The 54,827-nt window shown below is 69.7% G+C and carries 54 protein-coding genes and 2 tRNA genes (1 of these 56 running past the window's edge); 27 read left to right on the plus strand and 29 right to left on the minus strand.

Translation table 11 applies throughout. The features are described 5' to 3' along the window. The first annotated feature begins 76 nt into the window (after window positions 1-76). Genes pilW through der form a run of 6 tightly spaced genes read left to right on the plus strand, consistent with a single transcriptional unit; the run spans window position 77 to window position 6,446 of the window. The gene (pilW, locus tag CKO33_RS00005; protein ID WP_242472388.1) at window positions 77-853 is read left to right on the plus strand and encodes a type IV pilus biogenesis/stability protein PilW; all 777 of its coding nucleotides are present in this window, start codon (window positions 77-79) and stop codon (window positions 851-853) included. Then, window positions 840-1,880, plus strand: coding sequence for a RodZ domain-containing protein (locus CKO33_RS00010; protein WP_200178016.1), 1,041 nt, complete (start codon window positions 840-842; stop codon window positions 1,878-1,880). The genes pilW and CKO33_RS00010 overlap by 14 nt, the downstream gene beginning before the upstream one ends. Before the next feature lie 34 nt (window positions 1,881-1,914). Next, on the plus strand, window positions 1,915-3,231 hold the full coding sequence (gene hisS, locus CKO33_RS00015; RefSeq protein ID WP_200178017.1) for a histidine--tRNA ligase: 1,317 nt from the start codon (window positions 1,915-1,917) through the stop codon (window positions 3,229-3,231). After that, a complete protein-coding gene (locus CKO33_RS00020; protein ID WP_200178018.1) occupies window positions 3,222-3,863 on the plus strand; it encodes a YfgM family protein in 642 nt (213 codons plus the stop codon). Before hisS ends, CKO33_RS00020 begins: the two co-directional genes overlap by 10 nt. Next, complete coding sequence (bamB, locus tag CKO33_RS00025) at window positions 3,863-5,038, plus strand: outer membrane protein assembly factor BamB (protein ID WP_200178019.1); 1,176 nt, start codon at window positions 3,863-3,865, stop codon at window positions 5,036-5,038. The genes CKO33_RS00020 and bamB overlap by 1 nt, the downstream gene beginning before the upstream one ends. A 4-nt stretch (window positions 5,039-5,042) precedes the next feature. Next, window positions 5,043-6,446, plus strand: a complete 1,404-nt coding sequence (gene der / locus CKO33_RS00030; RefSeq protein ID WP_200178021.1) for a ribosome biogenesis GTPase Der — start codon at window positions 5,043-5,045, stop codon at window positions 6,444-6,446. A 12-nt stretch (window positions 6,447-6,458) separates the two neighbouring features. Here the strand turns inward: der and CKO33_RS00035 are convergent, their stop codons facing one another. The 3 genes from CKO33_RS00035 to CKO33_RS13770 all read right to left on the minus strand — a co-directional run bounded on the left by CKO33_RS00035 (window position 6,459) and on the right by CKO33_RS13770 (window position 8,969). Continuing rightward, a complete protein-coding gene (locus tag CKO33_RS00035) occupies window positions 6,459-6,614 on the minus strand; it encodes a hypothetical protein (protein WP_200178023.1) in 156 nt (51 codons plus the stop codon). 81 nt (window positions 6,615-6,695) lie between these two features. Then, complete coding sequence (ygfZ, locus tag CKO33_RS00040) at window positions 6,696-7,769, minus strand: CAF17-like 4Fe-4S cluster assembly/insertion protein YgfZ (RefSeq protein ID WP_200178025.1); 1,074 nt, start codon at window positions 7,767-7,769, stop codon at window positions 6,696-6,698. 189 nt (window positions 7,770-7,958) lie between these two features. Then, window positions 7,959-8,969 carry a Z-ring associated ZapG family protein gene (locus CKO33_RS13770; RefSeq protein ID WP_200178027.1) on the minus strand — a complete coding sequence of 337 codons (1,011 nt, stop codon included), beginning with the start codon at window positions 8,967-8,969 and terminating at the stop codon, window positions 7,959-7,961. 376 nt (window positions 8,970-9,345) lie between these two features. Here CKO33_RS13770 and CKO33_RS00050 point away from each other — a divergent pair, with 376 nt between their 5' ends. Continuing rightward, window positions 9,346-9,786: a protein YgfX gene (locus CKO33_RS00050; RefSeq protein WP_200178029.1), complete on the plus strand. Its 441-nt coding sequence runs from the start codon at window positions 9,346-9,348 to the stop codon at window positions 9,784-9,786. Between the two features lie 49 nt (window positions 9,787-9,835). On the opposite strand, the gene CKO33_RS00055 is transcribed toward CKO33_RS00050, so the two are convergent. The 6 genes from CKO33_RS00055 to CKO33_RS00080 form a co-directional block, all read right to left on the minus strand. Then, the gene (locus CKO33_RS00055; RefSeq protein WP_200178031.1) at window positions 9,836-10,081 is read right to left on the minus strand and encodes an FAD assembly factor SdhE; all 246 of its coding nucleotides are present in this window, start codon (window positions 10,079-10,081) and stop codon (window positions 9,836-9,838) included. 16 nt (window positions 10,082-10,097) lie between these two features. Continuing rightward, a complete protein-coding gene (locus CKO33_RS00060; protein ID WP_200178032.1) occupies window positions 10,098-10,880 on the minus strand; it encodes a succinate dehydrogenase iron-sulfur subunit in 783 nt (260 codons plus the stop codon). A gap of 27 nt (window positions 10,881-10,907) precedes the next feature. Continuing rightward, window positions 10,908-12,698: a succinate dehydrogenase flavoprotein subunit gene (gene sdhA, locus CKO33_RS00065; protein ID WP_200178033.1), complete on the minus strand. Its 1,791-nt coding sequence runs from the start codon at window positions 12,696-12,698 to the stop codon at window positions 10,908-10,910. 4 nt (window positions 12,699-12,702) lie between these two features. After that, window positions 12,703-13,086: a succinate dehydrogenase, hydrophobic membrane anchor protein gene (sdhD, locus tag CKO33_RS00070; RefSeq protein ID WP_200178034.1), complete on the minus strand. Its 384-nt coding sequence runs from the start codon at window positions 13,084-13,086 to the stop codon at window positions 12,703-12,705. Beyond that, window positions 13,083-13,505 carry a succinate dehydrogenase, cytochrome b556 subunit gene (gene sdhC, locus CKO33_RS00075; protein WP_200178035.1) on the minus strand — a complete coding sequence of 141 codons (423 nt, stop codon included), beginning with the start codon at window positions 13,503-13,505 and terminating at the stop codon, window positions 13,083-13,085. Before sdhC ends, sdhD begins: the two co-directional genes overlap by 4 nt. Before the next feature lie 257 nt (window positions 13,506-13,762). Continuing rightward, on the minus strand, window positions 13,763-15,397 hold the full coding sequence (locus CKO33_RS00080; protein ID WP_200178036.1) for an alpha-D-glucose phosphate-specific phosphoglucomutase: 1,635 nt from the start codon (window positions 15,395-15,397) through the stop codon (window positions 13,763-13,765). Window positions 15,398-15,527: 130 nt separating this feature from the next. On the opposite strand from CKO33_RS00080, the gene CKO33_RS00085 reads away from it, so the two are divergent. Next, on the plus strand, window positions 15,528-15,980 hold the full coding sequence (locus CKO33_RS00085) for a DUF1249 domain-containing protein (protein ID WP_200178038.1): 453 nt from the start codon (window positions 15,528-15,530) through the stop codon (window positions 15,978-15,980). Window positions 15,981-16,170: 190 nt separating this feature from the next. After that, the gene (locus CKO33_RS00090) at window positions 16,171-16,659 is read left to right on the plus strand and encodes a Fe-S cluster assembly transcription factor (protein ID WP_200178040.1); all 489 of its coding nucleotides are present in this window, start codon (window positions 16,171-16,173) and stop codon (window positions 16,657-16,659) included. Window positions 16,660-16,743: 84 nt separating this feature from the next. Here CKO33_RS00090 and CKO33_RS00095 read toward each other — a convergent pair whose 3' ends face one another. Genes CKO33_RS00095 through CKO33_RS00105 form a run of 3 tightly spaced genes read right to left on the minus strand, consistent with a single transcriptional unit; the run spans window position 16,744 to window position 20,703 of the window. Further along, window positions 16,744-18,765 (minus strand): transglutaminase TgpA family protein, encoded by a 2,022-nt coding sequence (locus tag CKO33_RS00095; protein ID WP_200178041.1) that lies wholly within the window; start codon window positions 18,763-18,765, stop codon window positions 16,744-16,746. Next, a complete protein-coding gene (locus tag CKO33_RS00100) occupies window positions 18,762-19,757 on the minus strand; it encodes a DUF58 domain-containing protein (RefSeq protein WP_200178043.1) in 996 nt (331 codons plus the stop codon). Before CKO33_RS00100 ends, CKO33_RS00095 begins: the two co-directional genes overlap by 4 nt. Before the next feature lies 1 nt (window position 19,758). Next, entirely contained in the window at window positions 19,759-20,703 is a 945-nt protein-coding gene (locus tag CKO33_RS00105) for an AAA family ATPase (RefSeq protein ID WP_338081708.1), read from the minus strand. Window positions 20,704-20,808: 105 nt separating this feature from the next. Between CKO33_RS00105 and CKO33_RS00110 the strand changes: the two genes are divergently transcribed. Genes CKO33_RS00110 through acuI form a run of 5 tightly spaced genes read left to right on the plus strand, consistent with a single transcriptional unit; the run spans window position 20,809 to window position 25,389 of the window. Beyond that, window positions 20,809-21,939 (plus strand): ABC transporter permease, encoded by a 1,131-nt coding sequence (locus CKO33_RS00110; RefSeq protein WP_200178044.1) that lies wholly within the window; start codon window positions 20,809-20,811, stop codon window positions 21,937-21,939. Continuing rightward, complete coding sequence (locus CKO33_RS00115; RefSeq protein ID WP_200178048.1) at window positions 21,940-22,716, plus strand: ABC transporter ATP-binding protein; 777 nt, start codon at window positions 21,940-21,942, stop codon at window positions 22,714-22,716. It abuts the gene before it with no gap. Next, the gene (locus tag CKO33_RS00120) at window positions 22,713-23,714 is read left to right on the plus strand and encodes an MlaD family protein (RefSeq protein WP_200178054.1); all 1,002 of its coding nucleotides are present in this window, start codon (window positions 22,713-22,715) and stop codon (window positions 23,712-23,714) included. The genes CKO33_RS00115 and CKO33_RS00120 overlap by 4 nt, the downstream gene beginning before the upstream one ends. Beyond that, a complete protein-coding gene (locus CKO33_RS00125) occupies window positions 23,711-24,376 on the plus strand; it encodes a PqiC family protein (protein ID WP_200178058.1) in 666 nt (221 codons plus the stop codon). The genes CKO33_RS00120 and CKO33_RS00125 overlap by 4 nt, the downstream gene beginning before the upstream one ends. Before the next feature lie 26 nt (window positions 24,377-24,402). Beyond that, window positions 24,403-25,389 carry an acrylyl-CoA reductase (NADPH) gene (gene acuI, locus CKO33_RS00130; RefSeq protein ID WP_200178060.1) on the plus strand — a complete coding sequence of 329 codons (987 nt, stop codon included), beginning with the start codon at window positions 24,403-24,405 and terminating at the stop codon, window positions 25,387-25,389. Between the two features lie 57 nt (window positions 25,390-25,446). On the opposite strand, the gene CKO33_RS13775 is transcribed toward acuI, so the two are convergent. The 3 genes from CKO33_RS13775 to CKO33_RS00145 all read right to left on the minus strand — a co-directional run bounded on the left by CKO33_RS13775 (window position 25,447) and on the right by CKO33_RS00145 (window position 27,230). Beyond that, complete coding sequence (locus tag CKO33_RS13775) at window positions 25,447-26,346, minus strand: ATP-binding protein (RefSeq protein ID WP_200178062.1); 900 nt, start codon at window positions 26,344-26,346, stop codon at window positions 25,447-25,449. Between the two features lie 86 nt (window positions 26,347-26,432). Continuing rightward, a complete protein-coding gene (locus tag CKO33_RS00140; protein WP_200178064.1) occupies window positions 26,433-26,804 on the minus strand; it encodes a DnaJ family domain-containing protein in 372 nt (123 codons plus the stop codon). Between the two features lie 99 nt (window positions 26,805-26,903). Further along, window positions 26,904-27,230: a hypothetical protein gene (locus CKO33_RS00145; protein ID WP_200178065.1), complete on the minus strand. Its 327-nt coding sequence runs from the start codon at window positions 27,228-27,230 to the stop codon at window positions 26,904-26,906. 189 nt (window positions 27,231-27,419) lie between these two features. On the opposite strand from CKO33_RS00145, the gene CKO33_RS00150 reads away from it, so the two are divergent. Then, a tRNA-Gly gene (locus CKO33_RS00150) sits at window positions 27,420-27,495 on the plus strand. A gap of 72 nt (window positions 27,496-27,567) precedes the next feature. After that, window positions 27,568-27,641 (plus strand) — tRNA-Cys (locus CKO33_RS00155). Window positions 27,642-27,698: 57 nt separating this feature from the next. Here CKO33_RS00155 and CKO33_RS00160 read toward each other — a convergent pair. The 8 genes from CKO33_RS00160 to rsxA all read right to left on the minus strand — a co-directional run bounded on the left by CKO33_RS00160 (window position 27,699) and on the right by rsxA (window position 34,061). Next, entirely contained in the window at window positions 27,699-28,406 is a 708-nt protein-coding gene (locus tag CKO33_RS00160) for an SDR family NAD(P)-dependent oxidoreductase (protein WP_200178068.1), read from the minus strand. A 145-nt stretch (window positions 28,407-28,551) separates the two neighbouring features. Next, entirely contained in the window at window positions 28,552-28,818 is a 267-nt protein-coding gene (locus CKO33_RS00165; RefSeq protein WP_200178070.1) for an RnfH family protein, read from the minus strand. 56 nt (window positions 28,819-28,874) lie between these two features. Continuing rightward, window positions 28,875-29,573 carry an electron transport complex subunit E gene (locus CKO33_RS00170; protein ID WP_200178071.1) on the minus strand — a complete coding sequence of 233 codons (699 nt, stop codon included), beginning with the start codon at window positions 29,571-29,573 and terminating at the stop codon, window positions 28,875-28,877. Next, entirely contained in the window at window positions 29,570-30,328 is a 759-nt protein-coding gene (gene rsxG, locus CKO33_RS00175) for an electron transport complex subunit RsxG (protein WP_200178073.1), read from the minus strand. Before rsxG ends, CKO33_RS00170 begins: the two co-directional genes overlap by 4 nt. Next, on the minus strand, window positions 30,325-31,425 hold the full coding sequence (locus CKO33_RS00180; RefSeq protein WP_200178074.1) for an RnfABCDGE type electron transport complex subunit D: 1,101 nt from the start codon (window positions 31,423-31,425) through the stop codon (window positions 30,325-30,327). The genes rsxG and CKO33_RS00180 overlap by 4 nt, the downstream gene beginning before the upstream one ends. Before the next feature lie 3 nt (window positions 31,426-31,428). Then, on the minus strand, window positions 31,429-32,922 hold the full coding sequence (gene rsxC, locus CKO33_RS00185) for an electron transport complex subunit RsxC (protein ID WP_200178075.1): 1,494 nt from the start codon (window positions 32,920-32,922) through the stop codon (window positions 31,429-31,431). 10 nt (window positions 32,923-32,932) lie between these two features. Beyond that, on the minus strand, window positions 32,933-33,463 hold the full coding sequence (locus tag CKO33_RS00190) for an RnfABCDGE type electron transport complex subunit B (protein WP_200178079.1): 531 nt from the start codon (window positions 33,461-33,463) through the stop codon (window positions 32,933-32,935). Between the two features lie 16 nt (window positions 33,464-33,479). After that, window positions 33,480-34,061, minus strand: a complete 582-nt coding sequence (rsxA, locus tag CKO33_RS00195) for an electron transport complex subunit RsxA (protein ID WP_200178081.1) — start codon at window positions 34,059-34,061, stop codon at window positions 33,480-33,482. Between the two features lie 328 nt (window positions 34,062-34,389). Here rsxA and nifL point away from each other — a divergent pair, with 328 nt between their 5' ends. The 7 genes from nifL to CKO33_RS00230 all read left to right on the plus strand — a co-directional run bounded on the left by nifL (window position 34,390) and on the right by CKO33_RS00230 (window position 43,003). Beyond that, window positions 34,390-35,928: a nitrogen fixation negative regulator NifL gene (gene nifL / locus CKO33_RS00200; protein WP_200178082.1), complete on the plus strand. Its 1,539-nt coding sequence runs from the start codon at window positions 34,390-34,392 to the stop codon at window positions 35,926-35,928. Between the two features lie 68 nt (window positions 35,929-35,996). Continuing rightward, window positions 35,997-37,535: a nif-specific transcriptional activator NifA gene (nifA, locus tag CKO33_RS00205; RefSeq protein ID WP_242472389.1), complete on the plus strand. Its 1,539-nt coding sequence runs from the start codon at window positions 35,997-35,999 to the stop codon at window positions 37,533-37,535. Between the two features lie 190 nt (window positions 37,536-37,725). Further along, window positions 37,726-39,201, plus strand: coding sequence for a nitrogenase cofactor biosynthesis protein NifB (gene nifB, locus CKO33_RS00210; RefSeq protein WP_200178084.1), 1,476 nt, complete (start codon window positions 37,726-37,728; stop codon window positions 39,199-39,201). A gap of 10 nt (window positions 39,202-39,211) precedes the next feature. Next, window positions 39,212-39,793 carry a nitrogen fixation protein NifQ gene (locus tag CKO33_RS00215; protein ID WP_200178085.1) on the plus strand — a complete coding sequence of 194 codons (582 nt, stop codon included), beginning with the start codon at window positions 39,212-39,214 and terminating at the stop codon, window positions 39,791-39,793. A gap of 28 nt (window positions 39,794-39,821) precedes the next feature. After that, a complete protein-coding gene (gene draG / locus CKO33_RS00220; RefSeq protein ID WP_200178086.1) occupies window positions 39,822-40,751 on the plus strand; it encodes an ADP-ribosyl-[dinitrogen reductase] hydrolase in 930 nt (309 codons plus the stop codon). Between the two features lie 150 nt (window positions 40,752-40,901). Then, entirely contained in the window at window positions 40,902-42,176 is a 1,275-nt protein-coding gene (locus CKO33_RS00225; RefSeq protein WP_200178087.1) for an RNA-guided endonuclease InsQ/TnpB family protein, read from the plus strand. A gap of 80 nt (window positions 42,177-42,256) precedes the next feature. Next, window positions 42,257-43,003 carry an undecaprenyl-diphosphate phosphatase gene (locus CKO33_RS00230; protein ID WP_200178089.1) on the plus strand — a complete coding sequence of 249 codons (747 nt, stop codon included), beginning with the start codon at window positions 42,257-42,259 and terminating at the stop codon, window positions 43,001-43,003. A gap of 4 nt (window positions 43,004-43,007) precedes the next feature. Here the strand turns inward: CKO33_RS00230 and CKO33_RS00235 are convergent, their stop codons facing one another. After that, complete coding sequence (locus CKO33_RS00235; protein ID WP_200178090.1) at window positions 43,008-44,018, minus strand: helix-turn-helix transcriptional regulator; 1,011 nt, start codon at window positions 44,016-44,018, stop codon at window positions 43,008-43,010. Window positions 44,019-44,075: 57 nt separating this feature from the next. After that, window positions 44,076-44,747: a DUF2201 family putative metallopeptidase gene (locus tag CKO33_RS00240; protein WP_200178091.1), complete on the minus strand. Its 672-nt coding sequence runs from the start codon at window positions 44,745-44,747 to the stop codon at window positions 44,076-44,078. A gap of 217 nt (window positions 44,748-44,964) precedes the next feature. Here CKO33_RS00240 and CKO33_RS00245 point away from each other — a divergent pair, with 217 nt between their 5' ends. Further along, the gene (locus tag CKO33_RS00245) at window positions 44,965-45,849 is read left to right on the plus strand and encodes a damage-control phosphatase ARMT1 family protein (RefSeq protein ID WP_200178092.1); all 885 of its coding nucleotides are present in this window, start codon (window positions 44,965-44,967) and stop codon (window positions 45,847-45,849) included. Between the two features lie 260 nt (window positions 45,850-46,109). Here CKO33_RS00245 and CKO33_RS00250 read toward each other — a convergent pair whose 3' ends face one another. Then, window positions 46,110-46,829, minus strand: coding sequence for an MBL fold metallo-hydrolase (locus tag CKO33_RS00250; RefSeq protein WP_200178093.1), 720 nt, complete (start codon window positions 46,827-46,829; stop codon window positions 46,110-46,112). Between the two features lie 261 nt (window positions 46,830-47,090). Here CKO33_RS00250 and CKO33_RS00255 point away from each other — a divergent pair, with 261 nt between their 5' ends. Then, window positions 47,091-47,564, plus strand: coding sequence for a DUF192 domain-containing protein (locus CKO33_RS00255; RefSeq protein ID WP_242472390.1), 474 nt, complete (start codon window positions 47,091-47,093; stop codon window positions 47,562-47,564). A 24-nt stretch (window positions 47,565-47,588) separates the two neighbouring features. On the opposite strand, the gene CKO33_RS00260 is transcribed toward CKO33_RS00255, so the two are convergent. Continuing rightward, entirely contained in the window at window positions 47,589-50,717 is a 3,129-nt protein-coding gene (locus CKO33_RS00260) for an efflux RND transporter permease subunit (RefSeq protein ID WP_200178095.1), read from the minus strand. A gap of 74 nt (window positions 50,718-50,791) precedes the next feature. Then, window positions 50,792-51,934: an efflux RND transporter periplasmic adaptor subunit gene (locus tag CKO33_RS00265; RefSeq protein WP_200178096.1), complete on the minus strand. Its 1,143-nt coding sequence runs from the start codon at window positions 51,932-51,934 to the stop codon at window positions 50,792-50,794. A gap of 287 nt (window positions 51,935-52,221) precedes the next feature. On the opposite strand from CKO33_RS00265, the gene CKO33_RS00270 reads away from it, so the two are divergent. Next, window positions 52,222-52,821, plus strand: coding sequence for a TetR/AcrR family transcriptional regulator C-terminal domain-containing protein (locus CKO33_RS00270; RefSeq protein WP_200178098.1), 600 nt, complete (start codon window positions 52,222-52,224; stop codon window positions 52,819-52,821). 48 nt (window positions 52,822-52,869) lie between these two features. Here the strand turns inward: CKO33_RS00270 and CKO33_RS00275 are convergent, their stop codons facing one another. After that, a complete protein-coding gene (locus CKO33_RS00275; RefSeq protein WP_200178100.1) occupies window positions 52,870-54,153 on the minus strand; it encodes an NAD(P)/FAD-dependent oxidoreductase in 1,284 nt (427 codons plus the stop codon). Between the two features lie 221 nt (window positions 54,154-54,374). Here CKO33_RS00275 and CKO33_RS00280 point away from each other — a divergent pair, with 221 nt between their 5' ends. Beyond that, window positions 54,375-54,827 carry the 5' portion of a hypothetical protein gene (locus tag CKO33_RS00280; protein ID WP_200178102.1) on the plus strand. It continues 15 nt past the right edge of the window, so 453 of the gene's 468 nt are visible here — the first part of the coding sequence; it begins with the start codon at window positions 54,375-54,377; the stop codon falls past the right edge of the window.

Genomic DNA, 54,827 nt, shown 5'->3' on the forward strand with positions numbered 1-54,827 from the left:
GGAGCGTGTACCACTGGTTCCTGCTGCCGCTGCTGCCCCTGTTCCTGGTGTACTTCATCTCGGGGACGGCGGCCTGATGCACCGCACCCGCACCCTCATCACGCTGGTGATGGCGGGGGCCCTGCTCCTGCTGGCGGGATGTGCGGGCACGGCGGAACTGCAGGAGCGGCGCGGCCAGGCGGCGCGGGTGAATGTGGAGCTGGGGCAGCATTACCTGAGAAGGGGGGAGCTGCGTCACGCCAAGGAGAACCTGGACCGGGCCCTGGAGCAGGATCCGGATTCCCCCCAGGTCCAGGCGGCCCAGGCCATGCTCCAGGAACGCCTGGGGCGGATCGACCGGGCGGACCGGCATTACCGCCGCGCCCTGGATCTGGCCGCCTCCGAGGACGCCGGCATGCTCTGGAACAACTACGGCACCTTCCTCTGCCGCCAGGGACGGCTCGAGGATGCCGGGGAGGCCTTCGCCCGGGCCGCCGGGGATCCGCTCTACCCGACGCCGGCGATGGCCTGGACCAATGCGGGCGTCTGTGCCCTCAAGGTCCCCGACGAGGATGAGGCCGAACGCCTGTTCCGCCGGGCCCTGGAGGAGGATCCGCGGCATGTGCCGGCGCTGCTGGAGATGCTGCGCCTGAGCGCCGAAGCCGGTCGTCCTCTGCAGGTGCGGGCCTATTTCCAGCGCCTGCGGGCGCAGATCCGCCCCACGGCGGAGATGCTGTGGATGTGCCACCAGGCCGAGCAGGCCCTGGGCAACCGGGATGAGGCGGGACGCTGCGCCCTGCGCCTGAAGAATGATTTTCCCGACAGCGAAGAGACCGCGCGACTGAGGAAGCTGGAGAACCGTGGCAGCCGATGACCACCAGGACAATCCGGATACCGAAGGCCCCGGGGCGGTGAACGCCTCCCCGGGGCGTCTCCTGCGCGAGGCCCGCGAGGCCGCGGGGTTGAGCCGCGAGGCCGTGGCTGACCGGCTGCACCTGCATCCGATGACCCTGGCGGCCTTGGAGGAGGACCGTTTCGACGTCCTCCCCGAGCCTCCCTATGTCCGCGGCTACCTGCGGGGCTGTGCCAAGGTCCTGGAGATGGATCCGGAAGCGCTGCTGGAGGCCTTCCGGGCCTGCGGGCAGCCCGCCGGACCCGAGGAGGCCCACCCCCCCGGCCCGGTGCGGGGGCGCATCGAGCCGCCGCGTGGTCTGCGTGGGTTTCGCCCGGGACCCCTTTGGGTGATCGTCCTCGGAGCGATCCTGGCCCTGGCGGTTGCCGGTGCCTGGTCGCTGCTTACCGGCGGCGGGGCGGATGAGGGTGCCCCGGCATCCGATGGCATGACCGGGGATCAAGGCCGGGAGGAAGCCCCCGCCATCGCGGACGACGGTCCGGGCTCCGGGGTGTCATCCCCCGCTGCCGCCCCTTTGCCGGAAGCGCTCCGCGTGCAGGCCTCCGGGGCGGGAGGTGATCCGGCCGCGACCCCGGGGGACACCGGGGATACGGGCGCTGGCCAGGTCCCCGGCAGCGAAGGACCCGGGAGCGGTGGGAACACGCGGCGCGATGAGGCCGTGGAGAACGTCACGGATCCGGAGGATGCCGCCCGTGCAACCGCCCCCGGGCATGGTGATCGGGAGGGGGAGGTCCCCCCGGGTCCGGGGCGTTTGCGTCTGGTCTTCCGTGAGGACTGCTGGGTGCAGATCACCGACGCGGACGGGGAGGATCTGCTCTCCGGCCTGATCCGTGCCGGCAGGGAGCACCGCCTGGAGGGGGAGGCACCCATCCGCGTCTTTCTGGGCAATGCCCCGGGTGTGGAACTCACCTTCAACGGCCGCCGTGTGGACACCGCCGCCCGTGCCCGGGACGACCGTACCGCCCGGTTCACCCTGAGCACATCCTGAATCCCCCGCCCGACCCGTCAAAACTGGATAACGCATGAGCAGGCAAATCCGATCCATCCGCGGGATGCATGACATCCTGCCGGAGCATTCCGGCGCATGGCAGTGGCTGGAGTCCCGCGTGCGGGACACCCTGTCCGCCTACGGCTATCAGGAGATCCGCCTGCCCATCCTGGAGCAGACGGAGCTCTTCGCCCGTTCCATCGGCGAGGTCACCGACATCGTCGAGAAGGAGATGTATACCTTCGAGGACCGCAACGGCGACAGCCTCACCCTGCGTCCGGAGGGCACCGCCGGCTGCGTGCGCGCCGGGGTGGAGCACGGCCTGCTGCACAATCAGCAGCAGCGCCTGTGGTATGCCGGGCCCATGTTCCGCCACGAGCGTCCGCAGAAGGGCCGCTACCGTCAATTCCATCAGGTGGGCGTGGAGGCCTTCGGCCTGGAGGGACCGGACATCGACGCGGAACTGATCCTCGTCACCGCCCGGCTGTGGCGCCACCTGGGCCTGGACAACCTGCGCCTGGAGATCAACAGCCTGGGGTCCCCCGAGGCCCGGGCCGCCTACCGGGAGCGGCTGGTGGCCTATCTGGGCGACCATGCCGACGTCCTGGACGACGAGGCCCGGCAACGTCTGCACACCAACCCCCTGCGCATTCTGGACAGCAAGAACCCGGCCCTGAAGGAGGTCATCGCCGGGGCCCCGAGCCTGCTGGATCACCTGGATGCGGCCTCCCGGGAGCACTTCCAGCAGCTCCAGGCCCTGCTGCGGGCCGCCGGGGTGGCGTTCACCGTCAACCCCCGGCTGGTGCGCGGCCTGGACTACTACTGCCGCACCGTATTCGAGTGGATCACCGAGGACCTGGGGGCCCAGGGCACCGTCTGCGCCGGCGGCCGCTATGACGGTCTGGTGGCCCAGCTGGGGGGACGTCCCACCCCGGCGGCCGGCTTTGCCATGGGGGTGGAGCGGCTGCTGAGCCTGCTGCAGACCCGGGGCGAACTGCCCGGGCCCCAGGCCCCCCATGTCTATCTCATGATGGCCGCCGACGGCGCCCTCGAGGCCGGGGTGCAGCTGGCGGAGGCACTCCGCGACCGGCTGCCCGGGCTGCGCCTGCAGATGCACTGCGGGGGCGGGGGATTCAAGGCCCAGATGCGTCGTGCCGACCGCAGCGGGGCCGCCTGGGCCCTGATTTTGGGGGAATCCGAACTGGCCGCGGGCCGCATCGGTCTCAAACCCCTGCGGCAGGCCGGTGAGCAGGAGACCCTGGACCGGGATGCGCTGGTGGCGCGTCTCGCCCACGCCCTGGCGCTTTCCCCATCCCCGCATGATCCAAAGGAGTCCCCCGCATGTCCGTGACGACCGACGAGGAACGCATCGAGTCCATCCGACGCTGGTGGCAGGAGAACGGGGTCGCGGTGATCATCGGCCTGCTCCTGGGTGTCGCCCTGCTGGTGGGCTGGCGCCTATGGAGCGGTTATACGGAGAACCGTGTGCTGCAGGCCTCGGATCGCTACGAGGCCCTGCGGGATGCGGCGCAGACCGATCCCGAGACCGCCCTGGAACAGGCCCGTGCCCTGGCGGAGGATGCCTCGGGGACCCCTTATGCCCTGCTGGCCGCCCTGGAGTGGGCCCGTCTGGCAGCGGAGCAGGGCGATCTGGAGACGGCCGAGGCGCAACTGCGCCGGGTGATGGAATCGGCCCCCTACGGGGATCAGGTCCAGTTAGCGCGCCTGCGCCTGGCGCGGGTCCTGCTGGCGGATGACCGCCCCGGGGAGGTCCTGAACCTGCTGGAGGCGGAGACCCCCGACGCTTTCCTCGCCCTGGCCCGGGAGCTGCGCGGTGATGCCTATCTCGCCCTGGGGCGGGAGGCCGAGGCCCGCACGGCCTACGACGAGGCCATGATGGCGGCGGTGCAGCCCTCCGACGACCTGATGATGAAGCGGGACGCCCTGGGTGAACCTGCCCCGGCCGGGGAGGAGGCGCCGTGATGGCCGCATCGCTCGCCTTCCGGACCCTGCCACGGGGGCTTCTCCTGCTGGCGTTGGCCGTCCTGCTCTCGGGCTGCGGCCTGTGGACCCGGGACACGACCCCGCCCCCATCGCCACTGCCGGAACTGGAACCCACGGTGCACCCGCAGGTGGCGTGGAGCCGGGACACGGGTGACGGTTCCGCGGGCCACTACCTGCAACTTGCTTCCCATCTGGCCGGGGACCGGATGGTCGCCGCCGCTGCCGACGGGCGCGTCAGTGCCTGGACCCTGGAGGCGGGTGAACGGCTCTGGGAAACCCGCCTCGAAGGTGAAATCACCGCCGGCGTGGGCGGCGGCGGGGGACGGGTCGTGGTCGGCACCGGCGAGGGCCGGGCCATCGCCCTGGACCTGGAGGATGGCCAGATCCTCTGGCGTCAGCGCCTCTCCAGTGAGGTGATGGCGGTCTCCGCCGTGGACCAGGGGGTGGTGGTGGTGCGCACCAACGATGGGCACCTGTATGCCCTGGACGCCGAAACCGGCGAGACCGGCTGGATGGCCGGACGCACCACCCCGGCCCTGAGCCTGCGTGGTGCCGCCGTGCCCCTGCTGCTTCCGGGCCGTGTCGCCGCCGGTTTCGATGACGGGCGCGTGACCCTGTTCGGCCTGACCCGGGGGAATGTCCTCTGGGAGACCCGGGCCGCCGTGCCCAGTGGCCGTACGGAACTGGATCGCATGGCGGATGTGGATGGGCACATGGCCTATGCCGGCGGGGTGCTCTACGTGGCCGGCTACCAGGGGCGGGTGATGGCCCTGTCCATCTCCGATGGCCGCACCCTCTGGCAGCGGGACCTCTCCTCCCATCGGGGGCTCACCCTGGCCGGGGACCGGGTGCTGGTGACCGATCACCAGGGTCGGGTCTGGGCCCTGGACCGGGACACCGGGGGGCCCCTGTGGCAGCAGGATCGCCTGCAGCGGCGCGGTGTCACCGTGCCCGCGGTGGTGGATGGCCACGCCGTGGTGGGGGATGCCGAGGGCTATCTGCACTGGCTCTCCCTGGAGGATGGCCGCCTGCTGGGACGTGTGCGCGGGGACCCGGCGGGGATCATGGGCACCCTCCGGGTCCGGGACGGGACCCTCTATGCACTGGGGCGCGGCGGTGAGCTGACGGCCGTGCGCCTGCCCGCGGAGAAATGATTCGATGAAGCCGGTGATCGCCCTGGTGGGGCGGCCCAACGTGGGCAAATCCACCCTCTTCAACCAGCTCACCCGCTCCCGGGACGCCCTGGTGGCGGACCTGCCGGGCCTGACCCGGGACCGCCAGTACGGTAGCGGCCGGGTGGGGGGCTTTGGCTACATGTTGGTGGACACCGGCGGCCTGAGCGGTGAGGCGGAGACCCTGGACACCCTCATGGCGCGCCAGACCCGCCAGGCCATCCAGGAGGCGGATCTGGTGCTGTTCCTGGTGGATGGGCGGGATGGTCTCACCGCCGCCGACGAGGCCATCGCCACGGAACTGCGGGGCTTTGGCAAACCCGTGCTGCTGGTGCTCAACAAGACCGATGGTGTGGATCCGGATGCAGCCGCGGCGGAGTTTTATGCCCTGGGTCTGGGGAACCCCCTGCCCATCGCCGCCGCCCATGGTCGCGGCATCGCCGGTCTGATGCAGGCGGTGAAGGCGGATCTGCCTCACCTGGAGGATCCGGAGGACGAGGAGAAGGAGCGCTGGCCGGGGATCCGCATCGCCTTCGTGGGACGGCCCAACGCCGGCAAGTCCACCCTGGTGAACCGCATCCTGGGGGAGGAGCGGCTGCTGGCCAGCGACCTCCCCGGCACCACCCGGGACAGCGTCTACGTGCCCTTCGAGCGGGACGGACAGGTGTACACCCTCATCGACACCGCCGGCGTGCGCCGCCGGGCGCGGGTGAAGGAGACCGTGGAGAAGTTCTCCGTGGTCAAGACCCTGCAGGCGGTGGAGGCGGCCCACGTGGTGATCTTCCTGCTGGATGCCAGGCAGGGGGTGGCCGAGCAGGACGCGCACCTGCTGGGCATGGTGCTGGAGGCGGGCCGGGCCCTGGTGGTGGCGGTGAACAAGTGGGATGGCCTGACCCCCGAGGCCCGGGACCGGGTGCGGGCGGACGTGGCCCTGAAGCTGCCTTTCCTGGATTTCGCCGAGTACCGCTTCATCTCCGCCCTGCACGGCAGCGGCGTGGGGGATCTGTTCGGCGCCGTGCAGCGGGCCCACGAGGCCGCCGCGGTGAAGGTGTCCACCGGGGAACTCACCCGCCTGCTGGAGCGGGCGGTGGCGGAGCACCACCCCCCCCTGGTGCGGGGGCGGCGCATCAAGCTGCGCTATGCCCACCAGGGGGGACGCAATCCCCCGGTCTTCGTCATCCACGGCAACCAGACCGAACGGCTCCCGGGGAGCTATAAGCGCTACCTGAGCAACTTCTTCCGGCAACAGCTGCAGCTGGTGGGGACCCCCATCCGCATGGAATTCCGTACCGGTGAGAACCCCTATGCCGACCGGCGCAACACCCTCACCCCGCGGCAGCAGCACAAGCGCAAGCGTCTCATGCGCCACATCAAGAAAAAGGGGCGTTGAGATCGCCCCCCTTTACACCAGGCGCAGGTAACCCGCCAACAGCAGCGCCCCCAGCACCGCCGCTGCCGCGTACAGCCCGTTGGACAGACGGCGCCGGTTGGGGCGGCTGAAGAAGGCCGCCCAGAGCAGCAGCAGTTCGATCACAAACAGGAAGAACAGGTATCGCATGGAGCATCCCGCAGGCTTTCACCCCCGCCCGGGAAGGACGGGCCTTTCGCGAGGTGACGGCCCTGGCCGCCGGCCGCCACCTCAGTCCCCGGCGGTGTCTTCGCCGGCGGTGTCTTCGAAGGCATAGGGCAGGGGACGGATCTCCGCCCCGGGCCCTGTGGCCGATCCCAGCCGGGGGCGGCCCCCTTCGGCGCAGGCGATCTGCAGCACCGCCAGGGCCTCCACCCCGCCATCGGGGTGGGGCTGGGCCTGGACGATACGGCCCACCGGCTGCTCCGCCTCCACCTGGGGGTCATACAGGGGCGTGCCCGGGGCAGGCGGGCTCTCCAGGGGCAGGTGCAGCCGGTACATGCGCCGCTTGAGGCGGCCCAGGTAGTGCATACGGGCCACCACCTCCTGTCCCTGGTAGCAGCCCTTGTTGAAACTCACCCCCCCCAGGAGCTGCAGGTTGATCATCTGCGGCACGAAGGCCTCGGCGTTCTCCGGGTGGATCTGGGGCACACCGGCGAGGATATCCAGCAGGGCCCACTGGGGTGCCCCCACCGGGGCCGCACGCACGTTCAGTGCCTCCCACAGGCGGGTGAGGGCCTCCAGTTCGCCGTAGATCTCGAAGCGGGGATGGATGCCCTGCACGCGGATCAGCGTCACCCCCGGATGATGCACCACCTCGTCCACCCTCTCCGGCACCGGCGCCCCCAGGGCTTCGGCCAGGCGCTGGGTGGCGTGGGGGCCGGACAGCCCGAAGCGCACCAGGGCATCGTCGGCGTCCTCCAGGGTTACCTTCGCCCGCAGCAGGAACAGGGACAGGCGCTTGAGGGTGGGCTGCACCTGCTCCCGGGGCAGGCGCAGGAACCAGGTCTCGCCGCGGCGGAAGATGCGAAAATCCGCCAGCATGCGACCCTTGGCGTTGCAGAAGGCCCCCAGATGGCTGTGCCCGGTGTCCAGGGCAGGTACGTTGACGGTGAGCTGTCCCTGGAGGAAATCCGCCGTCTCGGGGCCATAGGCGCCGATGAGGCCCTGGTGGGACAGATCGCAGAGGACGTCGCCGGTCAGGGCCACGCTCCGCTCCCGTTCCCGGTTGCCGTAGTCCAGGACGCGCTCCCCCTCCAGTTCCGCGCCCGCCTCCAGAAGGACCTTGCTCCACTCGGGTTTCATGGCAATCAGCGCCTCCGTATCGGCGTGGTTGAAGGCATCTTACAAGAGGTGGGCGCGCGGGGCCATCGGGGGCTGGGGCCGGTTGCACCGGTCGGGAGCGGGGGCGGTCCGCGGATACGAAAAGGCCCCGCAGAAGCGGGGCCTTTGGGGCGGCGGACGGGGTGTCCGCCGCGATCCGCAGGGGCGGTATCAGCGCTTCTGCGCCGCCCGGCTCCCCTTGCCCCCCTTGGGGGTCACACGGATGCGGTCCGGCTGCCCGGGCTGCTTCACCACGGTGTTGGCACCGGGGATGGTGCGGCCGCCGTTGGCCTTGGCGGGCCGCAGGGGGGTGGTGGGACGCGGAGCCGCCGTGGCGGGACGCTGTGCGGCCGGTTTCTGCACCGGTTTCTGTGCCGGGGTGGCGCTGCGGGCCTGGGTGGTCAGCTTCTGGGCCTGGGTGGCCGGCTTGAAGGCGGTGGCACCGCGGGGATCCGGCTTCTGTGCCGGGGTGGCGGGCTTGGCGGCCGTGGCCCCCTGGGGCCGGCTGGCGGCGGGTTTTGCGGCGGCTGCCTTCTGCTGGGGCTTGGCCTCGGGCTTGAAGGCGGTGGGACCACGGGGATCGGTGGCCTTGGCGGTAGCCGCCTTCTGCTGGGCAGTGGCCTGCTGGGGCTTGGCCTCGGGCTTGAAGGCGGTGGGGCCGCGGGGATCGGTGGCCTTGGCGGCGGCTGCCTTCTGCTGGGCGGCGGCCTGCTGGGGCTTGGCCTCCGGCTTGAGGGCAGTGGCGCCCCGCGGGTCGGGGGTCTTGGCCGTTTCGGTCTCGGCCGGCCGGGCCCTGCCCGGGATGGCGCGGCGCTGCTCCTCGCGGGAGAGTTCCAGCAGGGCGGAGGCGCGGCGCGGCAGGAAGCGGCTGGAGGGGCCGTTGCCCAGCCGGTCATAGCTGTCCACCAGGTGCTCGTAGAGCTCGCGGTAGGAGTGGGCCATGCCGGTGAACAGGGTGGCGGTCTTCTCGAAGTGGCGGTTCACCTGGGAGCGGTAGCTCTCCAGCTTGCGCCGCTGGTTCTCCACCTCCGATTCCAGCTCCAGGACGCGGCCGGCGTCCCCCTGCTGGCGGCCGAACCAGAACCCGAGAAGGCCCGCGCCGATAAAGCCCGCGATGGTGAGGATGTTCCCTCCCACCATGACCAGATCCCGCATGTTTGCGGCTAATTCTGTTGATGACATAAGGTGATCTCCTGCTGCATGTTGGTCGCCGCCGGTCCCGGCGAGCGCGAAGGTTGCGATGGTTGCCCCGCGGCGCCGGGTGACGGCCGCACCTTGTTGGTTGCTCCACTGCGTCGAGATGGATGTCGTGATGCTATCCCGCATGCGTATTATGCACAATAACGACCCTGCATGCTGTATGGTCTGGGTCAATAACTGTCTGTTTCTCTCACCAAAAAACTAAGGAATGGGTGCGTCGTCGCGGGCAGGTGAGGCATCCCGATCGCGTGATAGGGAGTGGAGGAGGGGGCGGTGCGTCGTTGCGGGCAGGTGAGGCATTCCGATCGCGTGATAAGGATGGAGGAGAGGGCGGCGCGTCGTCGCGGGCAGGGGAGGCATGGCGGTGACATCGCATGCGGCAGGGCTGAGGGTGGAGGTGGGGATCTCCCGGGTCCTGCTGGCGGGGTTGTGCGCGTTGCATCTGGGGGCCGCGCTGGCGCTGGGGGTGAGCGCCCTTGCGACCTGGCTGCGCGGTATGGGGCTTGTCCTGGTGGCGGCGAGCCTGGTGCGGGAGTGGCTCCGGTATGCAGGGCCGCGGCGCATCACAGCGATCGGTTGCGATGCCGGCGGTGGCTGGTGGCTGGAGATGGGCGGGCGCCGCCAGGAGGTTGCGGTGTTGCCGGAGACCACCGTGATCCCGGGGTGCGTGCTGTTGTGCCTGCGGGACGCCCGCGGACGCCACCGGCGCTGCCCGCTCCTGGCGGATGCCGTTGCGGCCGATGCCCTGCGCCGGCTGCGGGGACGTCTGCGCACGGCCGGCGGTGGGACGGGTGGCTGAAAAGACGGGGTCCACACCGAAAGCCCCGGGACGGGTCTCAGGTGGCGGCTTACCCCGGTACGAATGTGGAGCGCACCCGGGCCACGATGGGGGCCAGGTCCGCCACCTCCACCGCCTCGCCATAGAGCAGCCAGCGTTGCAGGTCGGCGTCCTCCCGCTGCAGCAGGGCCTCCAGGGCCCGGCGCTGGTCCGCGTCCAGGCCCGCCCAGTGGTGCTCGAGAAAGCCCTCCAGCATCAGGTCCAGTTCCTTGGTGCCCCGCCGGCAGCGCCACAGCAGGGCGGAGGGGGTGTTCATGGCCTGGATCTCCGGTTCATTTGCGCAGCACCAGTTGCTTCTTGATCTCGGCGATGGCCAGCCCCGGGTTCAGGCCCTTGGGGCAGGTGCGGGTGCAGTTCATGATGGTGTGGCAGCGGAAGACCTTGAAGGCGTCGTCCAGTTCATCCAGGCGTTCACCCGTGGCCTCGTCCCGGGAATCGGCGATCCAGCGGTAGGCCTGCAGCAGGGTGGCGGGGCCCAGGTAACGGTCCCCGTTCCACCAGTAGCTGGGGCAGCTGGTGGAGCAGCAGGCGCAGAGGATGCACTCGTAGAGCCCGTCCAGCTTGAGCCGGTCCTCCTTGGACTGCAGCCGTTCCCGGTCGGGCGGTGCCGGGGTCCGGGTCTGCAGCCAGGGCTTGATGGAGGCGTACTGGGCGTAGAAGTGGGTCATCTCCGGGATCAGGTCCTTGACCACCTCCATGTGGGGCAGGGGGTAGATGCGCACATCCCCCTTGATTTCGGCGATGGGCTTGGTGCAGGCCAGGGTGTTGGTGCCATCGATGTTCATGGCGCAGGAGCCGCAGATGCCCTCTCGGCAGGAGCGGCGGAAGGCCAGGGTGGGGTCGATCTCCTCCTTGATCTTGATCAGGGCGTCCAGGACCATGGGCCCGCAGTTGTCCATGTCCACCTCGTAGGTGTCGATGCGCGGGTTGTCCTCGGTCTCCGGGTTCCAGCGGTAGATCCTGAAGCGCTTGATGTTTTCGCTGGAGGCGCCCTCGGCCTTGAAGGTCATGCCCTCCTTGACGCGGGATTGGATCGGCAGTACGAACTGGGCCATGGTCTTGCGTTCTCCTGAATCGGCGGATCAGTAGACCCGCGCCTTGGGCGGGACGACGTCCACATCGTCGCTGAGCGTGTACATGTGCACCGGGCGGTAATCCAGTTTCACCCGGCCCTGGTGATCCACCCAGGAGAGGGTGTGCTTCATCCAGTGGTCGTCATCGCGCTCGGGGAAGTCCTCCCGGGCGTGGGCGCCGCGGCTCTCCTCGCGGTTCACCGCGGAGCGGATGGTGGCCACGGCGCAGCCCAGCAGGTTCTCCAGTTCCAGGGTCTCCATCAGGTCCAGGTTCCACACCAGGGAGCGGTCGCTCACGTGGACCTCGGCGAAGGCGTCCATGATCTCGTCCATGCGCTCGCAGCCCTCCTGCAGGGTCTCGCCCGTGCGGAACACGGCGGCGTAGCGCTGCATGGTGTGCTGCATGTCCTTGCGGATGCTGGCGGTGGGACGGTTGCCGTTGGCGTTGCGCAGCCGGTCCAGGCGCTCCAGGGCGGGATCGGCGGCCCCGTCCGGCAGGGGCCGGACATCGGCGCCGATGCCGGAGACGATCTCCGCGGCGCGGTGGGCGGCGGCGCGCCCGAAGACCACCAGGTCCAGCAGGGAGTTGGAGCCCAGGCGGTTGGCGCCGTGCACGGACACGCAGGCGGCCTCGCCGATGGCCATGAGCCCCGGTACCACGCGGTCGGGATCCCCGTCCTTGAGGGTGAGCACCTCGCCGTGGTGGTTGGTGGGGATGCCCCCCATGTTGTAGTGCACCGTGGGCAGCACCGGGATGGGCTCGCGGGTGACGTCCACGCCGGCGAAGATCTTCGCCGTCTCGGCGATGCCCGGCAGGCGCTCGTGGATCACCTCGGGGCCCAGGTGCTCCAGGTGCAGGTGGATGTGGTCCTGCTTCGGGCCCACCCCGCGGCCCTCGTTGATCTCGACGGTCATGGACCGGGAGACCACATCCCGGGACGCCAGGTCCTTGGCGTTGGGGGCGTAGCGTTCCATGAACCGCTCCCCCTTGGCGTTGGTGAGATAGCCGCCCTCGCCGCGTACCCCCTCGGTGATGAGACAGCCGGCGCCGTAGATGCCGGTGGGATGGAACTGCACGAACTCCATGTCCTGCAGGGGCAGACCGGCGCGCAGCACCATGCCGTTGCCGTCGCCGGTGCAGGTGTGGGCCGAGGTGCAGGAGAAGTAGCTGCGTCCGTAGCCGCCGGTGGCCAGCACCACCAGGTGGGCGTTGAAGCGATGGATCGTGCCCTCCAGCAGGTTCAGGGCCATGACGCCGCGGCAGGTGTCCCCGTCCATGATCAGGTCGGTGGCGAAGTATTCCACGAAGAATTCCGCCTGGTGGCGCAGGGCCTGCTGGTAGAGGGTGTGCAGGATGGCGTGGCCGGTGCGGTCGGCGGCGGCGCAGGTGCGCTGGGCGCGGCCCTCGCCGAAGTGGGTGGTCATGCCGCCGAAGGGGCGCTGGTAGATGCGGCCGTCGTCGGTGCGGGAGAAGGGCACGCCGTAGTGTTCCAGCTCGATGATGGCCGGGGCCGCCTCGCGGCACATGTACTCGATGGCGTCCTGGTCGCCGAGCCAGTCGGAGCCCTTGACGGTGTCGTACATGTGCCAGCGCCAGTCGTCCTCCCCCATGTTGCCCAGGGCCGCGGAGATGCCCCCCTGGGCGGCCACGGTGTGGCTGCGGGTGGGGAAGACCTTGGTGACGCAGGCGGTCTTCAGGCCCTTTTCCGCCATGCCGAAGGTGGCGCGCAGCCCGGCGCCGCCGGCCCCCACCACCACCACGTCGTAGGCATGGTCGATGATCTTGTAGTCGCCCTTCATTAAATCAGCTCCCGAAAGCAATGCGCAGAATGGCGACGATCCCGGTCACCGCCAGCAGGATCAGGGCGAATTTCACGGCGATGAGCGTCGTGAACTTCAGCCCGGCGTGGTGCACGTAGTCCTCGATGATCACCTGCAGGCCCATGTTGGCGTGGAAGAAGAGGGTGGCCACGGCCAGGATCATCAGGGTCGTGTTCAGCGGGAAGGCCAGCCAGGCGGTTACCGTGGCGTGATCCGCCCCGGCCAGAGCGGCCAGGCTGAACATGAGCCACAGCATCAGCGGCACCATGGCCACGGAGCTCAGGCGCATGAGCCACCAGTGATGGGCTCCCTCCCCGGTGGAGCCCTGTCCCAGGGCCCGGCCCAGCGGCGAACGAAGACTGCTCATGACAGCACCCCCTTCCAAAGCGATTGAATCAGACCGACGCTCCACAGCGCCACGAACCAGAAGGCCAGGGTGAGCAGCAGGGCGATGAACAGCGCCATGCCGCCGCTGCGGTAGACCGCGCGGATGTCCAGGCCCCGGGCCGTGTCCCAGATCAGGTGACGCACGCCGGTGCACAGGTGATAAAAGATGGATCCGCTGATGCCCACCACCACCAGCACCCCGAACCAGCTGTGCAGCAGGCCCTGGGCCGTGGCGTAGGCCTCCGGCCCTGCGGCCAGGGCCCAGAGCCAGTAGATCAGGATCACGCTGGCCACGCTCAGGGCCCCGCCGGTACCGCGGTGAAACACCGACAGGACGGAGGTGAGCTGTGGGCGGTAGACCTGCAGATGCGGTGAAAGCGGCCGTGGGTGCTTGGGCATGGATCGTGTGCTCCGCTTGGGTATCCCGCCCGGGGCGGGTGAACGTCAACGGGGTCCCGGGGCGGTTGCCGGGGGACCATGGGGTGTGTCGGGTCGGACCTGGGCGCGCCGGACCCCGGTGGCACCGGGGTGGCCTGTCGCGGTGCATCAAGCGGCATTATAGATATCAGGTCTGTCCTTAACCTGCAAGGCAAGGCCTTGATTTTACTTTTCATTATAAGGTTTTGCCGGATTGCCCGCCGCGCCCGCCGGGGCCTTCAGGTGATCACATCCGGGGCGTCCCGGCCGGTGTGGCCCGGGATGTCGGCCACCTCCCGGGCCACCGCCAGCAGCGGCTCCAGGGCTGTCTGGGCCGTATCGCCGTGTCTTGCGGGGTCGGGCTCGAAGCGCTCGGCATAGACCCGCAGGGTGGCGCCGGAGGTGCCCGTGCCGGAAAGACGGAAGACCAGCCGGGCCGTGTCGCCGAACAGCAGCCGGATGCCCTGGCCCCGGGCCTCGCTGCCGTCCACCGGATCGGTGTAGGCGAAATCGTCGGCCTGGGTGACCGTGAAATCCCCCAGGCGCTGCCCCGGCAGGGTGTCCAGGCGCCGGCGCAGGCCGTCCATCAGGGCCCGGGCCCCGTCGCTCTCCAGGCCCTCGTAGTCGTGCCGGGTGTAGAAATCCCGGCCAAAGCGGCGCCAGTGATCGCGCACGATGGCCTCCACCGACTCCCGTCGTGCCGCCAGCAGGTCGAGCCAGAAGAGCACGGCCCAGAGCCCATCCTTCTCGCGCACATGGTCCGAGCCGGTGCCGAAGCTCTCCTCCCCGCAGAGGGTGACGCGCCCGGCGTCCAGCAGGTTGCCGAAGAACTTCCAGCCCGTGGGGGTCTCGAAGGCCTCCACCCCCAGCGCCCGGGCCACCCGGTCCGCGGCCCGGCTGGTGGGCATGGAACGGGCGATGCCGGCGATGCCCCGGGCATAGCCCGGCACCCGGTGGGCGTTGGCGGCCAGCACCGCCAGGCTGTCGCTGGGGGTGACGAAGAAGTTCCGGCCCAGGATCATGTTGCGGTCCCCGTCGCCGTCGGAGGCGGCGCCGAAGTCGGGCCCGTCCGGGGCCGCCATGGCCTGCACCAGGTCCTGGGCGTGGACCAGATTGGGGTCCGGATGCCCGCCGCCGAAATCCGGCAGGGGATCGGCCCGCACCACCGTGCCCTCAGGGGCCCCCAGCATCTCCTCCAGGATGCGCCGGGCGTAGGGCCCGGTGACGGCGTGCATGGCATCGAAGCGCATGGAGAAGCGCCCTTCCGTGAACAGGGTGCGCATGCGATCGAAATCGAACAGGGACTGCATGAGCCCGGCATAGTCATCCACCGGATCCAGCACCGAGACGCTCATGGGGCCCACCTGGATCCTGCCCAGGCGGTCGATGTCCACCTCGGGCATCTCGGCGATGCGGTAGTGCTCCAGTTCGCAGGCCCGGGCATGGATGGCCTCGGTCACCCGCTCCGGCGCGGGCCCGCCGTTGGGGGTGTTGAATTTGATGCCGAAGTCCTCGTCGGGGCCGCCGGGATTGTGGCTGGCGGAGAGGATGATCCCCCCCTGGGTGCGGTACTTGCGGATCAGGCAGGAGGCGGCCGGTGTGGACAGGATCCCGCCGCGTCCCAGCAGCACCCGGGAGACGCCGTTGGCCACCGCCATGCGCAGGATGATCTGGATGGCCTCGCGGTTGTAAAAGCGCCCGTCGCCCCCAAGCACCAGGGTGCCGCCCCGCAGATCCGGGCGGGCGTCGAATACCGCCTGCACGAAGTTCTCCAGATAATGGGGCGTGCGCATCACCGACACCTTCTTGCGCAGGCCGGAGGTGCCGGGTTTCTGGTCGGTGAAGGGGGTGGTCTGGACGCGATGGATCTTCATATTCGAGGCAGTCCCTGTGGATCGGATGGACGGGGCGCGGCCTGCCGCCACGGGCAGGGGGCGCAGGATCGCGGACTCCCGCCTAACTTAGCAAAGACGGCCGGGCCTGTCCCTGTGCTACCATCCCGCCATGCTGGTCGAAGCCCACACACCCGCCTATCTGGACCCGCTGCCCAGCAGTTTCGCGGCGCTGATGGATCTGTACGAGGCGAACTACATCCGCCTGCGGCAGCTGTGCCCCGATCCCCGGTCCATCCAGGCCCCCCGCATCTCCCACATCCCGGGGGCCATGGACCTGCATCTCCAGGTGCTGGAATGCTGCCCCTATACCACCACCCTGTGTCTCACCTACCGCTTCGAGGCCGACGGCGAACGCCCGGCCCGGCGCAGCCCCAACCTGCGGGTGCGCATGTACCACGACGCCCGCCAGGCGGAGGTCCTGGGCCGCCACAGCCGCAGCGGTGAGGAACTGAGCTTGGTGGATCATCCCGACTGGAAGACCCTGCAGATGCGCTGGCGCTTCAACCGCTTCCTGTACAAGTGGCTGGGCTACTGCCTGCGCCAGGGACACCGCTTCGACTAGGGATCCGCCTTCCCTGGAGGGGAGCCTCCCCGGGGCAGCCCCGCCACCAGCCCCCCATCAGGAACCCCAAGGATCCCTGCGGCATTTTGCGCCCGCATACTTGACTAAACGGATAGGGAATTGTAAAACGAGTCTAAACCCGCCCGGTGAACGGGCCGGGATGCGAGCCGAACACCCCAGGAGGGATACCATGAAACTCTCGACCAAGAGCCGATATGCCGTCACGGCCATGCTGGACCTGGCCATCCATGAAGAGACCGGTCCCGTGACCCTGGCGGACATCTCCCAGTCCCAGGGGATCTCCCTGTCCTACCTGGAACAGCTCTTCGCCAAGCTGCGCCGGGATGGGCTGGTGGAAGGGGTGCGTGGACCCGGCGGTGGTTACCGCCTGTCCCGCCCCGCGGATCGGATCAGCGTGGCGCGCATCATCCAGGCGGTGGACGACAGCGTGCAGATGACCCGTTGCGAAGGCCGGGAGGACTGCCAGCACGGTGCGCGCTGCCTCACCCACGAGCTGTGGCAGGATCTGAGCCAGCAGTTGTATGCCTTCCTGGATGGCATGACCCTGGACCAGTTCGCCGGTCGTCCCGAGGTGCAGGCAGCTGCCCGCAACGAGGACCGCCAGCGGCGGTCGGCCCGTCCCGCCCCGGGCTATCCCCTGGGTCGCAACGCCGCCTGAGTACCGGCTCCTGGGGGATGCGGACTGGCCTGCAGGCCAGGGGCGACGACCGGAAGAAAGATTCCGCCAGCGGGAGCGACGGATTCATCGCCATTGAGCATGCAGGATCCGGCGGTACAGGACCCTGCCACGGCCCGGTACCCCCCGCAGATGCCCGCGCAGGCGGGCGAAGCGGGCGGGATCGGGCCGGGGCCCGTAACGCAGGCGGGTGTACTCCTCGGCAAAGCCGGTCACCGGTCCGGCCAGATCCGGGCGCTCCCGGCCCACCCGCCGGGCAAAGTCCGGCAGGGGCTCGTGGGGGGGGCGGGGCAGGCCCAGCCGGGCCAGGCGCCGGTCGAAGCGGGCCTGCAGGCGCCCCAGGGGATCCTTCACCGGAAGGCGGTTGCGCCATAGGAAGAGGCCGGCGAACAGGGTCAGCACGAGACCGGTGGCCACGGTCATCAGGCCCACCAGGGCGCGCCAGTCGGCCCCGTCCAGGCCCAGGCGCGCCAGCAGTTCCCGCTGGCGCTCGGGGCCAAAGGCCAGTACCCAGCCATTCCAGTAGTAATTGAGACTGTCCCGCCACAGGCCCAGCTGCAGACGCAGGTCGCCGAACCAGTCGCCCCCCCGGCGCAGGAAGGCCGGCACCGTGGCATCCCCGGAAAAGGCCGCCCCCACCCCCGACTCGATGCGCTCCGGTGCCACGGCCCCGGTGGGGTCCACCCGCGTCCAGCCCCGGCCCCGCAGCCACACCTCCGTCCAGGCATGGGCATCCGACTGGCGCACCAGCAGGTAATCCCCCGTCTGGTTGAAGGTTCCACCCTGATAGCCGGTGACCACCCGCGCCGGGATGCCGGCGGCGCGCATGAGCACCGTGAAGGCCCCGGCATAGTGCTCGCAGAACCCCGCCCGGGTCTCGAACAGGAACTGGTCCACCGCATCCCGGGGCAGGGGGGGCGGGGACAGGGTGTAGATGAAGGGGGCCTGACGGAAATGCCCCAGGGCCGCCTGCACCACGGCGGCATCGTCGTCGCCGTGGACCTGTCGCCAGGCCCGGGCCAGGGTCCGGGCGCGGGGGGCGGCGTCCCCGGGCAGGTCCAGGGCCGCCCTGCGCCGTGCCCCGGAGAGCAGGGGCTCCAGGGCGGCGCCCGGGTGGGAGCGCACGCTGTAACGGGTCACCTGCCGTACCCGCTCCCGGGAGACCAGGTAGCCATCGTCAGTGAGACGCGCGTCCCGGGGGGCGGAGACCGGTACATCCATGGCCAGCAGCCAGCGCTGGCCATGGGGTTCCAGGCTTACGGTGTGTTCCAGGGTGTCCGCCTGGGGCGGGTTCGCCGGCAGTGCCGGGGGCACCGCCCCGGCCCGCCAGGTGCGCCCGTCGTAGGCCCAGAACACCGGTCCGCGCCAGTAGCGCTGGGCGGCCCCGGGCATCTCCCCCGCAAAGGTGACCCGGAAGGCCGGGGCCTCGGATTGCAGCAGACGGCTCACGGATCCCGGGCGCATGTGATCCGACAGCCCCGTGGTGGCGGCCTGATCCTCTTCGGGCATGCTCCACAGGGGGCCCGGGATGCGCGGGAACAGGAAGAAGAGGATCACCATCAGCGGCAGAGCCTGGGCCAGCAGGAGCCCCGCCAGGCGCAGGGATTCCCCCCAGGGCTGGCCGCCGTCGCCGGCATTGAGCCGCACCAGGGCGGCGGTGGTGGCGAACACCGCCAGCACCATATACAGGGCCAGGGGGATCTCCTGGGAGTAGAAGAAGTTGGTGATGACCACGAAGTAGCCCAGGAAGACCACGAGCATGGCATCCCGGAAGCGCCGCGTCTCCAGGAACTTCAACCCCGTCATGAGCACCAGCAGGGCCACCCCGGGGTCGCGTCCCGCCAGGGTGCCGTAGCGGGCCAGCACCAGCCCCGTGGCCGCCAGGGTGAGCCCCCCCAGAAGCCAGCGTCCGGGGGCCGGGGCGCGTCCGGTCTGCACCAGCAGCCGCCAGCCCAGGGCCAATGCCGCCAGGGAGAGCACCCAGGGGGGCTGATGCCACCCGTGGGGGGCCAGGGCGATGAACAGGGCCGCCGCCAGGGCGGGCAGGGCGTGGGGGGGCAGGCGATCCTCCGGGAACGGCGCGCTCATGCCCCCTCCCTCCCGGTCGGGGCGAAGCGGGCCAGGTGTTCCAGACACTGGCGCCGGTGGGCCGGGCCCCGGGCCGGGGCCACCTCGATGCCGGGCAGGCGCAGGCCGAATTCCAGGTCGGCCCCGTGGGCCTGCAGTACCCGGTGACAGAGCATGGACAGGCGGGTCTCCGGATCCCCCGCCGGCAGGTCATCCCAGTCCAGCCAGAGCCGCCCGCCGCGGGGCTCGTGGAATTCCTTCACGTACAGGCTCCCCGTGCGGGCCAGGGCCTTCCAGTCCACCCGCCGGGGGGAATCCCCCGGGACGAAGCCCCGCAGCCCCGTGAACTCGCCGCCGGGCTGGCGGCTGGCGCGGGCCTCGTGGCGGTCCTCCCCCCCGCCGCCGGCGGTCTCCTCCACCGGCAGCGGACGGGGATAGACCAGCACGTCCCCCTCCAGATGGAGCCAGGACCAGGCCCGGAACAGGCCCAGGGGATAGCGGGTGTGCAGACGCAGCCGGCCCGGATGCAGGACGCCGCGGCGGCGGGTGGGGATCTCCAGGGCCACCCGGGTGTCCCCGTGCTCGGGGACGGCGAAGGCGCGCCCCGGGTGCCCTGGGGCCTCCAGGGTCAGCCCGCGCCGGGGGACACGGCCGGGATTGGCCACGCTGTAGGCCAGGTGGGCCGTCTCCCCGGCGAAGACCGGTTCGGCCGGCAGACGGGTGATGCGCAGCCCCAGGAGGTTGCGGTGGGTATGCCACATGGCGTTGGACCCCAGGGCCGCCAGCAGGAAGGTGAGCAGGAAGGCCAGGCTGTTGCTGTAGTTGATGGCCCCCAGCAGCATCACCACCAGCACCCCGGCGAAGGTATAGCCATAGCGGGTGGGCAGGATGTAGATGCAGCGCCGGTCCAGGGTGACCTGGCGTGCGCCGGTGGGCTGGCGCCGGGTGATCCAGGCAATGGCCCGCTCCCGCAGGGCGGTGGGGATGCGGCCCGGTCGGGTCACGGCGGGCATCTCAGGGCACCGGCACCGCCTCGACGAGGGCCTGGATCACCTCCGCCGCGGGCAGGGTGGGGGCCTCCACCGGACGCAGGCGGTGGCCGCCCACCGCGGGCAGCACCGCCTGCACGTCCCCGGGCCGGACGTGGTCGCGATGGTCCACCAGGGCCCGGGCCTGGGCGGCCCGCATCAGGGCCAGGCCGGCCCGGGGGGAAAAGCCCGTCTGGTAGCGCCCCGGCGCCCGGGTGTGGGCGATCAGGGCCTGCAGATAGTCCAGCAGGGCCTCGGAGACATGCACGCGCAGGACATCCCGCTGCAGGTCCCCCAGCTGGGTCTCCGTGATGCGGGGGGAGAGGTCCTCCAGCAGCTCCCGCCGGTCCCGGCCCTGGAGCAGGGCCCGTTCGGCGGCGTGGTCCGGGTACCCCAGATGGATGCGCATGAGGAAGCGGTCCAGTTGCGACTCCGGCAGGGGGAAGGTGCCGATCTGCTCCTGGGGGTTCTGGGTGGCGATGACGAAGAAGGGGTCCGGCAACGGGCGCGTGGTCCCCTCCACCGTCACCTGCTGCTCCTCCATGGCCTCCAGCAGGGCGCTCTGGGACTTGGGCGTGGCGCGGTTGATCTCGTCCGCGAGGATCACCTGGGAGAAGATGGGGCCGGGATGGAACTCGAAGCACTGGGCACCGGCGTTGTACATGGACAGCCCCAGGATGTCCGCCGGCAGCAGGTCGCTGGTGAACTGGATGCGCTGGAAGCGCAGCCCCAGGGTGCGGGCCAGGGCATGGGCCAGGGTGGTCTTGCCCACCCCCGGCAGGTCCTCCACCAGCAGGTGCCCCCGGGCCAGCAGGCAGGTGAGGGCCAGGCGCACGGCCCCCTCCTTGCCGAAGACCACGGCATTGAGCTGATCCAGGATGCCGTCGATGAGGGCGGCGGCGGACGGGGGAGGGCTGCTGGCGGTGTTCACGGGTGGTTCCGCCCCGGCTGTTGAACTTCATCCTAGTCTGGCAAGCTAGGGGATCGGCTTCAACGCCCGTGTGGGCTTGGGCAGGCAGTGGCCGCAAAAGGAGCGATGGCATTGGATCGGCAGGGCGGGCATCTGGAAACGGCGGCCGCCGGGGAGGGGGGCTGCATCCTGCGGCTGGGGGGGCGCCTGGACGCCTATACCGTGGCCGATCTCTGGCCCCGGGCCCTGAAGGTGCTGGAGACCCACCGGGAGACTCCGGTGCAGCTGGATGCCGGGGAGGTCACCTACTGCGATGGGGCCGGCGTGGCCCTGATCCTGGATCTGCTGCGCCGCCCGCGCACGCCCCCCGTGACCCTGGTGAACGTCCCCGACAAGGTGCAGCGCCTGCTGGACCCCTTCGATGCAGCCGCCCTGGCCGCGCCGCCTCCACCCCGGGCCCCGCGCCAGGGGGTGAGGCGGCGCCTGGGGGAGGCCATCCAGGGCCTGGGGCAGGGCCTGCACGCCCAGGTGACCTTCATCGGTGAGGCCACGGCGGCCCTGGTGCACGCCCTGCTGCACCCGCGGCAGGTGCGCTGGGGGGATGCCGTCCTCATCGCCCGTCGCGCCGGCGCCGACGCCCTGCCCATCGTCGGCCTCATCGCCCTGCTTCTGGGGGTGATCCTGGCCTTCCAGTCGGCGGTGGCCATGAAACAGTTTGGCGCGGAGATCTTCGTGGCCAATCTGGTGGCCCTCTCCCTGCTGCGGGAGCTGGGCCCCCTGATGACCGCCATCCTGCTGGCGGGCCGCTCCGCCTCGGCCTTCGCCGCCGAGATCGGTACCATGAAGGTGAACGAGGAACTGGACGCCCTCACCACCATGGGCCTGGACCCGCTGCGCTTTCTGGTGGTGACCCGCATCCTGGCGGCGCTGCTGGTCACCCCCCTGCTCACCCTGTTCGCCAACCTGGTGGGGCTGGCGGGGGCGGCGATGGTGCTGCTCACCTTCGATATCCCCCTGGTCACCTTCGTGAACCAGGTGTCCCAGTCGGTGAGCCTCACCGACCTGGCGGGGGGGCTGGTGAAGGCCACCGTCTTCGGGCTGCTGGTGGCCGGGGTGGGCTGCCTGCGGGGCCTGCAGACCCGCACCGGTGCCGCCGCCGTGGGGGAGGCCACCACCCGGGCGGTGGTGAGCGCCATCGTGCTCATCGTCGCCGTGGACGGGGTCTTCGCCGTGATCTATTTCCACCTGGGGATCTGAATGCCTGCGGACCCATCCCATACCGGCCCGGTGATCCAGGTGCAGGACCTGACCCTGGGATTCGGCGGCCGGCCGCTGCTGGAGGGGCTGAACTTCGATGTCCACGCCGGCGAGGTGTTCGTCCTCCTTGGCGGTTCCGGCAGCGGCAAGAGCACCCTGCTCAAGCACATGATCGGGCTGTATGAGCCCCTGGCCGGGGAGGTGCGCATCGGGGGCGAGGTCCTCACCGGCAGCGAGGGGGCGGCGCGCCGGCGCATCCTGCGGCGCTTTGGCGTGATGTACCAGTCCGGCGCCCTGTTCGGCTCCATGACCCTGCTGGAGAACGTGCGTCTGCCCCTGGAGGCCTACACCCGCCTGTCCCGGGAGGCCATGGATCTGGTGGCGCGCCTCAAGCTGCAGCTGGTGGGCCTGGCCGGGTTCGAGCACCACATGCCCGCCGAGATCTCCGGCGGCATGCAAAAGCGCGCCGCCATCGCCCGGGCCATGGCCCTGGACCCGGGGATCCTCTTTCTGGATGAGCCCTCCGCGGGGCTCGACCCCGTCACCTCGGCGGATCTGGACCGGCTGATCCTGCGTCTGAAGGACATCCTGGGGATGACCTTCGTGGTGGTGACCCATGAACTGCCCAGCATCTTCACCATCGCCGACCGGGTGATCATGCTGGACCGGGAGACCCGCGGTATCATCGCCCGGGGGGCGCCTGCGCAACTGCGGGACCACGCCGAGCACCCCTGGGTGCGCCGCTTCTTCAACCGCGAAGCCACGGAGGCCGCTTGAGCACACGCGCCGGATATTTCCGCCTGGGACTGTTCATCGTCGCCACCGTGAGCGCCGGGGTGGCCCTGCTGCTGGTGCTGGGCATCGGCGCCCTGTTCCAGCCCAAGATGATCATGGAGACCTACTTCGACGAGTCGGTCCAGGGTCTGGAGGTGGGCTCCCCCGTGAAGCTGCGGGGGGTGACCATCGGCGAGGTGAGCGAGATCACCTTCACCTATGCCCACTACCAGCAGGACCGGCCGGTGGCCGAACGGGACCACTACGTCATGGTGCGGGCCTGGCTGCGGCCGGACCTGCTCAGCACCCCGGAGCTGCCCGCTGGGGAGGGGCTGGAGCGCTTCGTGGAGCGGGGTCTGCGGGTGCGCATGACGGCCCAGGGGGTGACGGGGATGAACTTCCTGGAACTGGACTACCTGGATGCCAAGGGGGCGAAGCCCATCCGGGTCTCATGGGAACCGGAGCACATCTACGTGCCCTCGGCCCCCAGCACCATGACCCAGTTCCTGCAATACGCCGACAACATCATGCGCCGGGTGAACCGTCTGGACGTGGAGTCCATCCTCACCCATTTCGACCAGCTCCTGGTCCACCTCAATACCATGGCCGAGGAACTGGACGAACAGGATCTGGGGCGCCAGCTGGGGGACACCCTGGGCCGCCTGGATCAGCTGCTGATCCGGGTGCAGTCCCTGGCCGATTCCCCGGAACTGGCCCGCATCCCCGAGGACCTGGGGGTGGCCGCCCACAACCTGCGCCGCTTCAGCGAGGATCCGCAGCTGCAGGGTGCCGTGGAGGACCTGGCCTCCCTCCTGGAGACCCTGGAACGCACCCTGGGTCGCACCGACGCCCTCATGGCCGCCCAGGGAGAGGACGTGGCCGCGACCCTGGACAACCTGCGGCGCATCACCGACGAACTGCGGGCCTTCAGCGAGGACCTGCGGCGCCACCCCGGTATGATCTGGAGCCGTGAACCCGATCCCCGGGAGCCTGCACGATGAATCACCCCTGGAACCCCGCCACCCTGTTGTTGGGCCTTGCCCTGGCGTTGCTGCTGGCGGGCTGCTCCGTGGCCCCCCAGCGGGACGCCCCGGTGAAGTCCAGCTATCTCCTGGAGCCCCATCGCCCGGCCGGGGCCGAGCAGGGGCCGGGCACGGGCCAGGCGGTGATCGCCGGCGTGCGGGTGGCCCCGGCCTTCTCCGGCCGGGGCCTGGTGCAGCGCCTGGGGGAAGGGCGATACCGGGCCGATTTCCACCATGAATGGTTTGCACCGGTGCGCGACCAGGTGGACACCGCCACCGGGGACTGGTTGCGCCGGGCTGGGGTGTTCGCCGCCCTGCTGCCGCGCAGCCTCATGCGCCAGGCGGATTTCCGCCTGGATCTGGTGGTCACGGACCTGTATGGTGATTTCTCCGATCCGGCGCGGCCCGAGGCCGTGGCGGGGCTGCAGGTCTTTGTCGGCGACCTGCGCCCCTGCGCCCGGGGGAGCGCGGTGCGGCCACTGGCATTCGCGGCCCGGGTCCCCCTGGAGGATGACCGTCCCCGCACCCTGGCCGCGGGCCTCTCCCGTGCCCTGGGCCGGGTGCTGACCCGCCTGGAGACGCGGCTGCGGGAAGACCATCCGGCGGCGGCCCCCTGCGCCGGCGGGGATCCGCGCCCCTGAGACCACCCGAGACCCGGGAGACCAGCATGTACCGAGCCATCGTACTCGACAAGACGGACGCGGGCGTGCAGGCCCGGGTGCAGGAACTGGAGGAGACCGGCCTGCCCCCGGGGGATGTCACCGTGCGCGTGGACTACTCCACCCTGAACTACAAGGACGGGCTGGCCATCACCGGACGCGCCCCCGTGGTGCGCCGCTATCCCATGGTGCCGGGGGTGGACCTGGCGGGGACGGTGGAGGCCAGTGATCATCCCCGCTGGCATCCGGGGGATCGGGTGATCCTCAACGGCTGGGGCGTGGGCGAGGACCATCCCGGCGGACTGGCCCAGAAGGCGCGCCTGCGGGGGGACTGGCTGGTGCCCCTGCCGGAGGCCTTCACCCCGCGCCAGGCCATGGCCATCGGCACCGCCGGGTACACCGCCATGCTCTGTGTCATGGCCCTGGAGGAGCAGGGCCTGGACCCGGCCCAGGGGGAGGTCCTGGTGACCGGTGCCAGCGGCGGCGTGGGCAGCCTGGCGGTGGCATTGCTGGCGGGCCGGGGGTACACCGTGGTGGCCTCCACCGGGCGCATGGCGGAGGCGGACTCTCTCAAGGCCCTGGGGGCGGCCGAGGTGATGGACCGCGCCGCCCTGGCCGAAGCCCCCGTGAAACCCCTGGGCAAGGCCCGCTGGGCCGGAGCGGTGGACAGTGTGGGCAGCCACACCCTGGCCCATGTCCTGGCCACCACCCGTTATGGCGGCAGCGTGGCCGCCTGCGGTCTGGCCCAGGGCATGGATCTGCCCACCACCGTGGCCCCCTTCATCCTGCGGGGGGTGCGCCTTTTGGGGGTGGACAGCGTACAGGCCCCCCTGGAGCGCCGGGAGGCGGCCTGGCACCGTCTGGCGGCGGAACTGGACCCGGACAAACTGGAGGCGGTGACCACGGAGGTGGGTCTGGCGGAGGTGATCCCCCTGGCGGGGCGGATCCTGGACGGGCAGGTGCGGGGCCGCACCGTGGTGGACGTGAACCGCTGAAGGGGTGGCTTCCCCGGCCTAAAGGGCGGGGATCCGCCGCGCACCGGTGCAGGCGGTTCAGGCCACTTTCGGACGCGGCAGGTGGATGCGGATGCGGGTGCCCAGTCCCTCGGCCGAGTCGATCCACATGCGCCCGCCACACTTGCGCGTCACCCAGTAGGCCTTGGTGAGGCCGAAGCCGCCCCCCTGGGTGCGCCGGTCGCGCACGTTGTCCGCCCGGAAGCCGAATTCCACCACATCCTGGATCTGGTGTTCGGGGATCCCCATGCCCGAGTCCTCCACCACGAAGCGGACCTCCTCGCCCGAGTCCTTGAGGCCGGCCAGGATGCGTCCGCCGGGCGGGGTGTACTTGCGGGCATTGGCGAGCAGGTCGCGGATCACGTCCTGGAACACGGCGGGTATGCGGATGCGATCGCCGTCCACACTGCTCAGGTCCAGCTTCACCAGGTAGTCCCGGGGCTCCTGATCGGCGATGTTGCGGATGATGCGAAAGCGCCCCTTGCTGTTGCGCTCGATGGCCTGGAACAGGGAGGTGAAACGCATCTCCAGTTCCTCCAGGCGGAACCAGGTCCAGGCCAGGGCCTGGCTGTTGCGCGCCGCCAGCTCCCGGGCGCGCACCTCGAAGACCTCCAGGATGGATTGGATGTTCTCCAGGGATTCCTGCAGTTCCAGCGTGGGGGGGGCATCCATCGCGGCCGCCTCCACCCCCCGCAGGATCTGCCCGCGGATATTCCCGGGATCGGCGAGCCAAACGTGTACCTGTTCGCGATCCCCCAGCCCCCGGGCCATGTCATGCACCAGGGAGAGGACCTTCCGCAGAGGCGGCGAACCGCCCAGGGCGTAGTCCATCAGGTCCATCTCCGAGGCGAGCACGTTGAGCACATTCAGGAAGCTGTGCATGTCCACCAGGGCTTCCTGCCGATCATCGAGGTTCAGGGGCCGGGTGATTTCGACCAAGGCATGCTCCCGGAGTGGCTGGACTGGGGGGGCGGGCTCATGAGAGCTGGATCACATTGTAAACCATGCCGTCACCTGCGGCGATCTCATTTCTCGGGTCCGTCCATCCGCTGGCGGATCCGGTCCAGGTAGTCCGCCGCCAGGGCCGGGGTCACGCCGCGCTGCCGCCCGAGCCGGTCCAGCAGCAGGCGCAGGCGATGGGCCTGCTGCCGCCGCAGGGTCTCATCCTCGCAGGCCCGCAACAGATCCTCCGCCTCGCGGATCTCCCGGCGCAGGCTCACCTCCTCGGGCACGAAGCCGCTGTTGCGCAGCAGCCGGTAGGCGGCCCGCAGTGCCTCCGGCACCATGGTGTCGTCCTCCAGCTCCAGGGGACGCCCCTGTCCCGGCAGGTCATCGAAGACTCCGTCGCGCTCGGCCTCGCGCACGCAGCTTTCCACCAGTTGGTCGATCAGGTCCATGGGGCAGGTTCGTAAAAGCAGGAGACAGGTAAGAACGGGACCGGGGCCCGGTGAACGATGGGGGAGGGCCTGCCCGGCGGATCCGGACAGGCCGACCGCTTAGTTGCCCTCCATGGCCTCCCGGGCCTGCTCGGCGGTTTCCTCCATCTCCTGTTCGGCGGCTTCCGCCGCCTCGTCCACGGATTCGCCCGCCTGTTCCGCGGGGCCGGGTTCATCGATCATGTCGCTGGCTTTTTCCCGGGCCTCTTCCATCATCTCGCCGGCGGCCTCACCGGCCTCCTGCAGCTGCTCCCGGGTCTGTTCCACGGCCTGGTCCACCTGCTCCCCCGCCTCCTCGGCGGGACCCTGATCCGGGTCCGAACAGCCCAGCAACAGGGCCAGGGGCAGGGCGGCGACGGTGGCGGGAATCATCGTGCGAAGTTTCATGCGAACCTCCTTGAGCCATGCATGGAAACCAATGGTTGTGCGTTCGCCGACAGGGGGTTCACAAGGCCGCGCGTATCGGTATAGAATACGCGCCGTCCTGACGGGGACGCCACGGGCGTTCTGTCGTCACCCAAAGCTTCACAGGGTTGACAACAAAACTGAAATCAACGTACCATATCTTTGGTCAAAGCGGGAATAGCTCAGTTGGTAGAGCACAACCTTGCCAAGGTTGGGGTCGCGAGTTCGAGTCTCGTTTCCCGCTCCAGTTTCTTTGAAACCTCGGCGTCGCCGGGGTTTTTTGTTTGAGCGGTGAAGCCGCCGGACAATCCTTTCCCAAGGCTGGGTGGCAGAGTGGTGATGCAGCGGCCTGCAAAGCCGTGTACATGGGTTCGATTCCCGTCCCAGCCTCCAATAAAATCAAGAAGTTAAAGCCGAATCCTCAGGGGTTCGGCTTTTTTGTTTCCTGCCTCACCACGGCAGGGCCTCGCCGTCGAAGGACCAGAACTCTCCCGACTGCTTCGGGTTGAGCCCCTCCAGGACATTCAGCATGCAGGCCACGCTGTAGTGGGGCGTGAACAGGGCCCCCTCGGGCACCCGCCCCTGGAAGGGTTGGGACAGGGGGGTGTCGGTGGTGCCCGGATGCAGGGCCGCCACTGTCAGTTGGGGATGGGTGCGGCGCAGTTCGATGGAGAGGGTCCTGAGCACCATGTTGAGGGCGGCCTTGGAGGCGCGGTAGCTGTACCAGCCGCCGATGTGGTTCTCGCCGATGCTCCCCAGCCGCGCCGAGACGGCGGCGAACACCGCCGGCCGGCCGTGGCGCATGCGGGGCGTCAGGTATCGGGCCAGCAGCAGGGTGGGGAGGGCGTTGCGCTCCATGTTCTTCATGAAGAACGCCGCATCCGCCTGGCGGATGGTCTTCTCCGGCCCATGTTGGGCATCATGCAGGAAGCCGGCGGCGTTGATCACCCAGTCGATGTCCCCGGTCTCTTCCGCCAGGGCCGCCACGGCCTTCTCGTCGCTGGCGTCCAGGGCATGCCAGTGCACCTTGGGATGATCCCAGGAGGGCGGGTGGCGGTGATGGGTGGCGAGGATGCGGGTGGTGGTGTCCCGCTGTGCCAGGGCCCGGACGAAGGCGGCCCCGATGCCGCCCGAGGCGCCGACAACGACGATCTGCATGGGGTCCGTTCCTCCTGTCGATGCATTGGCCATGGAGGGTTCTTGATCCCAGCATACCGGAAGGTGGGTTGCCGGCCCATGCCCGGGCCCGGGAAGACATGACGTGCCCCTCCGGTGCCCAGGGCGGAACGGTTCCAGACCGGCTTCAGTCGTCGTCCTCCTCGTCGTCTTCGTCCTCATCCACCGCCCGGGCCGGGTGGTAGATCTCCACCCGGTCGCCTTCCTGCACAGGCTGGTCGGGCTGGCAGAAGCGTCCGAAGATGCCGATCTTCTGGATATCCAGGTCGATCTCCGGGAAACGCCCCGGCAGACCGGAACGGTGGATGGCCTCGCCGGCGGTGGTGCCTTCCGGCACCTCCACCGGGATCCAGGCCTGCCCCTGGGGGCCGCTGTAGGCGATCTCGATGTGCATGCGCCCTCCCGGAATGGATGCGGTTGTGTGCATGGGAAACGTCGGGTTGATCCGGCTCAGGGGGTGGCCGCTGTCGCCCCCTGGGGGGCCGTGCGGGCCGACCGGCGGGCATCCAGCACCCGTTTTCCCGCCAGGATGAACCCCAGGGCCAGGAAGGCCCCGGGGGGCAGGATCATGAGCAGCAGGCCCCGGTAGTCGGGGATGAGGGTCAGTTCCATCCAGGCGAAGCCCTCCCCCAGCAGCAGGCGGGCGTCGGCGAAGAGGGTGCCCTGGCCGGGGATCTCCCGCACGGCCCCCAGCACCACCAGGATGAGGGTGAAGCCCAGGCCCATGGCCAGTCCGTCCGCCACCGCCCGGTGCACCGGCTGGCGCGAGGCAAAGGCCTCGGCGCGGCCGAGGATGGCGCAGTTGGTGACGATCAACGGGATGAACAGGCCCAGGGCCTGGTGCATCGCGTAGAGGTAGGCGTTCATCACCAGATCCACCAGGGTGACCAGGCTGGCGATGAGCAGGATGAAGACGGGGATGCGCACCTCCGGGGTGATGATCCCCCGGAAAAGGGAGACCAGCAGCCCCGAGGCCACCAGGACGAAGGTGGTGGCCAGTCCCAGACCCAGGCCGTTGGTGGCGGTGCCGGTGACGGCCAGGAGCGGGCACAGGGCCAGCAGCTGACCCGTGACCACGTTGTTGTCCCAGAGGCCGTCCCGGAACAGTTGGCGATAGTCCTGCAGCAGGGGGCGGATGGCGAAGGTCATGCGCGGGTCTCCCGGGCCGATGGGGGATGGATGGCCGCAGCGCGGGCCTGCCAGACGGGTCCGGCCTGGCCGCTGCCTCCGCCCGGATGCCGTACGGGCGAGGCGGGCGGTTTCGTCTCCGGGGGACGGGGGGACCTGTCCGGCTGCAGCAGGCGGTCACGATGGGCGTCGAACCAGCGCAGGCCGTCGCGCACGGCCTGCACCACGGCGCGGGGGGTGATGGTGGCCCCGGTGAACTGGTCGAAGATCCCCCCATCCTTCTCCACCGCCCACTGGGCCGGCGGCGGGTCCCCCAGGCTGCGGCCGTCGAAGCGGGTGATCCAGGGATCCCGCTCCACCTCGATGCGGTCCCCCAGGCCGGGGGTCTCCCGGTGTTCCAGCACCCGTACCCCCAGGACCCGGCCCTGGGGATCCACCCCCAGGAGGAGGCGGATGGGGCCGGCGTAGCCCCGCCCCGTGACCCGGAAGGCCACACCGGTGATGCGTCCGCCCTGGCGGGCGCGGTAGACGAGGGTCGTACCCTCGTCGCTCTTCAGGGTGAGCCGGTCCTCTCCGGGGCGATTGTCATGCATGGCGGGGGGCAGCACCTGTTCCAGGATGCGCTGCAGTTCCGCCGCCTCCTGGCGGGCGATGGGCCCCCGGGTCTGCAGGTCGGCGATCACCAGCACGGCGCTGGCCAGCAGGGCGATGCCCCCAAGGAGGGTGGCGTGATAGCCCACGCGCCGGCGATAGCCGGGTTGGAGCAGGGTGGTCATGGGCGTCTCCCGGCGCCGTCGGGCGCCGTTTGCGTGGGCTCCAGAGGCCGGCCGCGGCGGGTGCGGCCGAAGGTCCGGGGGCGCAGGTAATGGTCGATGAGGGGGGTCATGGCGTTCATCAGCAGGATGGCGAAGGCGATCCCCTCGGGATAACCGCCCCAGGTGCGGATGACGAACACCAAAAGGCCGCAGCCGGCCCCGAACAGCAGCCGCCCCGCCCGGGTGGCGGGGGAGGTGACCGGGTCGGTGGCGATGAAGAAGGCCGCCAGCAGCACCCCGCCGGAGCTCAGGTGCAGGCCCGGGCCGGCGTGGCACTCGGGGTCCACCAGCATGAAGGCCGTGGCCAGCAGGGCCAGGGTCCCCAGGAGGGCCAGGGGGATCTCCCAGGGGATGATCCGGCGGGCCAGGAGCACCATGCCACCCGCCAGCAGGAGCAGGGCGGAACCCTCCCCCAGGCTGGCGGGGATCCAGCCCAGGGCCTGGTGCAGGGGGTCATAGACCCCTTCCAGGCTCCGGGACAGCCCCAGGTCCTGGCTGAGCCCGGTCTGGGCCTGGCCCAGCACCGTGGCCCCGGTGAGGGCATCGGGCACCGGGGCGCCGGCGAAGGTGATGGCCACTCCCTCCAGGAATCCGGGGGCCCCGGGGGTGAACAGGGGCTGGGGGATCACCCAGGTGGTCATCTCCAGAGGGAAGGAGATGAGCAGCGCCACCCGCGCCAGCATGGCCGGATTGAACAGGTTCTGCCCCAGGCCGCCGAAGACATGCTTGCCCACCACCAGGGCAAAGCCCGCCCCCAGCACCCCGATCCACCAGGGGGACCAGGGGGGCAGGGTCAGGGCCAGCAGCAGACCGGTGACCAGGGCCGAGCCGTCGCTGAGGGCGGGGCGCAGGGGCCGCCGGGCCAGCTTAAGGCACACGGCCTCGAAGGCCAGGGCCGAGGTCACGGTCACCAGCAGCAGGTTCAGGGCCGGCCAGCCGAACAGGTAGATGCCGAAGGCCGTGGCCGGCAACAGGGCCAGGGCCACCCAGGTCATGTCCGTGGCGATGCCACCGGGGGCATGGGTGTGGGGGCCGCTGACGGGGGTTGGGGTGGTCATGGGTCAGGCCTCCGTCTCGTGCTCTTTGCCGGCGGTCTTGCGCTGACGCCGGGCGGCCCGCTCCGCCTTGCGCTGCGCCGCCGCCTCGGCCTTGGCCCGGGCCTCCGCCTCCTGGCGCTCCCGGCGGCGCTGGGCCAGGCGGCGGATGCGTTCCTGGTGCTGGCCCTGCTCGCGCCGATCCGCCAGCGCCCCCCGGGCGTGCTGAAAGTACTGCACCAGGGGCAGATGGGCCGGGCAGACGTAGGCACAGGCGCCGCAGGCCACGCAGTCGGCCAGTCCCCGTTCCGCCGCCCCGTCCAGGTCCCCCGCGCGGATGCGGGACGCCATCTCCAGGGGGGTGAGGCCGCTGGGGCAGGCGGCCACACAGCGGCCGCAGCGGATGCAGGGGCCGGGATCGGCGCTGCGGGTCTCCGCCGCGGTGAGGGCGATGACGCCGTTGCTGCCCTTGACCACGGGCACCCGGGCGTGGGGGATCACCTGCCCCATCATGGGTCCGCCCATGAGCAGGCGTGCCGGGGCCATGGAGGCGCCGCCGCAGTGGTCCAGCAGGTCCTGCACCCGGGCCCCCAGGGGCACCTCCAGGTTGGCGGGCCGGGCGACGGCGCCGCCGCCCACGGTGACGATGCGCGACACCAGCGGCTGGTGATGGCGCACGGCCCGGTGCACGGCCCGGGCGGTGGCCACGTTGTGCACCATTACCCCCACATCGGCCCCGAGCTGGCCAGCGGGGATCTCCCGCCCCGTGACCGCCCGGATGATGTGCCGTTCCGACCCCATGGGATAGCGGGTGGGCACCGCCACCGCCTGGATGGCGTCGGCCACGTAGAGGCGCTCCCGCAGGGCCGCCAGGGCTTCGGGCTTGTTGTCCTCCACGACGATGAGGGTGCGCTCGGCCCCCAGGGCCTGGCGCAGGATGCGGGCCCCGTCGATGATCTCCCCCGGGTGCTCGCGCATGAGGCGGTCGTCGCAGCTGAGATAGGGCTCGCACTCGGAACCGTTGAGGATCAGGGTGTCGATGGCATGCCGGGTCCCCAGGTTCAGCTTCACCGCCGCCGGGAAGGTGGCCCCGCCCATGCCCACCACCCCGGCGGCGGCCACCCGCCGGGCGATCTCCTCCCGGGAGAGGCTCAGGGCATGGTCCGGTTCCGGCAGGTCCACCCAGCGGTCGGCCCCGTCCGGGGCGATCACCAGGGTCAGCAACGGCAGGCCGCTGGGATGGGGGGCCGGATGGGGTTCGATGGCCAGCACCTGGCCGGAGGTGGAGGCGTGCACCGCCGCGGACACGGCGCCGTCTCCGGCGGCCACCACCTGGCCCTTGAGCACCCGGTCCCCGGCGGCCACCAACGGCCGCGCCGGGGCGCCGATGTGCTGCTGCACCGGCAGGTAGAGCCGCCGGGGCAGGGGCAGGGGCTCGATGGCCAGGTTCCGGGTGGTCTGCTTTCGCGGCTGCGGATGGACGCCGCCGCGAAAGCTCAGGGTGCGGGGAAAGGACCACATGGGCATCACCTCAATGGGTCTCGGGCAGGGGCCAGCGCCAGCCCTGCAGGCTGGGGGCCGGGGGCTTCAGGGTGATGCCCTGCAACGGGCACACCGCCACGCACTGGCCGCAGCCGTTGCAGGCCTCGGGGAAGACGGCATGCATCTGGCGGCTGGCGCCGACGATGGCATCGGTGGGGCAGACCTTGAAACAGCGGGTGCAGCCGTTGCAGCGCTCCGGGTCGATATGGGCGAAGACCGGCCCGGCGTCCGCCTCCATGGCGGAGAGATCGGCCTGGACGTTCAGTTTCTCCGCCAGCTGCCGCGCCAGTTCCCGTCCCCCGGGGGGGCACAGGGTCACCGGGGCCTCTCCCCGGGCCAGGGCCTGGGCGGCGGCGACGCAGCCGGGCAGGCCGCACTGGCCGCAGTTGGTCCCCGGCAGCAGGGCCTCGATCTCCCCGGTGATGGGATCCTCCTCCACCTTCAGATAGCGTCCGGCCATGCCCAGGGCGTAGCCCAGGGCGAGTCCGAGAAGGGTGAGCACGGGGATGGCGGCATACATTGATCGGATCCTCCCCTTACGCGAAGTCGAGCCCGGCAAACCCCAGAAAGCCCAGGGACAGGAGGCCGGCGACGATGAAACCGATGGGCGCCCCGGCAAAGGCGGCGGGCACCTGGCTCACCGCCAGGCGTTCCCGCAGGGCGGCGAAGACCACCATCACCAGGGTGAACCCCAGGGCCGAGCCGAAACCAAAGCCCAGGCTGTGCAGGAAGCCGTGGTGCTCCTGGACACTGAGCAGGGCCACCCCCAGCACGGCGCAGTTGGTGGTGATCAGCGGCAGGAAGATCCCCAAGACCCGGTGCAGCGGGGTGCTCAGGCGGCGGATGACCATCTCGGTGAACTGCACCACGGCGGCGATCACCAGGATGAAGGAGAGGATGCGCAGGAACTCCAGCCCCAGGGGGGCCAGCACGGCATGTTCCAGGACCCAGCCGGCGGCCGAGGCCAGGGTGAGGACGAAGGTGGTGGCCAGCCCCATGCTCAGGGCGGTGTCCAGCTTGTTGGACACCCCCATGAAGGGGCACAGCCCCAGGAACTGCACCAGCACCACGTTGTTCACCAGGGCCGCCCCCAGCAACAGCAACAGGAATTCGGACACGCCTTCACCTCCCTCGGATTGCTGGGGGAATTGCATCTTGCGTGCCAGACGGGCGCCGATGGCCGGGAATCCCGTTCCCCGGGGGCTGCGGGCCAAAATGCACCGGTGTGGTGCGCTCCGGGGGTGTATGGATCACGACAGGGCGGGGGCCTGGCGGTGGGGATGTACGAAAGTGCACAAAAACGCCCCCTTGCATTCCTCGGACGGGCGGGCGGACCCGCCCCCATCCGTCCCCATCGCCCGTTCCCATCGGCAGGGCGGTGGCATCCCGGAAAAAAGGACCGATTTTTGCAAGAGCTTCTCCGGAGCCCCTTCAGATGAAGCCCCCATGCCCCGCAGCGATCCCCCCTTTGGCGCCGAAGACGATGTCCCCCTGCCGCCACGACTGTTCTACGAAGCGGTGGAGCAGTCCTCCATGGCCATCTCCATCACCGATGACCGGGCCCGGATCCTGTACGCCAACCCGGCCTTCACCCGGGTCACCGGCTACCCTGCCGGGGAGGTCATCGGCCGCAACGCATCCATCCTCTCCGACCGGCATACCCCGGCCCTGGTGTACGAGACCCTCTGGGGCCGTCTGCGCCAGCTGCAGCCCTGGACCGGACGCCTGGTGAACCGGCGCCGGGACGGCAGCCGTTACCTGGCGGAGCTGAGCATCGCCCCGGTGCTGGATGCCTCGGGCCGGCTCAGCCATTACCTGGGCATGCACCGGGACATCACCGGGATGCACCGCCTGGAACAGCAGGTGCATAACCAGAAGGCCCTGATCGAATCGGTGGTGGATGCCGAGCCGGTGGCCATCGCCCTGCTGGATGCCAACGGGGGGGTGGTGCTGGACAACCAGGAATACAAGAAGCTGGCCGGGGACCTGCGCGGCCGGGAACCGGCGCAGATGCTCCTGGAGGGCGTCCACGGAGCCGAAGGGGTCGGGGCGGTCATGGGCGGTGGGGGCGGTTTTTCGGATCGGGAGGTGCGTATCGACCCCGGTGGCGGCCGCGGGGCCCGCTGGTTCTCCTGCTCCGGCACCTGGATCACCGAGCAGGACGCGGCGGCGGACGCCTTCTTCGCCCCCCGCCGGGTGTCCTATCTCCTGCTGATGGCCAAGGAAGTGACCACCCTGCGCCGGCGCGAGGAGGAGATGCGGATCAACGCCCTGCGCGCCCTCACCGCCGAGAGCGAGCGGGTGGAGGGCATGCGCGAGACCCTGGAGGCGGCCGCCTACCGCATGCAGGAGCCGGTGAACCTGATCCAGGCCGCCGTGCAGTTGCTGCAGCGGCGCGGGGGGGAGGGTCCGGACGAGGCCCTGATGCGGGTTTTGAACGATGCCCTGGAATCCGGCCGGCAGGCCCTCCAGACCCTGGAGAACTGCATCCCGGAGCGGCGCGAGGGACCGGCGGCCCCGGTGAATCTCAATGCCGTGCTGCGGGAGGTGCTGGGGCTGTTCACCCAGCGCCTGCTGGCGGCCGGGGTGGTGGTGGAATGGGACCCGGCCCCGGTGCTGCCGCCGGTACTGGGCCATGAGGCGTCCCTGCGGGGGCTGTTCAAGCAGCTGCTGGACAACGCCCTGGATGCCCTGGAATCCGGCGGCGACCGCCGCGAACTCCACCTCCGCACCCGCGCCCGGGAGGATGCCGTGCAGGTGGAGATCCGGGACACGGGGCCCGGCATCCCCGAGGCCCTGCGCCTGCGGGTCTTCGAGCCCTTCTTCAGCACCAAGGGACGCAGCGGCGACGGGGCGGGCATGGGCCTGCCCATGGTGCAGGAGGTGGTGAACCGGCATGCCGGGCTCGTGGCCATCGACCCCGCCCCGCCCCCGGGCTGCTGTGTACGTCTGCAGTTCCCCGTGCAGCCCGCCGAGGCCGGCTGAGCGCCACCGCGCCCGGCGGAATCCCTTTTCACGGAACTCATGGTGAACCCATCCCAGCGATGCAAGACATGGCCGATCCCCAGTCCGAACTGAGCCGCATCCATCTGGACACCCTCTACCAGGTGAGTCAGGTCCTGAGCGCCTCCCAGGGCCTGCGGGAGATCCTGGAGGGGGTCCTGCGGGTGCTCCACGAGGCCTCGGGCATGCACCGGGGCATGGTCTCCCTGCTGGACCCGGCAAGCGGCGAACTCATGGTGGGGGCCGCCCACGACGGGGTCCCCGAGCGGTTGCAGAAGGTGCGCTACCGGCCCGGCGAGGGGGTCCTGGGGGCCATCCTGGCGCAGCCGGAGACGGTGGTGGTGCGGCGCATCGCCGACGAACCCCGCTTTCTGGATCGCACCGGCCTCTATGCCCCGGAACTGCCCTTCATCGGCGTGCCCATCCGCGCCGGGGACGAGCACCCCGTGGGGGTGCTGGCGGCCCAGCCCGCCCGGGCCGATGAGGCCCTGCTGGGGGAGCGGGCCCGGTTTTTGGAGATGGTGGCCAACCTGCTGGCCCAGAGCGTGCGCCGGGCCTGGGAGGTGGAGCAGGAGCGCCGCGCCCTCACCGACGAGCGGGACCGCCTGCGCCGGGAGGTGCGCGGTGGCTATCACCTGGACAATGTGGCCGGACACTCCCGGGCCATGCGCCGGGTCTTCGACCAGGTGCGCCAGGTGGCCAAGTGGCACACCACGGTGCTCATCCGCGGGGAGACGGGCACCGGCAAGGAGCTCATCGCCCACGCCATCCACTACAACTCCTCCCGGGCCCAGGCCCCCTTCATCAAGCTCAACTGCGCGGCCCTGCCGGACAACCTGCTGGAGAGCGAACTCTTCGGCCACGAGAAGGGGGCCTTCACCGGCGCCGTGGCACAGCGCAAGGGGCGTTTCGAGCAGGCCGACGGCGGCACCCTGTTCCTGGATGAGATCGGCGAGATCTCTCCGGCCTTTCAGGTGAAGCTGTTGCGGGTGCTGCAGGAGGGGGAGTTCGAGCGGGTGGGGGGCAACCGCACCCTGAACGTGGACGTGCGCGTCATCGCCGCCACCCATCGCCACCTGGAGGAGGCGGTGGAGCGGGGGGACTTTCGTGAGGACCTGTACTACCGGCTGAACGTCATGCCCATCCAGATCCCGGCCCTGCGCCACCGCAGCGAGGACATCCCTGATCTGGCCCGGTTCCTGGTGGAGAAGCTGGCCCGGGCCCAGGGACGCCCCCTGGAGATCACCGACAGCGCCATCCGCACCCTCATGCGCCACGATTGGCCGGGGAACGTGCGCGAGCTGGAGAACTGCCTGGAGCGGGCCGCCATCATGAGCGAGACGGGGAGCATCGACCTGGATGCCATCCATCTCACCGGGCTGGAGGAGCGCCTGCCCCTGGGGCGGCGACAGGAGCCGGAGACGCGGGTGGACCTGGACGATCCGGCCCTGGACGAGCGGGAGCGGGTGATCGCCGCCCTGGAACAGGCCGGGTGGGTGCAGGCCAAGGCCGCCCGCCTGCTGGGCATGACGCCGCGGCAGATCGCCTACCGTATCCAGACCCTGAAGATCCACGTGCGCCAGTTCTGAGGCGGCTCTGTCCCCTTCGCCACAGGGCGGGTCACGGGGGTGTCGCATCCCCCACACGGAGGGGGAGGGGGATAATCCTTCAGAAACAACAGGATGCAGGTCCACGTGCGCTGGCATGAGGATTGCAAAATCCCTTCCCAGCGATCCATGGCCGCCCCGCACCTGCGGGCGCCCCAACGGGAGGAACACGATGGCCCCACAGCGCAAGAGACTTGGCAATATCCCCGTCATCCCCCTGGACGGGGCCCCCTCCGGCCCCGGTGGGGGTGCGGACCTCCTGCCCGAGGCGGTGCAGCGGCGGGTACAGGATCATCCCTGCTATTCCGAGCAGGCCCATCACCACTTCGCCCGCATGCACGTGGCGGTGGCCCCCGCCTGCAACATCCAATGCCACTACTGCAACCGCAAGTACGACTGCGCCAACGAGTCCCGTCCCGGGGTGGTCTCCCGGCGGCTCACGCCGGATGAGGCCATCGACCAGGTCCTGTGGGTGGCGGAACAGGTGCCGGAGCTGTCGGTGGTGGGCATCGCCGGTCCCGGCGACGCCCTGGCCCATCCCGAACGCACCTTTCAGACCCTGGAGGGCATCCGCCGCCACGCCCCGGATCTGAAGCTCTGCCTGTCCACCAACGGTCTGGCCCTGCCGGAACATGCCCAGGCCCTGGCGGATCTGGGGGTGGAGCATGTCACGGTCACGGTCAATGCCGTGGACCCGGGGGTGGGGGCCCGCATCCATCCCTGGGTGCGCTGGCAGGGGCGCCGCCTCCATGGGGAGGCGGCGGCGGAGCGGCTCATCCGCCAGCAGCAGGAGGGCATCCGCCGCCTGGTGGAGCGGGGGGCGCTGGTGAAGGTGAACTCGGTGCTCATCCCGGGGATCAACGACCGCCATCTGCGGGAGGTGGCCCGGGTGCTGCGGGGGCAGGGGGTGTTCCTGCACAACATCATGCCACTCATCGCCCGGGCGGAGCACGGTACCCGGTTCGGCCTGGACGGGCAGCGGGAGCCCACCCCGGCGGAGCTGGCCGCGGTGCGGGAGGCCTGTGGCGGGGAGGTGCGCATGATGCGCCACTGCCGCCAGTGCCGCGCCGATGCCGTGGGCCGGCTGGGGGAGGACCTGGGCCCCCGATTCCAGCGGGAATCCCCCCCGGCGGCGGTGCGGGAGCGGGCCGGGGAGGCCGGCCGGCGGCGGCAGGCGGCGCACGCGGCCATCCTCCAGTCCATGGCGGCCCGGCCGTCTCCGTCCCCGGCGGTGGAGGGGTCGCGGCGACCGGTGCTCATGGCCGTGGCCACCCGCGGCGGGGGGCTGATCAACGAGCACTTCGGCCATGCACGGGAGTTTTTGATCTACCGCGCCTCCCCGGAGGGGGTGCGTTTCGAGGGTCACCGTCGCGCCGACCTGTACTGCAGCGGACCCCAGGACTGTGGCGACGGCGAGTCCGTGCTGCAGAGCACCCTGCGGGCCCTGGAGGATTGCGAGGCCCTGCTCTGTGCCCGTGTGGGGATCGGCCCCTGGCGGGCCCTGGAGGCCGCCGGCATCCTGCCCCATGTGGAGCATGCCATGGCCCCCATCGAGGAGGGGGTCCTGGCGGTCTATGAGGCCATGGCGGAGGCGGGGTGCCTGGATGCCGTGTCGTCGCCGGAAGGTCTGCTGGCGGCGGTCTCCTAGGGGGATGTGGATGCAGGAGGGGAATCCATCCCCGGCCAGGGCGCCCCTGGATGCCCTGTCGAGCCTGGAGGTTCGGCTCTGCCGGGCCGCCGGGGAGCGGCCGGGCGGGGCCCTTCTGGCCCGCATCGTCGCCGCCCAGGCCATGGGGCTCGGCGTTCTGCCCCCGGATCTGGAGCTGGGGGCGGTGCAGTACCGGCGCCTTATGGAGCATTACTTCCCGGGGATCGGCGTAACGCCGGGAAGCCCGTCGGTACCTCCGGACCGGCCGCAGGAGCGCCGGGATCTGTATGAACTGATGTGGGCCCATCGCGCCGGACGGGATCTTTGTGAATCCTGGATCGCCGCCATCGTGGCCAGGGCCTGCCTGGGGGGGAATCATCTGTGGCAGGATCTGGGACTGGCCCACCGGGAGATGCTCACCCGGCTCATGGAGACCCATTTCCCCGGGCTGGCCGAGCGCAATGAAGGGGATATGAAATGGAAGAAGTTCCTCTACCGGCAGCTGTGCCTGGCGGAGGGGCTGCGCATCTGCCGCGCCCCCTCCTGTCAGGTGTGTCCGGACTACGCCGATTGCTTCGGGCCCGAGACCTGAGCCCCGCCGCCGGCCCTGCGGGGGGGCCGTGAGCCTGGAGCGGCGGCATCCCCGGGAGCGGGCCCTGGGGGCCTATCTGGGGCTGGCGGTGGGGGATGCCCTGGGGGCCACGGTGGAGTTCATGACCCCCGCCGAGATCCGCGTCCGCCACGGGGTGCACGACCGCATCATCGGCGGCGGCTGGCTGCACCTGCGCCCCGGGGCCGTCACCGACGATACCGCCATGAGCCTGGCCCTGGGCCGGGCCATCCTGCAGGCGGGGGCCGTGGAGGCCCGGGCCGTCGCCGAGGCCTTCAGCGCATGGATGCGCACGCGGCCGCCGGACATCGGCCACACCGTGCGCCGGGGCATCCTGCGCTACCGGCGCAGCGGCGAGACCGAGACCCCCTTCAATGAACAGGATGCCGGCAACGGGGCCTGCATGCGGGTCCTGCCCGCGGCCCTGGCCACCCTGGGGCAGCCGCCGCAGGCGGTGGCCGCCGCCTGCCGCCGTCAGGCCCGCGTCACCCATCATCACCCGTTGTCCGATGCCGGTACCCTTTGCGTTGCCCGCATGGTGCAGCAGGCCCTTGCCGGGGCCGGGCGCCGCGAACTCATCCACGGCCCGGTGGCGGACCTGGTGCGGGCGCATCCGGAATTCCGCTTCCGCACCCGCCGCGAGGAGAATCCCAGTCCCTTTATCGTGCACACCCTGCGGGCGGTGTTCCAGGCGGTGTTCGACAGCGATGGCTTCGAGGAGTGTCTGGTGGACGTGGTCAACCGGGGAGGCGATGCCGACACCACGGGGGCCATCGCCGGCATGATCGCCGGGGCCCTGCACGGACCCGGGTCCATCCCGGGGCGCTGGTCCGATGCCCTGGACCCGGGGGTGCGCCGGGAGATCCAATGGCAGACGCCGCGGTTGCTGGAGCTGGCCGGCGCTTGCTCCTCTGCCGGAGGCCGCCGCCGGCGGCCGTGAGGGCCCGCGTGCCGGAACCCGGTGACGGGCCGCGCTGCCTCTTGGGCTATATAGCACCCCGGTGGTGCGGGTCAACGGCGCTTCCTGCTGTTCGATGTATTGCTTCAGGAGCGAGAGCGGCGCACCGCCTACGTCAGGTATACTTTCCGTATGGTCCAGCGCAAGGTTACATACCGGCTTTACCCCACGGCTGCCCAGATCTCCGCCCTGGAGCACCAACGCTGGGTTCACTGCCTGCTGTGGAACGAAGCACTGGCTGAGCGGCGGCGGGCCTGGAGCGAACGGCAGGAGTCACTGGGGTTTTCGGCTCAGTGCAAGCGGTTGACCGAGTGGCGACGTCTGTCGAAACTGCTTCGCGGCCTTAACTCCCAGTCCGAACAGGTCACGCTCAAGCGCCTGGATCTGGCATTCAAGCAGTTTTTCCGTCGGGTAAAGAACGGCGAGACGCCGGGCTTTCCGCGCTTCAAGGCCCTGCATCGCTTCAAGGGCTGGGGTTACAAAACCCACGGTGACGGTTGGCGCCTGATCACCAATGAACGGATGAAACACGGGACACTGCGGCTCAGTGGTGTCGGCAAGATCGCGATCCGGGGTAAACCTCGAACCACCGGCACGCCGAAGACCTGCGAGGTATTGTGTCGCAACGGCCGCTGGTACGCGTCGGTGACGCTGAACTGCGAACCGTCGCGTCAGCGCGGAGACGCACTTGGCGGTCTGGACTGGGGGCTGGAGACCTTCGCCACCGTGGCCACCCCGGCGGGGACCGAAACCATCGATAACCCGCGCCACCTGGCCGGCAGTCTGAACGAAATTCGCCGGGTCCAGCGCAATATCTCCCGCAAGGAGGAGATGGCCAGGAAGGCCTCGGGCAGGACGCGGCGCTTTCCTGTCTCCAATCGGCTCCAGAGGGAATACGAGCGCCTGCGCCGTCTTCACCGCAAGGTGGCGAACCAGCGCCACGATTTCCTGCATCAGACGACGGCGCGGCTTATCGGGCAGTTCGGTGTCCTGGGCCTGGAGGCACTGAACATCCGCAACATGACCGCCTCGGGCGGTCAGTACAAAAAGGGCTTGAACCGCAGCATCCTCGATGCCGCTGGAGGGGCCTTCCATCAATGGCTCGGGTACAAAGCGGAGGAGGCTGGCACCTGGGCGATGGAGGCCCCGACGCGGCAGCTCAAGCCCTCGCAAACCTGTCACGCCTGCGGGCGCCAGGAGAAGAAGCCGCTCAGTCAGCGGCGTCATGAGTGCCCTTGTGGCGCGTCCTGCTCGCGGGACGAAAACGCCGCCCGGGTCTTGATGCGCTGGGCCGAGCAGCAGTTATCCGGTCGGGAACGTGGCCGATGCGTGGAGGGCGGTAAGACCGAATCATCCCCGGATGATCCGGCACGCCCCGAGAAGCGCGAAACTCACGCCATAGCCTGAAAGGCTTGGCGGGAGTAGTTCATACTGCCCGGGACCTTCGCAGTCCCCCTTCGGCCCTCTCTCATTCACGGGACTCTTCCATGGATCCCCTGCACATCATTGTCCTTGCCATCGTCCAGGGGATCACCGAGTTCCTGCCCATCTCCAGTTCGGCCCATCTGATCCTCTTCCCGCGGCTGGCGGGCTGGGAGGACCAGGGGCTGGCCTTCGATGTGGCGGTGCACCTGGGCACCCTGCTGGCCGTGGTGGGCTATTTCCGGCGGGATGTGCTGGCCATGGGCCGGGACTGGGGGAGGTCCTTGTGGCTGCGCCGGCGGGTGGGGGACAGCCGCCTGGCCTGGGCCGTGCTCCTGGGTACCGTGCCGGTGGGGCTGTGCGGGCTGCTGTTCAATGATGTCATCGCGCAGGCGCTGCGCTCGCCGCTGGTGATCGCCTGGACCACCATCGGCTTCGGTCTGCTGCTGTGGCTGTCCGACGGGGTGGCGCGGCGGGTACCGCGGCCCCGGGATGAGCACAGCCTGACGCGGCTGGATATCCTGCTCATCGGCTGCGCCCAGGCCCTGGCCCTGATCCCGGGGACCTCCCGCTCCGGCATCACCATGACCGCGGGCCTGCTGCTGGGGCTGTCCCGGGCCGCGGCCGCCCGTTTCTCCTTCCTGCTGTCCATCCCGGTGATCCTGCTGGCGGGGGGGGTCCTGTCCGCCCTCAGCGCCTATGCCTGCATTCACGTGTTCCTGAAGCTGCTGGACCGACTGGGGCTGTTCCCCTTCGTGCTCTACCGCCTGTTGCTCGGGGGGGTGCTGCTGTTCCTGTTCCACCCGGGCTGAGGGCTCAGCCCTCCCAGCGAGACAGCAGCGCCCGGGCGTGTCCGAGGATGGTCTCGCGCCAGGAGGCCGGTTCCAGCACGTGGATCCGCGAGCCCATCCCCATGAGCCACCACAGGGTCTGCCGGTCATCCGGCACCCAGGCCTCCAGCCGGTGCCAGGCCCCGTCCGGCAGGGGCTCGAGCCGCTGCCGCTGCGACAGTGGCGTCTCCGACAGCAGCCAGGCCGTCTGATCCGTCACCTCCGCCACCAGCCGCACCTGGTCGGGGCCCTGGGGGTAGCCGAAGGCGCCACCGGCGATGTAGGCGTCCAGGTCGAAGTCGGGCACCTCCCGCCAGGGGGTGTCGCTGATCCGGGCGCTGCGGATGCGGTGCAGGGCGAAATGGCGGACATCGTCATGATCGTTGGCGGTGGCGATGAGGTAGGTGACCCGCTGGCGGTCCACCAGCCCCTGGGGATGCAGCACCAGGGGGCGTTCCATCTGCCGGCTGCGGGAGAGATAGATCACATCCAGGGCCCGCGCCTCCAGCAGCCCCAGGGCCACCGTCTGCCAGATGCCCTCGGGCACGGCCGCGGGGATGAGGGTCTTGCCGTCGGGCAGGGCGCGCACACGGCGGGCCCAGTGGTGGAAGCGGTTCTCCTTCATCTCATCCAGCAGGCGGCGGGCCCCGTCGAAGTGGGGGGTCAGCTGCGCCATCACCACGGGGGGCAGCAGCCCCCGCAGGTGGTCCTGGGCCAGCACCAGGGCCAGGGCGCTGGACGGGTCCATGGCCGGCAGGTTGCGGTGGAATTCCCGGTCGAAGTACCAGCGGTAGGGGCGGCGGCTGTCATCGCAGGCCAGGGGGAAGTGCAGGGCCAGCTTGTCCCGCAGGTCCCGCTGCAGGGTGCGCATGTCCACCTGGAATCCCCGTTCCCGCAGCTTCTCCAGCAGGACCGGGGTGGAGATCCGCCCCGGATGCCGCGGGATCAGCTGCAGCAGGGTGAGATGACGGAACAGGGTTTCACGCAGTTCGGTCATGGACGGTCCCTGTCGGTCTCGGCGGGTCTTGAAAAGGACATGCCAGACGCCCCTGCATCATGAACGGGAGGCCAGCAGGGCCGCAACCGGCCCCGCCAATTGCGGGCTGCCGGCGTGCCGCCGCAGGCAGTGCTTCAGGCGCTGCTCCCATGCCAGGAGCAGTCCGGGATCCGGCGCACGCGGATCCAGCCGTGGATCCCGTGACCCGTCCGGCACGGGATCCGCCAGCGCTGTCCCGGCGAGATCGGGGTATGACTCCAGGTTCGGATCCGGGTGACCGTCGAGCCAGGCATAGATCTGCTCCAGGGAACGGCCGATGCAGGCGGGGAAAAGCACCGCGTCGTCCGGGAGCCGGAACCCCAGGAGGAGGAGGAGGGCGTTCACCTCCTGGTCGCAGGCCAGATGCCAGCGGCGCAGGTCCGGAAGGGGGGAGGGACGCAGGTGGCCCAGGGCGCAATGCCAGACCAGATGCGCCTGCAGGTGGTGGCGCCGGATCCCGTCGAGGCGGGCGCTGGTGCGGACGTTGAAGAAGATGTGGCGCCCGTCGCACAGGGCCGTGGGCAGGCGGTCGTCGATCACGGGCTGCAGCATCAGGTGTGTGGCCAGGTCCGCCGTCAGAGGATGCTCCCGCTTCCAGAGGTCGCGATCGCCCTCCCAGACGCCCCGCTGCGTGCGCAGCAGCATCTCGTCCTCGGCGCTTCTCCTCGTCTTTCCTGGACCCTTTGGCATGGGGATCTCCCGCTCCGGTCATGCGTCGGGGGGATTCTGCCGGGGGCATGCGACAAACCAGGTCGCGAACCGAGCCTTTTTGTCCATGCCCGGGCCGCCGCGGCAGGCGCTGCGCGCGATCAATGCCACCGCCGCCGTCCCGGGGGATAATTCCCACCTGATCAGCCGGATATGCCGGCCCACCCATGGCCGCTACGGCGGCCCGAGCGGAGTCACCATGCGCATCTACCTGGATTGCTGGCCCTGTTTCCTGCGTCAGGCCCTGAGCGCCGCGCGCCGCGCCGGGGCCTCGGACGAACAGCAGCGGGCGGTGCTGCTGGATACCCTGGAGCAGCTCAAGACCCTGGCCCGGGGGGCCACGCCTCCGGAGATGGGGAATCGCATCCACCGGCGGGTGCGGGAGATCACCGGGCACCGGGACCCCTATTTCGAGGCGAAACGGGAGGCCACCGCCGCTGCCCTGGCCATGCAGCCGCGCCTGGAGGCGGTGATGCGGGAGGCCGCAGATCCCCTGGAGACGGCGGCGCGCATCGCCATCACCGGCAATATCATCGACTACGGCGCCGCCGAGACCTTCGACCTGGAGGCCACCCTGGACCGGGTGCTGCAGGTGCCCTTTGGCATCGACGGCATGGCGGTGCTGCGCCGGGCCCTGGAGCGGGTGGACCGGGTGCTCTACCTGGCGGATAACGCTGGGGAGACGGTGTTCGACCGGATGCTGATCCAGGCCCTGGGACGTCCGGTGACCTATGTCGTCAAGGCCAGCCCCGTGCTCAACGATGCCACCCTGGAGGAGGCCCGGGAGGCGGGGATCCATGAGGTGGCGGAGATCGTGGACACCGGTTGCGACGCCATGGGGGCCCCGCTGGATCTGTGTTCGCGGGCCTTCCGGGAGCGCTTCGAAGACGCGGGCCTGATCATCGCCAAGGGGCAGGCCAACTATGAGACCCTGAGCGATGTGGACGCCCCGGTGTTCTTCCTGCTCCAGGCCAAGTGCGGGGTGATCGCCGACGATCTGGGGGTGGAGACCGGGGCGGTGGTGGCCAAGGCCTCGTCCCGCCTGGAGGCCCGCTTCGGGGAGATGAGTTCTTCGGGGGGGTAGCTACGGTGGGTGCCCCGGGGGCTGGGGGGCGGAGCCGGGTTTGTGCCGCAGGGATGCGGCACGCAAGTTTCCATGGAAGGATTCACGACGTCCCGGCGCAGCCCCCCAGCCCCCTGGGCACATCCCGATCCCCGGGCACATTCGATCTCCTGGTATCCGCTCTGCCGCGCATCCGACCCCATGGACACCCCCCCACGGCTCCAACCGGGACTTCCCGGGTATATGGGTGAGGTGGTGGGATCCGGGCGGGGGAGGGGCGATCAGGCGATCTCGATCACCTGCCCCACGCCGCCGTCATGACAGTGCGGGCCATAGGCCTCTTGGAAGGCGGCGCGGGCCGCGTCCCCGGTGCAGTGGGTGGGGACCACGTCCGTCACCCCCAGATCCTGCAGGGCAGTCAGGGTCTGCTGGATCCTGGCATCATCGCTGTACATGAGGTGAAAGCCGCCGATGGCCCATTCCACGGGCCGCCCCAGGCGCTGCATAGCGGCTTGTACCAGGGTGTCGATGCCCGGATGGGCGCAGCCGGTGATGAGCGCGGTCACCTCCCCCGTGTCCAGGATCAGGGCATGCTCCGGCGGGTTGCTGTCGAACAGGCCGGTGGAGCGTACGCCGGGGGCCAGTAGGGTCATGTCACGGCCGATCACCGTCAACTGGGCGCACATCTCCTCCAGATCCCTCAGCAGATGCTTGGAGAAGCCCTCGTGGACCACCACCTGCAGGCGGGTATTGAGCTCCAGGACGGAATCCAGCCCGCCGATGTGATCCCAATGGGGATGGGAGAGGAAGAGCATGTCCAGGTCCTCGGGGCGTTGCCCGAGACGGGCCATATTCTCCAGCAGGATGCGGCCGTTGCTGCCGGTATCGAACAGGATCTTCTGTCCCGGCAGGTCCAGCACGGCGGCAAAGCCCCACAGGGTGCGCAGGCCGGGCTCGCCGGGATAGTTATCGAAGCAGACGGTCAGGCGGGGGGTGTGCATGGGGTTCTTCCTGTGCCGCTGGAAAGGGGCATGATCTGGCAGTGTATATCCAACCATATTTCTGCGGAATCGAATTTCTCAAATCCGCCTTCCCCCAGCCCTGATCCGCCGGCCTCCCGGTGCGGGACGAACCCGTCGCCACGCCGGCACAGGGGCGGGCTCATCCGCTAGGATGTCTGCAGGAAAAAGGAGGGCTTGCTCGTGTCGGCAGGGGGATCGATGGGTCACAAGGGGCCTGATGCGGGGCGTCGCCGGGGGTGTTTGTGCCTCCTGGCGGGGGTGGCCCTGGCGGCTGGGCTGGGGCCGCTGCTCCGGGCCGGGGATCTTCCGGGGGATGCGGTGGCTGAGCTGCCCCGGGTGCGGGTCCGTATCGGCGGGCAGAGGCTCACGCTGGAGATGGCCGTGGACGCGGCCAGCCGCCGCCGCGGCCTCATGTTCCGGGAACAATTGCCCCAGGGGCAGGGCATGCTCTTCGTCTGGCCGCGGGCCGGGCGCTACGGGATGTGGATGAAGAACACCCTCATCCCCCTGGACGTGGCCTTTATCACCGGGGATTGGCGCATCCTCCACATCGCCACCATGACGCCCCGCAGCACGCAGCTGCACCGGGCGCCCGGGCCGGTGCGTTACGCCCTGGAGGTGAACGCCGGCTGGTTCGCCCGTCACGGCATCCGGGTGGGGGATCGCATCCCGGGGCTGGAAACGGCCCTCCCCGGATCCTGCCGCGTCCGCTGACAGGGGCACGGCGGGACCGGGGCCTCAGCCCTTCTTGCCCAGGCGCCGCAGCCGCTCGGTACCGGTCTCCACCAGTTCGTAGAACATGGGGATGAACAGGATGGCCACGTAGGTGGCCACGATCATCCCGCCCACGATGGGGGTGCCCAGGGCATTGCGCGCCCCCTCGCCGGCACCGGTGGCCAGGGCCAGGGGCAGCACCCCGAGGATGAAGGCCATGGAGGTCATGATCACCGGGCGGAAGCGGATGCGGGCGGCCCGCAGGGCGGCCTCCTTGATGGGCAGGCCGTCCTGCTGGTGCATCTTGGCGGCGAATTCCACCATGAGGATGGCGTTCTTGGCCGACATGGCGATGAGCACCAGCAGCCCCACCTGGAAGTAGATGTCGATGTTCATCCCCCGCAGCCAGATGGCCACCAGGGCCCCGAGCACGGCGAAGGGGATGGCGGTGATCACCGCCAGGGGCAGGGACCAGCGTTCGTACTGTGCCGCCAGGATGAGGAAGACCATCACCACCCCCAGCAGGAAGGCGATGCTGCCGGCCTGGCCCGTGGAAAGCTCCTGGAAGGCGGATCCCACCCAGCCCAGGCTGTAGTCTTCCCCACCCAGGGTCTGTTCGGCCACCTCCTGCAGGGCCGTCAGGGCCTGGCCGGAGGAGTAGCCGGGGGCGGGATTGCCCATGATCTTGGCCGACGGGAAGATGTTGAAGCGGTCGATGACATCCGCCCCCGGGGCCCGGGTGAGGCTGACCACGGAACTGATGGGCACCAGATCGCCGTCGTTGCTGCGCACGAACACATCCTGCAGGTCCTCGGGGCCGGCGCGGTAGGGGGCATGGGCCGCCATGTTCACCTGGAAGTTACGGCCGAAGAGGCTGAAGTCGTTGATATAAAGGGTGCCGAAGGTGGCCTGCATGGTGCGGTAGATGGCCGCCACCGGCACATTCAGGGCATAGGCCTGCTCCCGGTCCACCCGCATGTGGTATTTGGGGGTGTTGGCCACGAAGGTGGAGCGTACCCCGGCCAGTTCCGGGCGCTGGTTGGCGGCCTCCACCAGGGCCTGGGCCGCCTGGGCCAGCCGGTTCACGTCCGCCGAGCCGCGTTGCTGCAGGTAGGCCTCGAAGCCGCCGGTGGTGGACAGACCCCGGATGGGGGGCGGCACGAAGGCGAAGATCCGCCCCTCCTCGATGCGCCCGCCCAGGCCCATGGACTGATTCACGATGGCCTGCACGCTCTGGTCCGCGTCGGGACGTTCGGACCAGTCCCGAAGCCGGGTGAAGGCCACCCCCTTGTAGGAACGCTGGGTGCCCGCCAGCAGGTCAAAGCCGGCGAAGGCCACCTGCATTTCCACGTCCGGGTTCTGTCGCACCAGGCTGGAGTATTCATCCCGCACCTGCGAGGTACGCTCCAGGCTGGTGCTGGGGGCCATGTCGATCACGGAGATGAAGTACCCCGGGTCCTCGTCCGGCACCAGCCCCGAGGGCGTGACCCGGAAGAAGAGCACGGTGCCGACGACCACCACGGCGAAGATGCCAAGGCCCAGGGGCCAGGCCCGCAGGAAGAAGCGCACCGACCCCAGGTAGCCCGTGCGCAGGGCATCGAAGCCGCGGTTGAAGATCCGGAAGGGCAGGGCCGGTTCCTTTTCCCTGTGGCCCGCCAGCAGCAGGGCCGTCATGGACGGGGTGAGGGTGAGGGCCACCACCGCCGACAGCACCACGGACACCGACAGGGCCACGGCGAACTGGCGGTACATCTCCCCCGCCAGCCCGGGCACGAAGGCCACCGGGATGAACACCGCCAGCAGCACCAGGGTGGTGGCGACGATGGGGCCGGTCACCTGCTCCATGGCCTTGATGGAGGCCTCCCGGGCCCCCAGGCCCTCCTCACGCATGATGCGCTCCACGTTCTCGATGACGATGATGGCATCGTCCACGACGATGCCGATGGCCAGGACGAGGCCGAACAGGGTGAGCAGGTTGATGGACATCCCGGTGAGGAACAGTCCCGCCAGGGCACCGATGAGGGCCACGGGGATGGCCACCAGGGGCGCCAGGGTGGCCCGGGGTTTCTGCAGGAAGACGAAGATCACCAGTACCACCAGGATCAGCGCCTCGACGAAGGTCTTGAGCACCTCCTTGATGGAAATGCGCACAAAATCGGTGGTGTCCAGGGGGATGCGGTAGTCCATGTCCCCCGGGAACTGCCGTGCCAGTTCCGCCATGCGCTCGCGCACCTGATCCACCGTCTCCAGGGCGTTGGCGCCCGGGGCCAGGTAGAGGCCGATGGGCACCGTGGGCATGCCGTTGTAGGTGGCGTTGAAGCCATAGCGCTTGCTGCCCAGTTCCACCTCGGCCACGTCCTTCAGACGCAGGGTGCCGCCGTCCTCCGAGGAACCGAGGATGATGTTCTGGAACTCCTCCACCTCGCTGAAACGGCCCTCGGGGGAGATGGTATAGGTGAAGGGCTCTCCGGGGGCATTGGGGTCGGCGTTGAACTTGCCGGCGGCGAACTGGGCGTTCTGTTCGCGGATGGCCTGGGCCACCTCTTCCGGGGTGAGGTCGAAATGGGCCAGCCGCGCCGGATCGAACCATACCCGGATGGAATAATCCTGGGCCCCGAACAGGGTGGCATCCCCCACGCCGTCCACCCGCTTGAGGGCATCGATGATGTTGATCAGGCCGTAGTTGCTGAGGAACTTGGTGTCGAACTGCTCGTTTTCCGAGAGCAGGGTGACCACCATGAGCAGGGAGCTGCTCTTCTTGTTCACCACCACGCCCTGGTCCCGCACCGCCTGGGGCAGCTGGGCGATGGATTGCTGCACACGGTTGTTGACGTCGATGGTGGCCTGGTCGGGATCGGTGCCGTTGGCGAAGGTCACCGTCAGGTTCATGCTGCCCGCGTCGGAACTGCCCGACTTCATGTAGAGCATGTTGTCCACACCGTTGATGGCCTGCTCCAGGGGGGCGGCCACCGATTCGGCGATGGTCTTGGCATCGGCCCCGGGGTAGGTGGCCTGCACCTCCACCTCCGGCGGTACGATCTGCGGGTATTGTTCCACCGGCAGGGCCGTGAAGGCCGTGCCGCCGGCAATCAGGATGACGATCGCCAGCACCGTGGAGAAGATGGGTCGATCGATGAAGAATCTGGAAAACATCGCAGGCTCCAGGCCCTCCCCTGGAGGGGGAGGGCGGGCAGGTCTCTAGGGGTTCCGTCGCGGGGGGCGGTGGATCACGCCCCCTGTCCGTCCTGTCCTTGCTCAGGTTGGGGTCTCACCGGGGCGTCGGGACGGACGTTGATCAGGCCGTCGGTCACCACCTGCTCCCCCGCCTCGAGCCCGGAGCGCACGATGACCCCATCGGTGGTCTCCGCACCCAGTTGCACCACCCTGAGGTGGGCACGGTCCTCGCCGTCCACGACGAAGACCGCCGTGGATTCAGGCTCGGGACCACTGGTGATGGCCGTCTGCGGGATCACCAGGGCATCCCGGGGTTCGGCCACCTTCAGGCGCACGCGCACATATTCGTTGGGGCGCAGGACATTGCCGGGATTGTCGAACACACCGCGCAGGCGGATGGTATTGGTGCGTCGGTCGATGTCGGCGGCACGGTAGTTCAGTTCACCCTGCAGGGGCTCTCCGCCGGGACCACGGATCCCGGCGATCTCGGCCGGCGTGGGGCGGTCGGGGGAGGGATTCAGGGCCGGGGAATCGGCGAAGGGATCGTTCACGGGCATGGGCAGGATCACCTGGATGGGATTCACCTCCTGAATGGTCACCAGGCGGTCGCCGACATCCACAAGATTCCCCACCGATACGGCCCGCAGGCCGGCGAACCCCGCGATGGGGGCGGAAACGGAGGTGTAGTCCAGGTCGATACGCGCCGCCTCCAGCTTGGCCTGGGCCACCTCCACCCCGGCCTGGGCCTGTTCCAGGGCCGAGCGGGCATCGTCCCGGGCCTTCTCGCTGGCCACATCCCGTTCATACAGGGAGCCGATACGCTCCCAGTCCCGCCGCGCCGCCGACAGGGTGGTGCGGGCGGCGATCAGGTCCGCCTCCGCCTGATGCACCGCCGCCCGGTAGGCCCGGGGATCGATGCGGAACAACGGGTCGCCGGCCTCCACGCGTTCCCCCTCCACGTAGAGCCGCTCCTCGAGGATGCCGCTCACCTGGGCCCGCACCTCCACATGGCGATGGGCCTCGGTGCGGCCTGTATAGGTCTTGTACACCACGGCCGGTGCCGGCTCCACGGTGATCACCGGCACCGGGGGTGGCGGTGGGCCATTGGGGGCTGCGGGCGAGACGGCCGGCAGGGCCAGCAGGGCCACCAGGCCGAGGCGCAGGGGATGGAGTAGGGAGCGCAGGGGCATCGACATGGGATTCACCGATCGCTGTCCGGCATGGCCGGGGACTGGGGTCTGGATGTCCCGGCGTCGGATTTTCGGGCGCCGGGGGAGCATCTTGGACCATTACGGGTTCCGGAATATCCGGCAGCCGGGGATCATGGGGCACTGCCGGGAGCATAGACGATGAAAGGTAACGTAACATACGTTACACTTTCAAGCGAATTCTCAACCCCGCCCTTTCCATCCCTCCGGTTCCGAGGTCGCTGATGCCGCAATGGTTCGAAAACCCGCCTCCCTGCCGGACCCGCAGGGGGGAAGTGCGTCGTCAGCGACTGCTGGATGCGGCGGCGGAGGTCTTCATGGAGCAGGGCTATGCCGGGGCCAGCGTGAACGAGATCGTGCGCCGGGCCGGGGGCTCCATGAGCACCCTCTATCGCCTCTTCGGCAGCAAGCTCGGTCTGTTCGAGGCCATGATCGCCCAGCGCACGGAGGCGGTCTTCGCCCCCTTCGAGGCGGAGGGGGTCTGGACCGATGACGTGGAGGCCTCGCTCCTGGCCTACGGGCGCCATATCCAGTCCCGCCTGGTGGAGGGGGATGCCGTGGAGATCTTCCGCCTGGTGGTCTCGGAGCGGGGGGAGGACCGGGAGCGCATCCAGTCCTTCTTCCACGATGCCGGTCCCCGCCGCGGCCAGCGGCTGCTGGCGGACTATCTGCGCACCCAGGTGGAAAAGGGGCGGCTGCGGGCCATGGACTGTGACATGGCCGCCTGCCAGTTCATCGACATGACCCGCGCACCGTTCTACTACCGTCTGCTCTTCGGGGACCCGCCCGGGGAGGCCGAGCGCGAGCGGGCCCTGCAGCAGGCCCTGACCCTGTTCCTCCACGGGGCCGGGGCCTCCCGGGAGGAGCCGGTCTGAGTGTCGCCGGGTCGATGCCGTGGCCCGGAACCCGTGGCGAGGGATGGGTTACCCGCCCTTGGCCTCCTTGAGTTTGGAGATCTTCAGGCGGTTCATGATGAACTTCTCGTAGAAGGGTTCGCTGACACCGTTGCGGATCTTGCGCATGAAATACCACTCAAAGGCCAGTTTGCCCCAGTGCACCCAGCGCCCTTCGGAGGACCAGTTCACGTTCCGGGGCGGGTTCTGGGGCATGGCCAGAAAGGCCGCGCCGCGGTCCCCGAAATCCGCCAGGCAGAGGGCGTTCCAGGTGGGTTCCTCCACGGGGTCCTGACCCCGGATCAGGCGGGGGATATTGTGGGCGGTGGCCGTGACCATGCTCTCGATCATGAATCCGGTCTTGGGCACCCCCGTGGGTACGGGGGTGGGCTTGGGCGGGGCGATGGCGATGCATACGCCGATGGCGAAGATGTTGGGGTATGTGGGATTGCGCTGGAATTCATCCGTGATCACAAATCCCCGGGGATTGACCAGGCCCTCGATGCCCCGCAAGGCCGGGATGCCGCGGAAGGCGGGCAGCATCATGCTGTACCTGAAGGGCAGTTCATGGGCCTTTTTCTCCTGGCCATCTTCGTCGAATTCCGTGAAATGGACGGTATCCGCAGTGAACCGGTCCACCCGGGCGTTGGTGACCCACTGGATGTCCCGGTCCCGCATGATGGATTCGAGCATGCCCTTGGTGTCGCCCACGCCCCCCAGGCCCAGATGGCCGATATAGGGTTCGGAGGTGACGAAGGTGATGGGGACCTGGTTGCGGATCTTGCGCCGGCGCAGGTCGGTGTCCAGGGTCATGACATATTCGTAGGCCGGCCCGAAGCAGGAGGCCCCCTGGACCGCCCCGACGACGATGGGGCCGGGATTGGCGCAGAAGGCCTCCCACTGCTCCCCGGAGACCGTGGCATGTTCCACCTGGCAGACCGAATGGGTGTACTGTCCGGGGCCGAACCCCTCGATCTCATCAAAGGCCAGCTCGGGTCCGGTGGCGATGACCAGGTAGTCGTATTCCACCGAGCGGCCGCTTTGCAGCTCGATGCGGTTCTCCCCGGGATGCAGGCGCCGGGCCCCGTCGCAGAGGAATTCGATGCCCCGGCGGGCCATGACGGGGGCCAGGTCGATGGTGATGTCCTCCTTTTTGCGCCAGCCCACACCCGCCCAGGGGTTGGAGGGGGTGAACTGGAAATAGGGCTTGTCGGAGATGACCGTGAGCTGATCCTCCGGGCCCAGGTTCTCCTTGAGCTCGTAGGCCTGAAGGGTGCCTCCAAGTCCTGCACCGAGAACAACCACATGTGCCATTGCCTGCTGCCTCCGTCTTTGCCGTTGCCGGGCGGATCCCCGGGCGGCCGGTGATTCTGCGCTTATATTGATATATTTCTATATTAGAATGCACTTTTATTCCGGGAAGGCCAAGGGGGAATCCATGCCGGAAGCGGGCCCGATGCCTGCGGAATTCCCTCTGGATCCGCCTGAGTTGGGGTGCGTATCCCATATCCTGCGATGAATCGAGGAGATCCGTGATGAAGTATAGGACGGCATCGGCGGGGCCGAAGCCCGGCCCCGGCCCCGCCAGGCCCCCCCTGGGGCGTGCCCTGAAGGCCTTTACGCGGCTGTTGCCCGTACTTACGGCCATGCTCCTGCTCACCAGCCTGGTCCTGGCCTGGCTGCCCATGACGGGGTTGGCCTCTGCCCTGGCCGGGGATGGGCCGGTGGACGTGCTCCTGGGGACCCTGCTGGGGAGTGTCGCCGCAGGTCACCCCTCGGCGGGGTATGTGCTGGGTGGGGAATTGCGTGCCGGGGGGGTGGGTCTGATCACCGTCACGGCCCTGATCTCGGCCTGGGTCACCGTGGGGGCGGTGCAGCTGCCGGCCGAGGCCCTGACTCTGGGGCGGCGCTTCGCCCTGGTGCGCAACCTGGTGTGTCTTGTACTGGCCGTGGTCCTGGCCTATCTCACCGTGGCCGGCCTGGCCCTG

The organism is Ectothiorhodospira mobilis (assembly GCF_016584115.1).
Lineage (GTDB): Bacteria > Pseudomonadota > Gammaproteobacteria > Ectothiorhodospirales > Ectothiorhodospiraceae > Ectothiorhodospira > Ectothiorhodospira mobilis.

Bases quoted from the DNA above. Each gene is read 5' to 3' on its own strand.
- pilW (WP_242472388.1), top strand. From the start codon at position 77: ATGCACCGCACCCGCACCCTCATCACGCTGGTGATGGCGGGGGCCCTG.
- hisS (WP_200178017.1), top strand. From the start codon at position 1,915: ATGAGCAGGCAAATCCGATCCATCCGCGGGATGCATGACATCCTGCCG.
- CKO33_RS00020 (WP_200178018.1), top strand. From the start codon at position 3,222: ATGTCCGTGACGACCGACGAGGAACGCATCGAGTCCATCCGACGCTGG.
- bamB (WP_200178019.1), top strand. From the start codon at position 3,863: ATGGCCGCATCGCTCGCCTTCCGGACCCTGCCACGGGGGCTTCTCCTG.
- der (WP_200178021.1), top strand. From the start codon at position 5,043: ATGAAGCCGGTGATCGCCCTGGTGGGGCGGCCCAACGTGGGCAAATCC.
- CKO33_RS00035 (WP_200178023.1), bottom strand. From the start codon at position 6,614: ATGCGATACCTGTTCTTCCTGTTTGTGATCGAACTGCTGCTGCTCTGG.
- ygfZ (WP_200178025.1), bottom strand. From the start codon at position 7,769: ATGAAACCCGAGTGGAGCAAGGTCCTTCTGGAGGCGGGCGCGGAACTG.
- CKO33_RS13770 (WP_200178027.1), bottom strand. From the start codon at position 8,969: ATGTCATCAACAGAATTAGCCGCAAACATGCGGGATCTGGTCATGGTG.
- CKO33_RS00050 (WP_200178029.1), top strand. From the start codon at position 9,346: ATGGCGGTGACATCGCATGCGGCAGGGCTGAGGGTGGAGGTGGGGATC.
- CKO33_RS00055 (WP_200178031.1), bottom strand. From the start codon at position 10,081: ATGAACACCCCCTCCGCCCTGCTGTGGCGCTGCCGGCGGGGCACCAAG.
- CKO33_RS00060 (WP_200178032.1), bottom strand. From the start codon at position 10,880: ATGGCCCAGTTCGTACTGCCGATCCAATCCCGCGTCAAGGAGGGCATG.
- sdhA (WP_200178033.1), bottom strand. From the start codon at position 12,698: ATGAAGGGCGACTACAAGATCATCGACCATGCCTACGACGTGGTGGTG.
- sdhD (WP_200178034.1), bottom strand. From the start codon at position 13,086: ATGAGCAGTCTTCGTTCGCCGCTGGGCCGGGCCCTGGGACAGGGCTCC.
- sdhC (WP_200178035.1), bottom strand. From the start codon at position 13,505: ATGCCCAAGCACCCACGGCCGCTTTCACCGCATCTGCAGGTCTACCGC.
- CKO33_RS00080 (WP_200178036.1), bottom strand. From the start codon at position 15,397: ATGAAGATCCATCGCGTCCAGACCACCCCCTTCACCGACCAGAAACCC.
- CKO33_RS00085 (WP_200178038.1), top strand. From the start codon at position 15,528: ATGCTGGTCGAAGCCCACACACCCGCCTATCTGGACCCGCTGCCCAGC.
- CKO33_RS00090 (WP_200178040.1), top strand. From the start codon at position 16,171: ATGAAACTCTCGACCAAGAGCCGATATGCCGTCACGGCCATGCTGGAC.
- CKO33_RS00095 (WP_200178041.1), bottom strand. From the start codon at position 18,765: ATGAGCGCGCCGTTCCCGGAGGATCGCCTGCCCCCCCACGCCCTGCCC.
- CKO33_RS00100 (WP_200178043.1), bottom strand. From the start codon at position 19,757: ATGCCCGCCGTGACCCGACCGGGCCGCATCCCCACCGCCCTGCGGGAG.
- CKO33_RS00110 (WP_200178044.1), top strand. From the start codon at position 20,809: ATGGCATTGGATCGGCAGGGCGGGCATCTGGAAACGGCGGCCGCCGGG.
- CKO33_RS00115 (WP_200178048.1), top strand. From the start codon at position 21,940: ATGCCTGCGGACCCATCCCATACCGGCCCGGTGATCCAGGTGCAGGAC.
- CKO33_RS00125 (WP_200178058.1), top strand. From the start codon at position 23,711: ATGAATCACCCCTGGAACCCCGCCACCCTGTTGTTGGGCCTTGCCCTG.
- acuI (WP_200178060.1), top strand. From the start codon at position 24,403: ATGTACCGAGCCATCGTACTCGACAAGACGGACGCGGGCGTGCAGGCC.
- CKO33_RS00140 (WP_200178064.1), bottom strand. From the start codon at position 26,804: ATGGACCTGATCGACCAACTGGTGGAAAGCTGCGTGCGCGAGGCCGAG.
- CKO33_RS00145 (WP_200178065.1), bottom strand. From the start codon at position 27,230: ATGAAACTTCGCACGATGATTCCCGCCACCGTCGCCGCCCTGCCCCTG.
- CKO33_RS00160 (WP_200178068.1), bottom strand. From the start codon at position 28,406: ATGCAGATCGTCGTTGTCGGCGCCTCGGGCGGCATCGGGGCCGCCTTC.
- CKO33_RS00165 (WP_200178070.1), bottom strand. From the start codon at position 28,818: ATGCACATCGAGATCGCCTACAGCGGCCCCCAGGGGCAGGCCTGGATC.
- CKO33_RS00170 (WP_200178071.1), bottom strand. From the start codon at position 29,573: ATGACCTTCGCCATCCGCCCCCTGCTGCAGGACTATCGCCAACTGTTC.
- rsxG (WP_200178073.1), bottom strand. From the start codon at position 30,328: ATGACCACCCTGCTCCAACCCGGCTATCGCCGGCGCGTGGGCTATCAC.
- CKO33_RS00180 (WP_200178074.1), bottom strand. From the start codon at position 31,425: ATGACCACCCCAACCCCCGTCAGCGGCCCCCACACCCATGCCCCCGGT.
- rsxC (WP_200178075.1), bottom strand. From the start codon at position 32,922: ATGTGGTCCTTTCCCCGCACCCTGAGCTTTCGCGGCGGCGTCCATCCG.
- CKO33_RS00190 (WP_200178079.1), bottom strand. From the start codon at position 33,463: ATGTATGCCGCCATCCCCGTGCTCACCCTTCTCGGACTCGCCCTGGGC.
- nifL (WP_200178082.1), top strand. From the start codon at position 34,390: ATGCCCCGCAGCGATCCCCCCTTTGGCGCCGAAGACGATGTCCCCCTG.
- nifA (WP_242472389.1), top strand. From the start codon at position 35,997: ATGGCCGATCCCCAGTCCGAACTGAGCCGCATCCATCTGGACACCCTC.
- nifB (WP_200178084.1), top strand. From the start codon at position 37,726: ATGGCCCCACAGCGCAAGAGACTTGGCAATATCCCCGTCATCCCCCTG.
- CKO33_RS00215 (WP_200178085.1), top strand. From the start codon at position 39,212: ATGCAGGAGGGGAATCCATCCCCGGCCAGGGCGCCCCTGGATGCCCTG.
- CKO33_RS00225 (WP_200178087.1), top strand. From the start codon at position 40,902: ATGGTCCAGCGCAAGGTTACATACCGGCTTTACCCCACGGCTGCCCAG.
- CKO33_RS00230 (WP_200178089.1), top strand. From the start codon at position 42,257: ATGGATCCCCTGCACATCATTGTCCTTGCCATCGTCCAGGGGATCACC.
- CKO33_RS00235 (WP_200178090.1), bottom strand. From the start codon at position 44,018: ATGACCGAACTGCGTGAAACCCTGTTCCGTCATCTCACCCTGCTGCAG.
- CKO33_RS00240 (WP_200178091.1), bottom strand. From the start codon at position 44,747: ATGCCAAAGGGTCCAGGAAAGACGAGGAGAAGCGCCGAGGACGAGATG.
- CKO33_RS00245 (WP_200178092.1), top strand. From the start codon at position 44,965: ATGCGCATCTACCTGGATTGCTGGCCCTGTTTCCTGCGTCAGGCCCTG.
- CKO33_RS00250 (WP_200178093.1), bottom strand. From the start codon at position 46,829: ATGCACACCCCCCGCCTGACCGTCTGCTTCGATAACTATCCCGGCGAG.
- CKO33_RS00260 (WP_200178095.1), bottom strand. From the start codon at position 50,717: ATGTTTTCCAGATTCTTCATCGATCGACCCATCTTCTCCACGGTGCTG.
- CKO33_RS00265 (WP_200178096.1), bottom strand. From the start codon at position 51,934: ATGTCGATGCCCCTGCGCTCCCTACTCCATCCCCTGCGCCTCGGCCTG.
- CKO33_RS00275 (WP_200178100.1), bottom strand. From the start codon at position 54,153: ATGGCACATGTGGTTGTTCTCGGTGCAGGACTTGGAGGCACCCTTCAG.